This window comes from Streptacidiphilus sp. MAP5-3 (assembly GCF_041262505.1).
In the GTDB taxonomy this organism is placed as follows: Bacteria; Actinomycetota; Actinomycetes; order Streptomycetales; family Streptomycetaceae; genus Streptacidiphilus.
This window is the reverse complement of sequence record NZ_JBGCCL010000003.1, coordinates 288,358-346,028: the sequence shown is the minus strand read 5'-3', so window position 1 is coordinate 346,028 and position 57,671 is coordinate 288,358. Positions and strand designations below refer to the sequence as shown.

50 protein-coding genes (1 of these 50 running past the window's edge) are annotated in these 57,671 nt (G+C 70.9%); 17 read left to right on the top strand and 33 right to left on the bottom strand.

What is annotated here, in order from left to right:
- The first annotated feature begins 102 nt into the window (after positions 1–102).
- Complete coding sequence (locus tag ABH928_RS07825; protein ID WP_370063513.1) at positions 103–789, top strand: GNAT family N-acetyltransferase; 687 nt, start codon at positions 103–105, stop codon at positions 787–789.
- Positions 790–801: 12 nt separating this feature from the next.
- Here ABH928_RS07825 and ABH928_RS07820 read toward each other — a convergent pair whose 3' ends face one another.
- From ABH928_RS07820 to ABH928_RS07800, 5 genes are all read right to left on the bottom strand, one after another.
- A complete protein-coding gene (locus ABH928_RS07820) occupies positions 802–1,263 on the bottom strand; it encodes a hypothetical protein (protein ID WP_370063511.1) in 462 nt (153 codons plus the stop codon).
- A gap of 104 nt (positions 1,264–1,367) precedes the next feature.
- Positions 1,368–2,339, bottom strand: a complete 972-nt coding sequence (locus ABH928_RS07815; RefSeq protein ID WP_370063509.1) for a hypothetical protein — start codon at positions 2,337–2,339, stop codon at positions 1,368–1,370.
- 522 nt (positions 2,340–2,861) lie between these two features.
- Positions 2,862–5,579 (bottom strand): pyruvate, phosphate dikinase, encoded by a 2,718-nt coding sequence (gene ppdK / locus ABH928_RS07810; RefSeq protein ID WP_370063507.1) that lies wholly within the window; start codon positions 5,577–5,579, stop codon positions 2,862–2,864.
- A 509-nt stretch (positions 5,580–6,088) separates the two neighbouring features.
- The gene (gene dusB, locus ABH928_RS07805) at positions 6,089–7,261 is read right to left on the bottom strand and encodes a tRNA dihydrouridine synthase DusB (protein WP_370063505.1); all 1,173 of its coding nucleotides are present in this window, start codon (positions 7,259–7,261) and stop codon (positions 6,089–6,091) included.
- Positions 7,262–7,319: 58 nt separating this feature from the next.
- A complete protein-coding gene (locus tag ABH928_RS07800; protein ID WP_370063503.1) occupies positions 7,320–8,210 on the bottom strand; it encodes a helix-turn-helix transcriptional regulator in 891 nt (296 codons plus the stop codon).
- 102 nt (positions 8,211–8,312) lie between these two features.
- Between ABH928_RS07800 and ABH928_RS07795 the strand changes: the two genes are divergently transcribed.
- Both ABH928_RS07795 and ABH928_RS07790 read left to right on the top strand, forming a co-directional pair.
- On the top strand, positions 8,313–9,779 hold the full coding sequence (locus tag ABH928_RS07795; RefSeq protein ID WP_370063501.1) for an MFS transporter: 1,467 nt from the start codon (positions 8,313–8,315) through the stop codon (positions 9,777–9,779).
- Between the two features lie 67 nt (positions 9,780–9,846).
- Positions 9,847–10,446 (top strand): NADAR family protein, encoded by a 600-nt coding sequence (locus ABH928_RS07790; protein ID WP_370063499.1) that lies wholly within the window; start codon positions 9,847–9,849, stop codon positions 10,444–10,446.
- 15 nt (positions 10,447–10,461) lie between these two features.
- Here ABH928_RS07790 and ABH928_RS07785 read toward each other — a convergent pair whose 3' ends face one another.
- Genes ABH928_RS07785 through ABH928_RS07775 form a run of 3 tightly spaced genes read right to left on the bottom strand, consistent with a single transcriptional unit; the run spans position 10,462 to position 13,108 of the window.
- Positions 10,462–11,235 carry a DUF4097 family beta strand repeat-containing protein gene (locus tag ABH928_RS07785; protein ID WP_370063497.1) on the bottom strand — a complete coding sequence of 258 codons (774 nt, stop codon included), beginning with the start codon at positions 11,233–11,235 and terminating at the stop codon, positions 10,462–10,464.
- Complete coding sequence (locus tag ABH928_RS07780) at positions 11,232–11,885, bottom strand: response regulator transcription factor (RefSeq protein WP_370063495.1); 654 nt, start codon at positions 11,883–11,885, stop codon at positions 11,232–11,234. Before ABH928_RS07780 ends, ABH928_RS07785 begins: the two co-directional genes overlap by 4 nt.
- Positions 11,873–13,108 (bottom strand): histidine kinase, encoded by a 1,236-nt coding sequence (locus ABH928_RS07775; RefSeq protein WP_370063493.1) that lies wholly within the window; start codon positions 13,106–13,108, stop codon positions 11,873–11,875. Before ABH928_RS07775 ends, ABH928_RS07780 begins: the two co-directional genes overlap by 13 nt.
- 174 nt (positions 13,109–13,282) lie before the next feature.
- On the opposite strand from ABH928_RS07775, the gene ABH928_RS07770 reads away from it, so the two are divergent.
- Positions 13,283–13,720, top strand: a complete 438-nt coding sequence (locus ABH928_RS07770; protein ID WP_370063491.1) for a hypothetical protein — start codon at positions 13,283–13,285, stop codon at positions 13,718–13,720.
- Between the two features lie 156 nt (positions 13,721–13,876).
- On the opposite strand, the gene ABH928_RS07765 is transcribed toward ABH928_RS07770, so the two are convergent.
- Positions 13,877–15,259 carry a glycine--tRNA ligase gene (locus ABH928_RS07765; protein ID WP_370063808.1) on the bottom strand — a complete coding sequence of 461 codons (1,383 nt, stop codon included), beginning with the start codon at positions 15,257–15,259 and terminating at the stop codon, positions 13,877–13,879.
- A gap of 342 nt (positions 15,260–15,601) precedes the next feature.
- On the opposite strand from ABH928_RS07765, the gene ABH928_RS07760 reads away from it, so the two are divergent.
- A complete protein-coding gene (locus tag ABH928_RS07760) occupies positions 15,602–16,051 on the top strand; it encodes a Fur family transcriptional regulator (RefSeq protein WP_370063489.1) in 450 nt (149 codons plus the stop codon).
- Here the strand turns inward: ABH928_RS07760 and ABH928_RS07755 are convergent.
- The 4 genes from ABH928_RS07755 to leuA form a co-directional block, all read right to left on the bottom strand.
- Positions 16,030–16,941 carry an isoprenyl transferase gene (locus ABH928_RS07755; RefSeq protein WP_370063487.1) on the bottom strand — a complete coding sequence of 304 codons (912 nt, stop codon included), beginning with the start codon at positions 16,939–16,941 and terminating at the stop codon, positions 16,030–16,032. The two genes, ABH928_RS07760 and ABH928_RS07755, sit on opposite strands and share 22 nt — an antisense overlap.
- A 100-nt stretch (positions 16,942–17,041) precedes the next feature.
- The gene (gene recO / locus ABH928_RS07750) at positions 17,042–17,788 is read right to left on the bottom strand and encodes a DNA repair protein RecO (protein WP_370063485.1); all 747 of its coding nucleotides are present in this window, start codon (positions 17,786–17,788) and stop codon (positions 17,042–17,044) included.
- Between the two features lie 52 nt (positions 17,789–17,840).
- Positions 17,841–18,569, bottom strand: coding sequence for a TerB family tellurite resistance protein (locus ABH928_RS07745; protein ID WP_370063483.1), 729 nt, complete (start codon positions 18,567–18,569; stop codon positions 17,841–17,843).
- 206 nt (positions 18,570–18,775) lie between these two features.
- Positions 18,776–20,539, bottom strand: coding sequence for a 2-isopropylmalate synthase (gene leuA / locus ABH928_RS07740; protein ID WP_370063481.1), 1,764 nt, complete (start codon positions 20,537–20,539; stop codon positions 18,776–18,778).
- Positions 20,540–20,889: 350 nt separating this feature from the next.
- On the opposite strand from leuA, the gene ABH928_RS07735 reads away from it, so the two are divergent.
- Entirely contained in the window at positions 20,890–21,156 is a 267-nt protein-coding gene (locus ABH928_RS07735) for a hypothetical protein (protein ID WP_370063479.1), read from the top strand.
- Positions 21,157–21,371: 215 nt separating this feature from the next.
- Here the strand turns inward: ABH928_RS07735 and era are convergent, their stop codons facing one another.
- Together era and ABH928_RS07725 are read right to left on the bottom strand one after the other, a co-directional pair.
- Positions 21,372–22,304, bottom strand: coding sequence for a GTPase Era (gene era / locus ABH928_RS07730; protein ID WP_370063477.1), 933 nt, complete (start codon positions 22,302–22,304; stop codon positions 21,372–21,374).
- Positions 22,305–22,670: 366 nt separating this feature from the next.
- Entirely contained in the window at positions 22,671–23,027 is a 357-nt protein-coding gene (locus ABH928_RS07725; RefSeq protein WP_370063475.1) for a cytidine deaminase, read from the bottom strand.
- A gap of 17 nt (positions 23,028–23,044) precedes the next feature.
- Here ABH928_RS07725 and ABH928_RS07720 point away from each other — a divergent pair, with 17 nt between their 5' ends.
- Positions 23,045–23,914 carry an LLM class flavin-dependent oxidoreductase gene (locus ABH928_RS07720; RefSeq protein ID WP_370063473.1) on the top strand — a complete coding sequence of 290 codons (870 nt, stop codon included), beginning with the start codon at positions 23,045–23,047 and terminating at the stop codon, positions 23,912–23,914.
- A 9-nt stretch (positions 23,915–23,923) separates the two neighbouring features.
- Here ABH928_RS07720 and ABH928_RS07715 read toward each other — a convergent pair whose 3' ends face one another.
- A complete protein-coding gene (locus ABH928_RS07715; RefSeq protein WP_370063471.1) occupies positions 23,924–25,153 on the bottom strand; it encodes a M20 family metallopeptidase in 1,230 nt (409 codons plus the stop codon).
- Between the two features lie 139 nt (positions 25,154–25,292).
- Between ABH928_RS07715 and ABH928_RS07710 the strand changes: the two genes are divergently transcribed.
- A complete protein-coding gene (locus tag ABH928_RS07710) occupies positions 25,293–26,324 on the top strand; it encodes an Lrp/AsnC family transcriptional regulator (protein ID WP_370063469.1) in 1,032 nt (343 codons plus the stop codon).
- A 67-nt stretch (positions 26,325–26,391) separates the two neighbouring features.
- Here ABH928_RS07710 and ABH928_RS07705 read toward each other — a convergent pair whose 3' ends face one another.
- Complete coding sequence (locus ABH928_RS07705) at positions 26,392–27,600, bottom strand: M20 family metallopeptidase (RefSeq protein WP_370063467.1); 1,209 nt, start codon at positions 27,598–27,600, stop codon at positions 26,392–26,394.
- A 125-nt stretch (positions 27,601–27,725) separates the two neighbouring features.
- The gene (locus ABH928_RS07700; protein WP_370063465.1) at positions 27,726–28,604 is read right to left on the bottom strand and encodes a helix-turn-helix transcriptional regulator; all 879 of its coding nucleotides are present in this window, start codon (positions 28,602–28,604) and stop codon (positions 27,726–27,728) included.
- A gap of 129 nt (positions 28,605–28,733) precedes the next feature.
- Between ABH928_RS07700 and ABH928_RS07695 the strand changes: the two genes are divergently transcribed.
- Positions 28,734–30,182 (top strand): MFS transporter, encoded by a 1,449-nt coding sequence (locus ABH928_RS07695; protein WP_370063463.1) that lies wholly within the window; start codon positions 28,734–28,736, stop codon positions 30,180–30,182.
- Here ABH928_RS07695 and ABH928_RS07690 read toward each other — a convergent pair whose 3' ends face one another.
- The 9 genes from ABH928_RS07690 to hrcA all read right to left on the bottom strand — a co-directional run bounded on the left by ABH928_RS07690 (position 30,183) and on the right by hrcA (position 41,111).
- Positions 30,183–31,526, bottom strand: a complete 1,344-nt coding sequence (locus ABH928_RS07690; protein ID WP_370063461.1) for a hemolysin family protein — start codon at positions 31,524–31,526, stop codon at positions 30,183–30,185.
- A gap of 16 nt (positions 31,527–31,542) precedes the next feature.
- Positions 31,543–32,031, bottom strand: coding sequence for an rRNA maturation RNase YbeY (gene ybeY / locus ABH928_RS07685; RefSeq protein WP_370063459.1), 489 nt, complete (start codon positions 32,029–32,031; stop codon positions 31,543–31,545).
- Positions 32,032–32,124: 93 nt separating this feature from the next.
- Positions 32,125–33,213, bottom strand: coding sequence for a PhoH family protein (locus ABH928_RS07680; RefSeq protein ID WP_370063457.1), 1,089 nt, complete (start codon positions 33,211–33,213; stop codon positions 32,125–32,127).
- Positions 33,214–33,317: 104 nt separating this feature from the next.
- Positions 33,318–34,265 carry a ribonuclease Z gene (locus ABH928_RS07675; protein ID WP_370063455.1) on the bottom strand — a complete coding sequence of 316 codons (948 nt, stop codon included), beginning with the start codon at positions 34,263–34,265 and terminating at the stop codon, positions 33,318–33,320.
- Positions 34,266–34,269: 4 nt separating this feature from the next.
- Positions 34,270–34,635, bottom strand: a complete 366-nt coding sequence (locus ABH928_RS07670) for a histidine triad nucleotide-binding protein (RefSeq protein ID WP_370063453.1) — start codon at positions 34,633–34,635, stop codon at positions 34,270–34,272.
- Between the two features lie 106 nt (positions 34,636–34,741).
- Complete coding sequence (locus tag ABH928_RS07665) at positions 34,742–37,975, bottom strand: PDZ domain-containing protein (protein ID WP_370063451.1); 3,234 nt, start codon at positions 37,973–37,975, stop codon at positions 34,742–34,744.
- 78 nt (positions 37,976–38,053) lie between these two features.
- Positions 38,054–38,797: a 16S rRNA (uracil(1498)-N(3))-methyltransferase gene (locus tag ABH928_RS07660; RefSeq protein WP_370063449.1), complete on the bottom strand. Its 744-nt coding sequence runs from the start codon at positions 38,795–38,797 to the stop codon at positions 38,054–38,056.
- 55 nt (positions 38,798–38,852) lie between these two features.
- Positions 38,853–39,995, bottom strand: a complete 1,143-nt coding sequence (dnaJ, locus tag ABH928_RS07655; protein WP_370063447.1) for a molecular chaperone DnaJ — start codon at positions 39,993–39,995, stop codon at positions 38,853–38,855.
- 84 nt (positions 39,996–40,079) lie between these two features.
- Positions 40,080–41,111, bottom strand: coding sequence for a heat-inducible transcriptional repressor HrcA (hrcA, locus tag ABH928_RS07650; protein ID WP_370063445.1), 1,032 nt, complete (start codon positions 41,109–41,111; stop codon positions 40,080–40,082).
- A 272-nt stretch (positions 41,112–41,383) separates the two neighbouring features.
- Between hrcA and htpX the strand changes: the two genes are divergently transcribed.
- The 4 genes from htpX (at position 41,384) to ABH928_RS07630 (ending at position 44,258) form a co-directional block, all read left to right on the top strand.
- Positions 41,384–42,304: a zinc metalloprotease HtpX gene (htpX, locus tag ABH928_RS07645; RefSeq protein WP_370063443.1), complete on the top strand. Its 921-nt coding sequence runs from the start codon at positions 41,384–41,386 to the stop codon at positions 42,302–42,304.
- 43 nt (positions 42,305–42,347) lie between these two features.
- Positions 42,348–42,929, top strand: coding sequence for a hypothetical protein (locus ABH928_RS07640; RefSeq protein WP_370063441.1), 582 nt, complete (start codon positions 42,348–42,350; stop codon positions 42,927–42,929).
- Positions 42,930–42,963: 34 nt separating this feature from the next.
- Entirely contained in the window at positions 42,964–43,785 is an 822-nt protein-coding gene (locus ABH928_RS07635; RefSeq protein ID WP_370063806.1) for a DUF3097 domain-containing protein, read from the top strand.
- Positions 43,786–43,850: 65 nt separating this feature from the next.
- On the top strand, positions 43,851–44,258 hold the full coding sequence (locus tag ABH928_RS07630) for an alpha/beta hydrolase fold domain-containing protein (protein ID WP_370063439.1): 408 nt from the start codon (positions 43,851–43,853) through the stop codon (positions 44,256–44,258).
- Positions 44,259–44,298: 40 nt separating this feature from the next.
- On the opposite strand, the gene hemW is transcribed toward ABH928_RS07630, so the two are convergent.
- On the bottom strand, positions 44,299–45,528 hold the full coding sequence (hemW, locus tag ABH928_RS07625; protein ID WP_370063437.1) for a radical SAM family heme chaperone HemW: 1,230 nt from the start codon (positions 45,526–45,528) through the stop codon (positions 44,299–44,301).
- A 92-nt stretch (positions 45,529–45,620) separates the two neighbouring features.
- Positions 45,621–47,549 carry a long-chain fatty acid--CoA ligase gene (locus ABH928_RS07620; protein ID WP_370063435.1) on the bottom strand — a complete coding sequence of 643 codons (1,929 nt, stop codon included), beginning with the start codon at positions 47,547–47,549 and terminating at the stop codon, positions 45,621–45,623.
- 553 nt (positions 47,550–48,102) lie between these two features.
- Between ABH928_RS07620 and ABH928_RS07615 the strand changes: the two genes are divergently transcribed.
- The 3 genes from ABH928_RS07615 (at position 48,103) to ABH928_RS07605 (ending at position 52,891) form a co-directional block, all read left to right on the top strand.
- Positions 48,103–49,836, top strand: coding sequence for an ABC transporter ATP-binding protein (locus tag ABH928_RS07615; RefSeq protein ID WP_370063433.1), 1,734 nt, complete (start codon positions 48,103–48,105; stop codon positions 49,834–49,836).
- The gene (locus tag ABH928_RS07610) at positions 49,833–51,803 is read left to right on the top strand and encodes an ABC transporter ATP-binding protein (RefSeq protein WP_370063430.1); all 1,971 of its coding nucleotides are present in this window, start codon (positions 49,833–49,835) and stop codon (positions 51,801–51,803) included. The genes ABH928_RS07615 and ABH928_RS07610 overlap by 4 nt, the downstream gene beginning before the upstream one ends.
- Positions 51,804–52,045: 242 nt before the next feature.
- Complete coding sequence (locus ABH928_RS07605; protein ID WP_370063428.1) at positions 52,046–52,891, top strand: lysozyme; 846 nt, start codon at positions 52,046–52,048, stop codon at positions 52,889–52,891.
- Positions 52,892–53,097: 206 nt separating this feature from the next.
- On the opposite strand, the gene ABH928_RS07600 is transcribed toward ABH928_RS07605, so the two are convergent.
- Both ABH928_RS07600 and ABH928_RS07595 read right to left on the bottom strand, forming a co-directional pair.
- The gene (locus ABH928_RS07600) at positions 53,098–53,310 is read right to left on the bottom strand and encodes a hypothetical protein (RefSeq protein ID WP_370063426.1); all 213 of its coding nucleotides are present in this window, start codon (positions 53,308–53,310) and stop codon (positions 53,098–53,100) included.
- A gap of 9 nt (positions 53,311–53,319) precedes the next feature.
- A complete protein-coding gene (locus ABH928_RS07595; RefSeq protein WP_370063424.1) occupies positions 53,320–54,138 on the bottom strand; it encodes a DUF6597 domain-containing transcriptional factor in 819 nt (272 codons plus the stop codon).
- Positions 54,139–54,210: 72 nt separating this feature from the next.
- Here ABH928_RS07595 and ABH928_RS07590 point away from each other — a divergent pair, with 72 nt between their 5' ends.
- Positions 54,211–54,807, top strand: coding sequence for a TIGR03086 family metal-binding protein (locus tag ABH928_RS07590; protein ID WP_370063422.1), 597 nt, complete (start codon positions 54,211–54,213; stop codon positions 54,805–54,807).
- On the opposite strand, the gene ABH928_RS07585 is transcribed toward ABH928_RS07590, so the two are convergent.
- On the bottom strand, positions 54,804–57,014 hold the full coding sequence (locus ABH928_RS07585; protein ID WP_370063420.1) for a protein kinase: 2,211 nt from the start codon (positions 57,012–57,014) through the stop codon (positions 54,804–54,806). The genes ABH928_RS07590 and ABH928_RS07585 overlap by 4 nt on opposite strands.
- 178 nt (positions 57,015–57,192) lie before the next feature.
- On the bottom strand, positions 57,193–57,671 hold the 3' portion of the coding sequence (lepA, locus tag ABH928_RS07580; RefSeq protein ID WP_370063418.1) for a translation elongation factor 4. It continues 1,396 nt past the right edge of the window; the window shows 479 of its 1,875 coding nt (coding positions 1,397–1,875); its start codon lies off the right edge, out of view; the stop codon is at positions 57,193–57,195.

Sequence of the window (57,671 nt, the reverse complement as noted above, 5' to 3'; positions counted from 1 at the left end):
CCCCGCTCCCCGCGTGCCTCACGGCGAACGCGATCCGTCGCCGTACCCGCGCACGCCGGGGTGCTCTCTCCCGTCCCCACCCGCCGAAGGACCGAAGGCCAAGTGCCCGTTCCCGTCTTCCTCTGCGGCACCACCGCGTGGCTGGAGCCGCTCGCCGAGCACCACATCGAGCCCCTGGCCGCGGCTGCGGCCGAGGACCGCAGCAGTTATGCCTTCACGCCGGTTCCGCACGGCGTCGAAGCGACGGCACGTTACGTCCACGACGCGCTCGCCGCCCAGGCGGCGGGGCGCGCGCTGCCCTTCGCCACGGTCAGAGCCTCGGACGGCCTGGTGGTCGGGTCGACCCGGTTCACCGAGCTGGACTACTGGCAGGGCCCGGTGATCTGGCCTCCCGGCCCACGTGGCCCCGTCGGCGACCCGCTCGCCGCCACCCCCGACGCCACCGAGATCGGCGCCACCTGGCTCTCCTCCCGCGCCCAGGGCACCGGAATCAACACCGAGGCCAAGCTTCTGATGCTGCGTCACGCCTTCGAGACGTGGGGCGTGCGCAGGGTGTCCCTCCGGGCGGATGCGCGGAACATGCGGTCACGCGTGGCGATCGAGCGCCTGGGCGCAGTGCTGGAGGGCGTCCACCGCAACCACACCCGCGGCTTGGACGGCATGGTCCGCGGCACGGCGTTCTACTCCATCCTCGACGAGGAGTGGCCGGCGGCGCGGGCCGCGCTGGAGCTCAGGGCCCTGAGCCGCCCCACCGCCCTGGCCCCTGACCGACCGCTGATCTCGGCGTAGGGGGACGTTGCCCTAACCCTTGACCACAATCGTCACCTTCCAGCTACCTCCGGACTTGGTCGTGCTGGTCAGCACGGCGGTACCGTCCGCCGTGCCGACGAACATCGCCGGGGTGACGCCGAGCGGCGCGGTCATCACGCCGGTGTTGGCCGGGGCGAGGATCTGCGCTCCGGAGGCCTGGACCTGGCCCCACTGGCTGCCCTTGACCGCCGTCAGGAAGACGTCCACCCTGCCTCCCTTCGCCAGGCAGTAGGCGCCGTTCTGTTGCTCCGTCAGCTGCCCTGCGGAGTGCGGCAGCACACCCGCCGGCAGCTGCGTGCACGCCGGCGCGGGCGCCGCTGCCGCCGCAGACGACGCAGCCGCCGAGGCCGGTGCTGACGAGGCCGGGGCGGAAGCAGACGACGATCCGCTCGTGCACGCCGTGGCGACGAACGGCAGCAGCAGGACAGGCAGTATTCGCAGGACTCGGTTCACCACTCGCTCCTCCGGGAAGGCCCGAGGCCGGGCCCGCCCCCTGGGGGACGGACTCGGCCTCGGTAGGACTCAGAACTCAGTGCTCAGAACTCGGTGCTCAGAACTCAGTGCTGGTTGCTCGCGCCAGCGTAGTAGGTGACGCAGTTGCCCGCGCCCCCTCCGTAGTTGTTGCTCCACAGCGACTGGACCGCGAAGTTGGCGCCGTTCAGGCTGATGATCGCGGACGCGCCCTGGCCGCTGGAGATCCAGGCGCACTTGTCACCGGTCTCGGAGCCGGACGGGTCCACCCAGCCGCTGCTCGGCGCCGGGTCGGTCAGCGTCTCCGCGTACTCGTGGCCACCGACGATGGTGATGCCCTCGTCGGTCGAGTTCACGCCGGAGGAGCCGGTGGCGACGAAGCCCGAACCGCAGGACGAGCCCGCGTCGGTGATGTACGGCATGTTGGTGTAGGGCAGGTCCGCACCGGACGCCGTGGTGGTGTGGTCGTGCCAGGCGCAGTACTGGGTCTTGAAGCCGGACGGCACCACGCCGTGGGCGGCGTCGACGATGATCTGCACGTTGTCGCCGGAGACGCCGAAGTGCGACGCGGCCTTGACCGCCTCGGCGGCGATCTGGGCGTCGCTGGGCTTGGTCGGCGCCTTGGTGGAGCTGTCCAGCCAGGTGCCGCCGACCGGGTTGGCGGCCGGGTGGCCGACCGGGGTGCCCGCGCCGTTGCACTGGGTGGTGCCGGTGGCGACGCCCTCGCAGTACTGGGTCTGCGAGGTGAAGAAGGTGTCACCGCTGCCGTAGGCGTGCTGGAAGAAGTTCAGCTGGAGGGCGGCCTCGCCGGACGGGTCGTTGGTGACCGTGGAGCCGGTCCCCCACTGGTTGCCCCAGTAGACGACGTAGACGGTGGGGGAGGTGACGACGTTTCCGCCGCCGTACGCCAGGTTGCCGGTGGTGCTCACCGCAGCGGACGCCTTGTGGGCGTTCATGTGGTGCGGAGCGAGCTCGCTGGCGTTGGCGGGGCTCGCGGCGAGGAAGCCCGCAGCGGCGATCGCGGTGGCGCAGCCTGCGACGAGTGCAGAACGGAGCACGGGTGTTGCCCTTCTCGACGGGGGAATTACGGGAGGGCTGTGCAGCGCCGCTGGCCGAGCGGCAGTGGTGTCACCACGATTGGGGGTTGCTCTTGCGATGCGAGAACTTAGCTGGCCGATCATTGTCCGTTCAAGAGCCGGACAGCCCCCTCTGAGCGAACTCAGAGATTCCGGAAACAAAACCGCCACGTTGCGGCTCCCACCAGCGAAAACAAACCCGCGAACCAGCCAGATTCCAGGCGGAACTGACGCGAAATCAGGGTCTACACGCGTCCCGCTGCGGCCCGGAGGAAAACAGAAAAGCCGGGGCGGGGGGCCCCCCCCCGGGGGGGGGCGCCCCCCCCCCCCGGCGGGCCCCCTGCGGCTACTCTGCGCCGAGCTCCGCAGGGGACGTGCGGTGCGGGCAGCGAGCCCCCTCCGGTCCCTCGGCTCTACCCATCCTTGGTCGGGGACAGGGACGTGGTGAGGAGGGGGTTTGCCCCCGCGCTGGCACCCGGCAGGTTGCGCACCGGGTGAGGGTTGTCAGCGCGAGTCGCTGCCCGCCGTCTCGATGGCGGCGCGGCCTGCCTCCAGGCGCGCCACCGGGATCCGGAAGGGCGAGCAGGACACGTAGTCCAGCCCGACCTCGTGGAAGAAGTGGACCGAGTCCGGGTCGCCGCCGTGCTCGCCGCAGACGCCGAGCTTGAGGTCCGGACGGGTCTTGCGGCCCTCGATCGCGGCGTTCCGGACGAGGGCGCCGACACCGTCGCGGTCGATGGTCTCGAACGGGGAGACCCCGAAGATGCCCTTCTCCAGGTAGGCCGTGAAGAAGCTGGCCTCGACGTCGTCGCGGCTGAAGCCCCAGACCGTCTGGGTCAGGTCGTTGGTACCGAAGGAGAAGAACTCGGCGGCCTCGGCGATCTGACCGGCGGTCACCGCGGCACGCGGCAGCTCGATCATGGTGCCGAGCGCGATCTTCAGATCGGTCCCGGTCGCGGCCTGGACCTCGGCGAGGACCTTCTCCGCCTCGTCACGCACTATCTCCAGCTCCTGGACGGTGCCCACGAGCGGGATCATGATCTCGGCACGCGGGTCGGCGCCGGCCAGCTTGCGCTCGGCCGCGGCCTCCGCGATCGCCCGGACCTGCATCGCGAACAGGCCGGGGATGACCAGGCCGAGGCGGACGCCGCGCAGACCCAGCATCGGGTTCTGCTCGTGCAGCCGGTGCACGGCCTGGAGCAGGCGCAGGTCGTTCTCGTTCGGGTCCTTGCGGGCCTCGGCGAGGGCGACGCGCACCGACAGCTCGGTGATGTCCGGCAGGAACTCGTGCAGCGGCGGGTCCAGCAGGCGGACCGTCACCGGCAGGCCGTCCATGGCCGTGAAGAGCTCGACGAAGTCGGTCTTCTGCAGCGGCAGCAGGACGGAGAGCGCGGCCTCGCGGTCGGCGTCGTTGTCGGCCAGGATCAGCCGCTCGACCTCCTTGCGGCGCTCCTCGCCGAGGAACATGTGCTCGGTGCGGCACAGGCCGATGCCCTGGGCGCCGTAGCGGCGGGCGCGGTTCGCGTCCTCGGCGTTGTCGGCGTTGGCGCGGACCCGCAGGCGGCGGACCGAGTCGGCGTGGGAGATGATCCGGTGGACCGCCTTGACCAGGCCACCCTCCTCGTCGGCGCCGGCGTGCAGGGTGCCCTCGAAGTACTCGACGACGGGGCTCGGTACGACCGGTACCTCGCCGAGGTACACCTTGCCGGTGGAGCCGTCGATCGAGATCAGGTCGCCCTCCTCGATCACCTGACCGTCGGCGGTGGTGAACCGGCGCTTCTTGGTGTCGACCTCGAGCTCCTCGGCGCCGCAGACACAGGTCTTGCCCATGCCGCGGGCGACGACGGCGGCGTGCGAGGTCTTGCCGCCGCGCGAGGTCAGGATGCCCTGGGCGGCGATCATGCCGTCGAGGTCGTCCGGGTTGGTCTCGCGACGGACCAGGATGACCTTCTCGCCGGAGCGGGACCACTTGACGGCGGTGTAGGAGTCGAAGACGGCCTTGCCGACCGCCGCGCCCGGGGAGGCGGCGATGCCCCGGCCGATCTTCTCGACCTTGGTGTCCTCGTCGAAGCGGGGGAACATCAGCTGCGCGAGCTGCGAGCCGTTGACGCGGTGCAGCGCCTCGTCCAGGTCGATCAGGCCCTGGTCGACCAGCTGGACGGCGATGCGGAAGGCCGCGGCCGCGGTGCGCTTGCCGACGCGGGTCTGCAGCATCCACAGCTTGCCGCGCTCGATGGTGAACTCGATGTCGCAGAGGTCCCGGTAGTGGTTCTCCAGGGTCTGCATGATGCTCATGAGCTCGTCGTAGGACTTCTTGTCCAGCTGCTCGAGCTCGGACAGCTGCACCGTGTTGCGGATACCGGCGACGACGTCCTCGCCCTGGGCGTTGGACAGGTAGTCGCCGTAGACGCCCTGGTGGCCGGAGGCGGGGTCGCGGGTGAAGGCCACGCCGGTGCCGGAGTCCTCGCCGAGGTTGCCGAAGACCATGGAGCAGACGTTGACCGCGGTGGCCAGGTCGTGCGGGATGCGCTCCTGACGGCGGTAGAGCTTCGCCCGGTCGCTGTTCCAGGAGTCGAAGACGGCGTGGATCGCCAGGTCGAGCTGCTCACGCGGGTCCTGCGGGAAGTCACGCCCTGCGTGGTCCTTGACGATCTTCTTGAACGTCTTGACCAGGCCCTTGAGGTCCGCGGCGTCCAGGTCCAGGTCGTTGACCGTGCCCTTGGCCCGCTTGACGTCCTCCAGCGCCTCCTCGAAGAGCTCACCCTCGACGCCCAGCACGGTCTTGCCGAACATCTGGACCAGGCGCCGGTACGAGTCCCAGGCGAAGCGCTCGTTGCCGGACTGCTTGACGAGGCCCTTCACCGAGGCGTCGGAGAGGCCGATGTTGAGGACGGTGTCCATCATGCCGGGCATGGAGAACTTCGCGCCCGAACGCACCGACACCAGCAGCGGGTCGGTCGCGTTGCCGAGCTTCTTGCCCATGGTGGCCTCGAGCGCGTCGAGGTGTGCACTCACCTCGTCACGCAGCGGGGCCGGCTCGGAGCCGGTCTCCAGATAGACCTTGCAGGCCTCGGTGGTGATGGTGAATCCCGGAGGGACGGGAAGGCCGAGGTTGGTCATCTCGGCGAGGTTCGCGCCCTTACCGCCGAGAAGGTCCTTGAGGTCCTTGTTGCCCTCGGTGAAATCAAAGACGAATTTGGTGAGCGTGTCCTTGGTGGCCACGAGAGGGTCTCCTGCCGCACGGTTGCCCTGACGCCGGAGAACATACCCAGATCAAAGGCGGTTGGCTGCCCCCACTAGGCCGTCAGGGTCTCGTACCAACGGGTAACCCACGAGATCGAAACCCCGGAATCGGGCTTCGCCTGCGAAAGTTAAATCGTCGCCCTGACGCTAGCTCGTCTTCAAAGGTTGAAGGCAGGGTCGCACCTTCGTCATCTTTGGGCCATCAGACGGACACCCTGCGCTACGGCAACGTTTCCTTGGTTCAATCCTCTGGAGACAACAGCCCGACCACTGGCCACGGCTCGTTCGGGAAGCGTTTCACGACCCTTGCCACCTGCAGTTTTACGTCCTTCTGACGCAAAGTGACGAGGAATGTGGCCGGAGTCACGCGCCGCGACGGCTGCCGTCTCACCCCTCGTGCGTAGCCGGTCTCACCATCCGTCGCGGCATGTCCACGCTCAGTGGCCGACCCGTCACGCAATAACTGACCCGTCACCCGGCCGCCGGGCTCAGCCGCCGGAGGTGTCGAGCTCGGCCTCCGCGGACGGCACCGCGCAGTCGTACGGGTCGTCCAGCCACCCCGCCGGCAGCACCACCCGGGTCGCGCCCGAGCTGCGGCCACGCGGGCCGTCGGCGCTGTCCGGCCACGGCTGGTCGTGGTCGATCCGGCTCAGGTGCTCCTCCAGCTCGCTGAGCGAGGAGGTGGTGGCCAGCGCGTTGCGCAGCTCGGAGCCGACCGAGAAGCCCTTGGTGTACCAGGCGACGTGCTTGCGGAAGTCGACGACGCCGCGCTTCTCGTCGCCCAGCCACTCCCCCAGCAGCTCGGCATGGCGGATCATCGTCCGCGCCACATAGCCGAAGTCCGGCCGGGCGTAGTCGACTTCGCCCTCGAAGACGCTGACCAGCTCCTTGAAGAGCCACGGCCGCCCCAGGCAGCCGCGGCCCACCACCACGCCGTCGCAGCCGGTCTCGCGGACCATCCGGACCGCGTCGTCCGCCGACCAGATGTCGCCGTTGCCCAGCACCGGGACGTGGTCCGGCACGGTCTCGCGCAGTCGGGCGATGGCGGACCAGTCGGCCTGGCCGCTGTAGTGCTGGATGGCGGTGCGCCCGTGCAGGGCGATCGCGGCCACGCCCTCCTCCGCGCCGATCCGGCCGGCGTCGAGGTAGGTGATGTGGTCGTCGTCGATCCCGACCCGCATCTTCATGGTGACCGGCAGGTCGCCCGCGTTGCCCACGGCTTGGCGCAGGATGTCGCGCAGCAGGTTCCGCTTGTACGGCAACGCCGAGCCGCCGCCCTTGCGGGTCACCTTGGGGACCGGGCAGCCGAAGTTGAGGTCGATGTGGTCGGCCAGGTCCTCCTCGGCGATCATCTTCGCCGCGCGGCCGACGGTCTCCGGGTCGACGCCGTAGAGCTGGATCGACCGCGGCTGCTCGCTCGGGTCGAAGTGGATCAGCTGCATGGTCTTGGCGTTCCGCTCGACCAGCGCCCGGGTGGTGATCATCTCCGAGACGAAGAGGCCCTTGCCTCCGCTCTGCTCCCGGCACAGCGTGCGGAACGGGGCGTTGGTGATCCCCGCCATCGGCGCGAGCACGACCGGGGGCCACACCTCCAGCGCGCCGAGGCGCAGCGGAGCGGCGGTGGCGGGAGCCACCGGCGTGGCGGTGTCCGTGCTGGTCATCCGGGCGGTCCTTCGCTTGGTCGGACGTCCGGCGGACGGGCGGGGCCGGACAGAACCTCTATTGTCCCACCGCCGCCAGCTGCGCCACGCGGGCCGTGGTCACCGGGTCCGCCGGGATGTAGGTGATCATGCGGTAGCCGGGACGCGGACCGAGCCAGAGGTTGGTGTACTCGAAGTTCAGCAGGCCGACCTCACCGTGGAGGAAGCGCTTGGTGCCCTCCGCGGTGGCGGTGACGTCGTGGTGCTCCCACGCCGTGGCGAACTCGGGCGAGGCCAGCTGCAGGCGCTTGAGCAGCGACTTGTACTTGGGCTCGGCCACGTGCTCGGCCAACGCGACCCGGAACTTGGCGGTCATGCCGCGCGCCGCCGTCTCCCAGTCGACCAGCAGCGTGCGCCAGCCGGGATCCGTGAAGGCCAACCACAGGAGGTTGCGCTCCTCCGGCTCGAACCGCTCCAGGCCGCCGCAGAGCGCGGAGTAGACGTCGTTGAAGCCGATGATGTCGAACCGTGCGTTGAGCACCACCGCGGGCATCGGCGAGAGCTGGTCGAGGACCGCGCGGACCGGCGGCGTGACCACCGGGCAGTCCCGGGGCGAGCCGGTCGGGTCCGGGGTGCCGGCCAGCGAGAACAGGTGCTGGCGTTCCACCTGGTCCAGCAGCAGACCGCGCGCGATCGCGTCGAGCACCTGGGCCGAGACCTGGATGTCGCGTGCCTGCTCCAGCCACGTGTACCAGGTGACGCCGACCGCGGCGAGCTGTGCGACCTCCTCGCGGCGCAGCCCCGGCGTGCGGCGGCGGCCGATGCTGGGCAGACCGACCTGCTCGGGCGAGATGCGCTCGCGGCGGCTGCGCAGGAACGCGCCGAGCTCGCGTCGTCGCAGCTCGTCGGGCCGGAGGGGCCTGACGGGCGGCAGGACGAGTTCCAGGCTGGACACCGGTGCGGTACTCATGTATTCCAGGATGCGCCTGTATTCATCCCGTTGCCAGGTACTCCGAGTACCAGGATAAGCAGACCCTGGTACCAGGCTACGGCGAGGCGGACAGTAGTCCCCGTGAGCATCCACACCACACCCCAGCAGACCCGAGCCTCCGGGCCGACCCAGACCACTGCTCCGGACCGCCCCCTTGCTGCCGCGCACCCGCGGCTGAGCACGCTGGGTCTGGTCACCGTCCTGCTCGGCGCGTTCCTGCCGATGCTGGACTTCTTCATCGTCAACGTGGCCCTGCCGACCATCGACCACGACCTGTCGGCCGGACCGGCGACTCTGGAACTCTTCGTCGCCGGCTACGGCATCTCCTACGCGATGCTGCTCGTCCTCGGCGGACGCCTCGGCGACCTCTACGGCCGCAAGAAGCTGTTCGTCGCGGGGGCACTGCTCTTCGGTCTCACCTCGCTGGCCTGCGGTCTGGCGCCCACCGCGCTGGCCCTGGTCGTCGCCCGCGTCGCGCAGGGCGCGTCCGCCGCGCTGATGCTGCCGCAGGCGCTGGCCACCATCCAGGCCGCCACCGAGGGTGAGCGCAAGGCCAAGGCCATGGGCATCTACGGCGCCGTCGGCGGCATCGCCGTGGTGATCGGCCAGGTGCTGGGCGGCGTGCTGCTCTCGGCCAACCTGTTCGGTACCGGCTGGCGGTTCATCTTCCTGGTCAACGTCCCGTTCTCGCTGGCGGCGGTGCTCCTCTCGTTCCGTTCCGTCCCGGAGACCCGCTCGGCCAACCCGGCCCGCGTCGACGTCCCCGGCACCGTGCTGCTGGCGGCGGCGCTGCTGGCGCTGCTGGTCCCGCTGATGGAGGGCCGCTCGCTCGGCTGGCCCGTCTGGACCTGGGTGCTGCTGGCCCTGTTCCCCTTCCTGTTGGCCGGCTTCGTGCTGGTCGAGCGGCGCGGTGAGCGGGCCGGGCAGGTGCCGCTGATCCCGATGACGCTGCTTCGGGTGCGCGGCCTGCGCCTGGGCCTGACCATGGCCGTCCCCTTCTTCACCGGCTTCGGCGGCTTCATGATGGTGATGGCCGTCGCCCTCCAGGTGGGCCTGCACGAGGGCCCGATCTCGTCCGGTCTGGCCATGGTCCCGATGGCGACCGGCTTCTTCGTCGCCTCGCTGGCCGGTCCGCGACTGCTGGCCCGGTTCGGTTCCCGGGTGATCGTCACCGGCGCGGTGATCCAGGCGATCGGCCTGGCCGTGCTGACGGTGACGGTGTTCCAGGACTGGAACGGCCTGAGCCCGTGGACGCTGCTGCCCGGTATGGCGATCGCGGGCACCGGACAGGGTCTGGTCATGCCGCCGCTCATCCGGCTGGTGCTGAGTCAGGTCCCGCTGGAGCGCGCGGGCGTGGGCGGCGGCATCCTGGCCACCACCCAGCAGTCCTCGCTGGCCCTCGGCGTCGCCACGCTGGGAACGCTCTTCCTCTCCCTCTCCCCCTCGATGGGCATGCACGACGCGCTGGCCCTGGTGCTGGGCCTGCAGTTCGTGGCGACCTTCGTGGTCATCGCCCTGTCGACGCGACTGCCGCGCAAGGTCGGGTGAGCCACGATGAGCAGCCCTGTGGATAACCCTTGGCGACCTGTCAGTGGGTGCTGCCAGGATCTCTCCCATGAACGCGAACGAGACCCCGGTCAGCGAGAACTCGGCCCACGACCACCCGGCACGAGCCCGTAGCCGGGAGCAGCTGGCGGCCCTGGTCGCGGCGGGAGCCCGCCCTAAGTGGCTGATGTTCTGGGGGCATCGGCCGCAGAAGGACGGTTCCGTCGGACCGGGGTCGCTGAGTCAGTGGTGGCCCTGCCGCTTCACCGTCGACGGCGTCGAGTACCGCAGCGCCGAGCACTGGATGATGGCGGCCAAGGCGCGCCTCTTCGGTGACGAGGCGTCGGTCCCGGCGATACTCGCGGCCCGCACACCGGCCGAGGCCAAAGTGCTGGGCCGCAAGGTCTCCGGCTTCGACGAGGAGCGCTGGGCGGCCGGGAGGTTCGAGCTGGTGGTGCAGGGCAACATCGCCAAGTTCGGCCAGGACGAGGCGCTGCGCGCGTACCTGCTCGGCACGGGCAACCGGGTGCTGGTCGAGGCCAGCCCGGTGGACCGGGTCTGGGGCATCGGCCTCGCCGCCACCGACGACGCGGCCAACGCCCCCGACCGTTGGCGTGGCCTCAACCTGCTGGGCTTCGCGCTGATGGAGGCCCGTGAGCGGCTGGCCTGACCCGTTCGCCCAGCGTCAGCGGTAGCCGATGGCGACCTCACCGCTGGTCGACGAGGTGGTGACGGTGTCGACCGCGCTGGTGGAGCTGAGGCCCGGGTCCACGTCTGCCGGCCCGCTCCCGGCGGTGCTCACCACCCGGTACTGCGTGCCGCGCGGCAGTTGGACGTCGAGCGCGCCCGAGGTCACCCCGGCGGTGACGGTGGCGGGCGGCGCGGCGAAGTCCAGCGTGATCGCGCCTGAGGTCGCCGTGGCCGCGACGTCGTCGGAGAGCAGGGCATTGGCCGTGATGGCACCGCTGTCCGCCCGGGCGGACACCTGCCCGGAGACGCCGTCCGACTCGATCGCGCCGGAGGCGGTCTGTACGTCCACCGGTCCGGCCATCTGCTTGACGGTGGTCGCGCCCGAGTCGCTGACCGCGTGCACCGAGGCCGTCGGAGGCACGGAGATGTCCAACTCGACGCTGCACCCACCGCCGGTGAGGAACTTCGCGCTCTTGCAGTCGGCCTGGATGCTGAGCATGCCGGTCTTCGGGTCGAAGCTCTGCGACACATGCGGCCGGTCGGTGAACCAGCGCAGGTTCTCCGTGACCTGTGCCTGGCCGCCGGGCCCGGGCTGGATGACCACCGCCGCTCCCGGCGCGACCACGTCGACGGCGGTGACGGTGTCGTGGGGGTAGCTGCGGACGTCGGTGGCCTGCTGCTGCACCAGCAGGCTGACGACGAAGCTCGCGGACAGCCCGACCACGACCAGCGTCGCCAGCCCGTACCAGAGGCCGCGCCGCGGCGTCACGAGCCGTCCCCCGACTCCAGGAACCGGAGCACGGCCTTGACTCGGCGGTGTTCTCCGTCCGTCGGAGCCAGCCCGAGCTTCATGAAGATGTTGTTGATGTGCTTGGCCACCGCGCTCTCGCTGACCACCAGCCCCCGCGCGATCGCCTGGTTGGAGCGGCCCTCCGCCATCAGCGACAGGACCTCCCGCTCACGCGGGGTCAGTTGGTCCAGCGGCCCGCTCTGGCGGCGCAGCAGCAACTGCGACACCACCTCGGGGTCGAGTGCGGTCCCGCCCGCGGCCACGCGTTCCAGCGCGTCGAGGAAGTCGTCGACATTGGCCACCCGCTCCTTGAGCAGGTAGCCCACGCCCCGGTTGTTGCCGGTCAACAGGTCGGCGGCGTAGCGCTCCTCGACGTACTGGGAGAGCAGCAGCACCGGCATGGCCGGGTACTGACGGCGGATCAGCAGCGCCGCCCGCACGCCCTCGTCGGTGAAGCCCGGCGGCATCCGCACGTCCGTGACCACCACGTCCGGTGTGTGTTCGTCCACCGCCGTCAGCAGCTGCTCGGCGTCGTTGACGGCGGCCACCACCGTGTAGCCCACGGCCTCAAGGACCTTGACCAGTCCGGCCCGGAGCAGGACGGAATCCTCGGCGATCACAGCACGCACGGAAGCTCCACAATCAGGGTTGTCGGGCCCCCGAGGGGGCTGGTGATCTGCAGGGTCCCGTCCACCGACGCGGCGCGCTGGCGCAGCCCGACCAGGCCGCTCCCCTTGGCCGGGTCCGCCCCGCCCACGCCGTCGTCGGCCACGGTGACGACCAGGCCTTGTCCCTGCGTCCGCACGGTGACCTCCGCCCGCGAGGCCCGGGCGTGCTTGGCGATGTTGGCCAGTGCCTCGGACACCACGAAGTACGCCACCGCCTCGACCGCCGGGTCCGCCCGGCGGTCCATCCGGACGTCCAACCGGACCGGCAGCGGCGCCCGCGCCGCGATCCCGGAGAGCGCGGCATCCAGGCCCCGGTCCTCCAGGATCACCGGGTGCAGGCCGCGGACCAGGTCGCGCAGCTCGGTGATGGCGGCCTGTGCCTCGTCGTGCGCCTCGTCGATCACGGTCATCGCCCGCACTGCCTGCTCCTCCGGCGGGAGGTTCTTCAGCGTCCGGCGGGCCAGCCCGAGATTCATCGCCAGCGAGACCAGCCGCTGCTGCGCACCGTCGTGCAGGTCGCGTTCGATCCGGCGGCGCTCGGCGTCGGCGGCGTCCACGACCTCGGCCCGGCTCTCCGCCAGATCCTCGACCCGGCGGGCCAACTCCCGTACCCGGTTCGGCCCGAGCAGTCCGGCGGCGGCGCGGGTGTCCGCCCACCGCCCGAGCCATGCCAACCACGGCACCACCACCAGGGCGAGCGCCCCGAGGACGATGCCCAGGGTCACACCGTGCTTGGTCAGCACCGTGTGCGAGCCTCGCGGCAAGGCCCAGTACCAGGCCGGGACGCTGACCAGCACCCACCCGGCGGCCCAGACGAAGAGCACACCCACCGCGTAGACCGCGACCAGCGCGTTGACCAGCAGGTGGTAGAGCACCTGCCGCCAGGTCGTCTCGGCGACGATCCACCGCCAGCGCGGCTCGGGCGCGGGAATGGCCGGGATCTCCAGCTTCAGCAGCGAGGCGAACCGGCTGCGCTGAATCAGGGTCAGCCAGGGCAGCAGCACAAGCACGAGCGCCGGGACCAGGACCCCGGTGACGCTGCTCGGCCCGCTCACGAAGACGGCGGCCGGCACCAGGGTCGGCAACACCGCCGTCGCGAGAAAGGCGATGTCGCGCAGACCCTGGCGCCCGTAGGGGGCGAAGAGGGTGCGCACCGCCGTGCGGGTCGCCGTGAGGAGGGGCATGCGCCCAGGTTAGAGGGCGAAGATCGGCTGGCGCTCTGAACCCTGAGACCGTCTCAGGGTGTACCTGGCACCACCCCCGATTCGGGGTCGCACGCTACCGCGCCGGCAACCCTGCTCCGCCACTGTGGAGTTCGACGGTGGCAGCGAACTGGCACCGAACATTGGGAGGGCACCGTGGGCAGCTCCGAACTCAGCGCGCTGGACCTGGAGTTCCGCGGCCTGCGCCTGCTCGACTCCCCTTGGTCGGTCCGCTTCGCGCGGGGCACGCGGGGACGCCGCGCGCTGGAGATCTACAACAACGGCCTGTTGCTGGACGTGATGGTCGAGTCCGCCTTCGCCACCCACCTGCTGCGCGGCGCCCGACGCGGCGAACGCGACGGCGTCCGCTCGGTCCTGGCCTGGGGACACGTTCCGCGAGGTGGCGAGCCACCGCAGGTCCTCTTCGCGAGGGGCAGCAGGCACGTGACGAGCAAGGTCAGCGCGGAGGCGATCACCACGGCGGGCGGCTTCTGGCTTGCGCTGGGCACGCCGTGCGTCGCGGACCGGGTCGCGGCGACGAGCGCGGCCGGGATCACCGAGCAACTGCGGGTCCGCGCGGGCTGGTCGCGATAGCGAACAGGGGCGCGGGGAACTGCGCGAACAACCACCCTGTCGGGATGGCCCTGTTCGCTGAGCGACTCACCACACACGGTGGCTTGTCGCGCAGTTCCCCGCGCCCCTGGCGGAGTGCAACGACTAGGTAGTGCAACGACCTCTACGAGCGAAGAATCAGCAGCCGATGAGCCGCGGCGCCAGGAACTGCTGCACCTGGTCCAGCGACACGCGCGTCTGCTCCATGGTGTCGCGCTCCCGGATCGTCACCGCGTTGTCCTCGAGGGTGTCGAAGTCGACGGTGATGCAGAACGGCGTGCCGATCTCGTCCTGGCGGCGGTAACGACGCCCGATCGCACCGGCGTCGTCGAACTCGACGTTCCAGTGCTTGCGCAGGTCCGCGGCGAGGCCGCGCGCCTTCGGCGAGAGGTCGGCGTTGCGGGACAGCGGCAGGACCGCGACCTTGACCGGGGCCAGACGCGGGTCAAGGCGCATGACGACGCGCTTCTCCATGACGCCCTTCGCGTTCGGCGCCTCGTCCTCGCGGTAGGCGTCGATCATGAAGGCCAGCATGGCGCGGTTCACACCGGCGGCCGGCTCGATGACGTACGGGTACCAGCGCTCGCCGGCGTCCTGGTCGAAGTACTTGAGGTCGACGCCGGAGGCCTCGCTGTGCGAGGCCAGGTCGTAGTCGGTGCGGTTGGCGATGCCCTCCAGCTCACCGAACTCGTTGCCACCGAAGTTGAAGCGGTACTCGATGTCCACCGTGCGCTTGGCGTAGTGGGACAGCTTCTCCTTGGCGTGCTCGTAGAAGCGGATGTTCTCCTCGCGCAGGCCGAGCCCGGTGTACCAGTCCCAGCGCTCCTGCAGCCAGTACTCGTGCCACTTCTCGTCCTCGCCCGGCTTGACGAAGAACTCCATCTCCATCTGCTCGAACTCACGCGTACGGAAGATGAAGTTGCCCGGCGTGATCTCGTTGCGGAAGGACTTGCCGGTCTGGGCGATGCCGAACGGCGGCTTCTTGCGCGAGGTGGTCTGCACGGCGGCGAAGTTGATGAAGATGCCCTGCGCGGTCTCCGGGCGCAGGTACGCCAGGCCGGCGGCGTCCTCGGTCACACCGAGGTGGGTCTTCAGCATCCCGGAGAACTGCTTGGGCTCGGTGAACTGGCCCTTGGTGCCGCAGTTCGGGCAGTTCACGTCGGCCAGGCCGTTGGCGGGCAGGCGGCCGTGCTTGGCCTCGTACGCCTCCTCCAGGTGGTCGGCACGGTAGCGCTTGTGGCAGGAGGTGCACTCGGTCAGCGGGTCGTTGAAGGTGGCGACGTGGCCGGAGGCCTCCCAGACCTCGCGGGCCAGGATCACCGAGGAGTCCAGACCCACCACGTCCTCACGCCCGGTGACCATCGCCCGCCACCACTGACGCTTGATGTTCTCCTTGAGCTCCACGCCCAGCGGCCCGTAGTCCCAGGCGGCACGCTGACCGCCGTAGATCTCACTGCAGGGATAGACGAAGCCACGGCGCTTGCTCAGGCTGACGATGGTGTCGATCTTGTCGGCGGCCACAGTGCTCTCTTCAGGTACGACGAAGGCGGTCAAGGATGGATTTCCATGCACGCGGATACCACAGGCTACCGGCCCTCGCGGGGGACGTTTCACATCGATGGTCGCGCGTTCGCGGTGGAGATTTCCAGCCGGTCGGCGGCCCGGGAACACCGCCTCATCCGGAAACGTCGTCCGAAAGCCCGTCCGGGACCTCGTCCGAAAGCTCATCCGCCGCCTCATCCGCAGGTACGGCGCTGTCGACGGCCCGAACTGGCAGAATGGCGGCGGGGAGACTCCTTGGAGCCGCCCCGCCCACCCTGTTTCCCTTCCCGCCCCATCCGTTCGAGAGCCGCAGGAGAGCCGGTGACCCCCGCGAACACGTCGTCCCCCGCCCGGTCGACCCGTCAGCGCACCGCCGTTGCCTCGCTGCTCGCGGAGATCGACGACTTCCGCAGCGCGCAGGAGCTACACGACCTGCTCAAGCACCGGGGCGACTCGGTCGGCCTGACCACGGTCTACCGCACCCTGCAGTCGCTCGCCGACGCCGGGGAGATCGACGTGCTGCGCACCGACGACGGCGAGGCCGTCTACCGCCGGTGCAGCAGCGGTCACCACCACCACCTGGTCTGCCGCTCCTGCGGCCGGACGGTCGAGGTGGAGGGCCCGGCGGTGGAGCGCTGGGCCGAGGGCGTGGCCGCCGACCACGGCTTCGTCGACGTGGCCCACACCCTGGAGATCTTCGGTACCTGCGCCGACTGCGCAGCTCAGGCGGCTTCGGCGCAGGCGCAGGCTCAGGCGTCTTCCGAGGCCTGAGCAGGCACGCTCGCCAACTCGCTCGGGCCGGTGTCGTCCGAGGCGGCATCCGACTCCGCGCTCGACTCCGCGCCCGACACCGCGTTCGGCAGCGCCCCGCCGTAGCGGCGGTCGCGCATCGCGAACTCCTCGCAGGCCCGCCACAGGTCGCGCCGGTCGAAGTCCGGCCAGAGCACGTCCTGGAACACCATCTCGGCGTAGGCGGACTGCCAGATCAGGAAGTTGGACGTGCGCTGCTCACCGCTCGGGCGGATGAAGAGGTCCACGTCCGGCATGTCGCGGTGGTACATGTAGCGCGCGAGGGTCTTCTCGTTGACCTTGGACGGGTCCAGCCGACCCTCGGCCACGTCCTTGGCCAGCGCCGCCGCCGCGTCCGCGATCTCGGCGCGACCGCCGTAGTTGACGCACATGTACAGCGTCATGGCGTCGTTGTCGCGGGTCATCTCCTCGGCGACCTGGAGCTCCTGGACCACCGACTTCCACAGCTTCGGCATCCGGCCGGCCCAGCGGATCCGGATGCCCATGGCGTTCATCTCGTCGCGGCGGCGGTGGATGACGTCACGGTTGAAGTTCATCAGGAAGCGGACCTCGTCGGGCGAGCGCTTCCAGTTCTCGGTGGAGAAGGCGTAGAGCGAGAGGTTCTTGACTCCCAGCTCCAGGCAGCCCCTGAGCACGTCGAGGACTACGCCCTCACCGACCTTGTGCCCCTCCGTGCGCGGCAGGCCGCGCTCCTTGGCCCAGCGCCCGTTGCCGTCCATCACGATGGCGACGTGCTCCGGGACCAGCTCGCCCGGGATCTTGGGCGGCCGGGCACCGCTCGGGTGCGGGGTGGGCGGGAGGTACTCCCGGGTCCGCCTGCTGCCGAAGAGTCCGCGCCGTGCCGTAGCCATGTGCCCCTGCTTCTTCTCTCGGTACTTCGTGTTCTCTCGGTACTGCTCGGTACTGCTGGGTACTGCTGGGCGTGCCTGCTCGTACTCCTGGGCGTGCCTGTCAGTGGGCCACGTACTTGAGGGAACGCAGACCCCGCTCCAGGTGCCACTGGACGTAGGCGGCGACCAGGCCGCTGCCCTCACGCCGGTGGCGCGGCTCACACGCGTCCGCGGTCGCCCAGTCGCCGGACAGCAGCGCGCCGAGCAGCTCCAGTGTCTCAGGGGAGGGTACGACACTCCCCGGTACCCGGCAGTCACCGCACAGGGAACCGCCGGTCTGCACCGAGAAGAACCGATTCGGCCCGGGAAGGCCGCACTTGGCGCAGGCAGCGAAGGAGGGCGCGTACCCGTTGACCGCGAGCGACCGGAGCAGGAACGCGTCCAGCACCAGGTGCGGCTCGTGGTCCGCGCCTGCCAGGGTCCGCAGCGCGCCGATCAGCAGCAGGTACTGCTGGACCGCGGGCTCGCCCTCGTTCTCGGTGAACCTCTCGGCGGTCTCCAGCATGGCCGAGGCGGCGGTCCACCGGTCGTAGTCCACGGCTATCCGGCCGCCGTAGGGCGCGATCGTCTCGACCTGCGTGCAGAGCGCCAGATGCCGACCGACCAGCTCCTCGCCCCGGCAGAAGAACTGCACGTCGACATGGCTGCACGGCTCCAGCCGGGCGCCGAACTTCGACTTCGTCTTGCGCACACCGCGCGCGACGGCACGGACCCGGCCGTGCTCCCGGGTCAACAGGGTGATGATCCGGTCCGCCTCGCCCAGTTTCTGGGTGCGCAGCACCACTCCGTCATCCCGGATCAGACTCATGGGACCATTCTGGACCCTGCTGGAGACCTACCGGTTCAGGAGGCCTAACGGTTCAGGAGCGCGGGGTCCGGGCGGCGGCGGCCAGGGTGGCGTCGATCTCGTCGCTGCTGAGCCCGAGGCACTGCCCGACCGCCCGCAGCGTGGCCCGCTCGTCGGGCCGGTAGGGCCCGTCGGCGAGCGCGATCACCGCGCCCTGGGTCAGTAGCCGGGTCAGCCCCGGCCCGAGCAGGTGCGGCGCGAGCGGCTCGATCGCGGTGTGCAGTTCGACGACGAGGGCGCTGCCGCAGCCACAGAGTTCGCCGAGCAGGTCGTCCCCGTCCTCGTCCAGGTCTGCGCCGCCCTCCCCGTCGCCCTCGCCGTCCGACTCGGCCATCCCGGCCAACCCGGCCAACCCAGCCAGCAGCCCGTCCGCGTCCAGGTCCGTGAAGCCCGCCTCGCGCAGCCCCGCCAAAGCCGCGTCCCGCACCGCGGGCGCGGCGGAGTCGCCGCCGGACGCGGCCAGGACCGCGAGCGCGACGGCATGGTGGGCGTTGCGCAGCATCGACAGCAGCTGGCTGGAGGTCGGATGCGCCAGGGTGTCCAGCCCGTAGCGCGCCCGGCACGAGGTGCACTGGAGCGTCGCGGCCGCCCGCCGCAGCGGCAGCAGCGGGATCCCCGCCACCCGCAGCCAGTTCCGCCCGCGCTGTCTGCGGTAGTTACGGTCGCCTCCGCAGGCGAGGCAGTAGAACTCCCCAAGAAGCTCGGTGTGCCACCGGGCTGAGACAGCGACCACGTGCGTCACGGCGCGCTCCCGACTGCGTCGGCCGACCTCGATGTCGGTTGACCAAAGATGCTGCCACGCGGATGACGGCCTGTCAGTACCCCGGGAACGCTTTGGGACGGCAGGTCTCGGGCCTTGTGTCGCCCCGCCCGGACGCGCACCAGGGGCGCGGGACCGCGCGGTGTGCGGGATCCCACGCCCCTGGTGCGGGCGTACGTACGGGGTGACTACCGCTGTGCGCGGTTGACCGCAGAGACGATCGCCTTGATCGACGCGCGGACGATGCTGGTGTCCATGCCGACGCCCCAGACGACCTTGCCGTCGACCGCGCACTCCCAGTACGCCGCGGCGCGGGCGTCCGCGCCCTGGCTCATGGTGTGCTCCGCGTAGTCCAGGACCCGTACGTCGACGCCGACCTGGGCCAGCGCGGCGACGAACGCGTCGGCCGGGCCGTTACCCGTGCCGGACAGGGTGATGTCCGCGCCGTCGACCGTCGCGTCCACGGTGATGGTGTCGGTGCCGTCGGCCGTCGAGGACGCCTGGTGCGAACGCAGCTGGATCCGGCCCCAGGGGGTCGCCGGGGTGGGCAGGTACTCGTTCTCGAACGAGTCCCAGATCTGCGTCGGGGTGACCTCGCCGCCCTCGGCGTCCGTCTTGGCTTGGATGATCCGCGAGAACTCGATCTGCATCCGGCGCGGCAGGTCCAGGCTGTGGTCGTTCTTCAGGACGTAGGAGACGCCGCCCTTGCCCGACTGGCTGTTGACCCGGATGACCGCCTCGTATGAGCGACCCACGTCCTTCGGGTCGATCGGCAGATACGGGACGCCCCAGGTGTGCTCCCCGACCGGGTGGCCCGCCGCCTTGGCGTCGGCCTCCAGCGCGTCGAAGCCCTTCTTGATCGCGTCCTGGTGCGAACCGGAGAAGGACGTGTAGACCAGGTCGCCGACGTACGGGTGGCGCTCGGCGATCGACATCTGGTTGCAGTACTCCCAGGTGCGCCGGACCTCGTCGATCTGCGACAGGTCGACCTCGGGGTCGACTCCCTGCGAGAACAGGTTCAGCGCGACGTTGACCAGGTCCAGGTTGCCGGTCCGCTCGCCCTGCCCGAACAGGCAGCCCTCGACGCGGTCGGCGCCGGCCATCACGGCCAGCTCGGCGGAGGCGACACCCGTACCGCGGTCGTTGTGCGGGTGGGTGGACAGCGCGACGAACTCGCGGCGCGACAGGTTGCGCGACATCCACTCGATCTTGTCGGCGTAGACGTTCGGCGTGGAGCGCTCGACCGTGGTCGGCAGGTTCAGGATGATCTCGCGGCCCTCGCCGGGCTGCCAGACGTCCATGACGCCCTCGCAGACGTCCAGTGCGAAGTCCAGCTCGGTGTCGATGAAGATCTCCGGCGAGTACTGGTAGCCGAAGATCGTGTCGTCGCCCAGGATCTTCTCGGCGTACTCCATCACCAGACGGGTGCCGTCGACGGCGATCTGCTTGATCTCGTCCTTGGAGGCGTGGAAGACCACCCGGCGGAACAGCGGCGAGGTGGCGTTGTACAGGTGGACCGTGGCCCGGGGCGCGCCGCGCAGCGACTCCACCGTGCGCTCGATCAGCTCCTCGCGGGCCTGGGTCAGGACGGAGATGGTCACGTCCTCGGGGATCGCGCCCTCCTCGATGATGGAGCGCACGAAGTCGAAGTCGGTGGCGCCGGACGAGGGGAAGCCGACCTCGATCTCCTTGTAGCCCAGCTTGACCAGCAGGTCGAACATGGCCCGCTTGCGCGCCGGCGACATCGGGTCGATCAGGGCCTGGTTGCCGTCCCGCAGGTCCGTGGACAGCCAGCGCGGCGCCTTGGTGATGACCTTGCCCGGCCAGGTGCGGTCCGGCAGGTCGACGGCGCCGAACGGTACGTAGCGCTGGAACGGCATCCCCGAGGGCTGCTGCCGGACGGTCGCGGCGGTGATCGGGGTGGGGCGCTCGTTGAAGGGCTGCTGGGTCATGGTGGGTTCGTCTCCTGTGGCGTCTGTCGCTCCGAGAGGCGGCCGACGAGCTGCGGAGTCACAAACGCGCAGCACCCACCCCCGCGGCGAGGGAGTCGGCCTCGATCAACTCGGGCCCTCGCCGCGGCAGCTAAGAAGAAGCAGCCCGTAACGCATGATGCAGCCCAGAGTAACCCAACGACTTCGCGACACCGAGTTCATGAGGCGAGCGTTCCGCTCTGTGAGACGCCCGTCCGGAACGGTCAAGCGGTGAGCGAGTCCTGAGCGATTGGTGATCGAGTGATCACTCAGCAAGAGTCAAGGCCTTTCGGGGCTCCATTTTCGTTGCTGCACGGAGCACACTGATTACTATGCGCATCTTGGTCACCCGTACGGACGGGTCCGCCGCGAACGAGCACCGGGCCCTGCTGGACACGGAGGGGCGGCCGGATGCCCCGCACATCCACGCCATCGTCCGGGAGGCCCTCGGCGCCTGCACCCGCAACCCGATCCTGGCCGGGCCGCACGGCTACCAGTACGCCATCACGGTGGACGGCCGCCCCACGGGCTACTGCACGGAGCCACAGCTGACGGAGAGTCAGCGCTCCCTGATAGGACTGGTCCTGAGCACCGTCTGATCCGGAGGGCCCTGGAGAACTCCGCACAACTCCGGAGAACGCGAGGGGTGGAACCGGAACCGGTCCCACCCCTGGGCCAGGCACTGCTCAGGGACGGGTCCGGTCGCCGGGCGTCAAACCCGGGAGAGGCACCTCCGGGGTCGTCTCCCCGTCATCCTTTCGTGCTCCCCCGCACTTCGCCAAACCGGCTGCGCAGCAGCGGTTTTGACCGTGCGTCAGAAGCCGAGCTTGCGCAGCTGCTTCGGGTCGCGCTGCCAGTCCTTGGCGACCTTGACGTGGAGGTCCAGGAAGACCGGCGTGCCGAGGAGGGCCTCGATCTGCTTACGGGCGACCGTGCCGACGTGCTTGAGCCGCGCGCCCTTGGCACCGATGACGATGGCCTTCTGGCTCTGCCGCTCGATGTAGACGTTGGCGTGGATGTCGAGCAGCGGGCGGTCGGCGGGACGGTCCTCGCGCGGGAGCATCTCCTCGACCACGACGGCGAGCGAGTGCGGCAGCTCGTCGCGGACGCCCTCCAGCGCGGCCTCGCGGATCAGCTCCGCGACCATGACCTGTTCGGGCTCGTCTGTCAGGTCGCCGTCCGGGTACAGCTGCGGGCCCTCGGGCAGCAGCGGGACCAGGAGGTCGACGAGCAGGTCGACCTGGTGGCCGTCCTTGGCGGAGACGGGGATGATCTCGGCCCACTCGATGCCGAACTCCGCGCCCAGCTGCGCGACGGCGAGCAACTGCTCCGCCAGGCGCTTGGAGTCGACCAGGTCCGTCTTGGTGACGATGGCGACCTTCGGCCGGCGCTTGATCCCGGCGATCTCCTTGGCGATGAACTTGTCGCCGGGGCCGATCTTCTGGTCGGCGGGCAGGCAGAAGCCGATGACGTCGACCTCGGCCCAGGTCGCGCGCACCACGTCGTTGAGACGCTCACCGAGGAGTGTGCGGGGCTTGTGCAGGCCGGGCGTGTCGACCAGAACGAGCTGCGCCTCGGGGCGGTGCACGATGCCGCGCACGGTGTGCCGAGTGGTCTGTGGACGGTCGGAGGTGATCGCAACCTTGGTGCCGACGAGCGCGTTGGTCAGCGTCGACTTGCCGGCGTTGGGCCGCCCGACGAAACAGGCGAATCCCGAGCGGTGCTGCTGGGTGGAGCTAGAACTCATGCGGCCATTGTCCCCTACGCGGGGAGCGGACGTGATCAGAGCCGCCAAGGCGCCGACCGGAACACCCGCCGAGGCACCGGCTACTTCCCCCGCCTACTTCCCCCGCTGGAAGAGGGAGACGAGCGTGAACAGGGCGACCGCGATCGACGCCGCGAGCCAGCCCCAGTTGTGGTTCTGCTGCCAGTGGCCCATGCCCATGAGCACGAACAGCACTCCGCAGACGATCCCGACGCCCCGCACCCGTCCCCCTCGCCGACCGTCACCGACACCGAGCCACACTGGAAATAAGCCGCACTGACACCGAGCCATCGGCCCCGACCCTGAACGGACCGGGGCTCCCGACAAGAGACCTACACCGGACTCGCCCTACTCCACGACGACCGTCTGCCGCACCACGGCGTCGGTACCGGCCAGGAAAACGGACGTCCCGGCACCGCCGAGGTCGCGGACCGCGGCGACGTCCTCGTCGGCCGGGTGATTGGCGTCGGAGACGACCGCGGCTGCCTCCAGGCCCTTGGCGCCGCTGGCGACGGCCATGGCCACGGCCGTCTGCAACGCGCTGAGGTGCAGCGACGGCAGCGCGACCGTGCCGGCGACATAGGTGCGGCCGGTCTCGTCACGGACCGCCGCGCCCTCGGCGACGCCATTACGGGCCCGGGCGGACCGGGCCAGAGTGATGATCTTCTTGTCTTCTGCGTCAAGCTCGACGGGCTGCTCGCTCATGGCACGAGAATACGGGCATGACTGACCTTCGGATCGGTGTGATGTTCGACCGCTCGTGGGACCCGGCCGGGTTGGCCGCCTTCGCCCGCGATGCGGAGGCGCTCGGGGTGGACGATCTGTGGGTGGTCGAGGACCTGGGCTGGAACGGCGGTATGACCGCCGCAGCCGTGGCGCTGGGGGCGACCGAACGCATACGGGTCGGGCTCGGCATCGCGCCTGCACCCCTGCGCAGCCCCGCCCTCCTGGCCATGGAGATCGCCACGCTAGCGCGCGCCTTCCCCAGGCGGTTCACGGCCGGGATCGGGCACGGCGTCCGCGAGTGGATGCGGCAGGTCGGCGTCGCGCCGCGGTCACCGCTCGCGCTGCTGGAGGAGACGGTGACCGCCGTCCGAGGACTGCTGCGTGGCGAACGGGTGACCGTCGACGGCCGGGAGCTCCGGATGGACGGTGTCGAGCTGGTCCACCCGCCCGCGCCGGACGCGATGCCGCCGGTGCTGGCCGGCGTGGTCTCGCCCAAGTCGCTGGAGCTGGCGGGCCGGGTTGCCGACGGGACGCTGGCCGTCGAGGGCATGGGCCCGGACGACCTGCGCGCCGCCCGTGCCCTCGCCGAGCGCGGCGGCGCGGGACCTGCGTACCTGCTGGCCGTCCTGGCCTACCTCGGCGTCGGCGCGGACGCCGAGACCGAGCTCCACCGCGCCGTGGCCGAGCACGCCGCCTGGCTCGGACGCCCGGTGGAGCAGACCTTCGCCCTCTCCGGCACCCCGGCCAAGGCCGCGGCAGGGGTCCGCGCGCTCGGCGCGGCGGGCGCCGGAACGGTGGTGCTGCGGCCCGTCGGCCCCGACCCGCTCGGGCAGGTCGCCACCGTGCTCAAGGAGCTGCGCGGCTAGGCCCAGGCACTAGCTCTCGCGACTGAGCCGACCGAGCGCGAGCTGGGCCAGCAGGGCGGCGCCGTCGGCGAGGACCGAGTCGTCGAAGAGCGCCTCCGGCGAGTGGTTGTAGGCGGCCGTCTCCGGGTCGCCGCCCGGCGGGCAGGCGCCGAGGAAGAAGTACGCGGACGGGACCCGCTCGCAGACGAAGGAGAAGTCCTCCGCGCCCGCGAGCGGCTGCGGCATCGGCCGGAAGCGGTCCTCGCCGAGCAGCTCACGGACGGTCCGGGCGGCGAACTCGGCCTCGGCCGGGTCGTTCATGGTGACCGGGTAGAGCCGCTCGTAGCGCGCGTCCACCTCCAGCCCGTGCGCGGCGGCGACCCCGCGCACCACCCGCAGCGTCTCCTCCTCGGCCCGGGCCCGTGCCTCGGGTGAGAAGGAGCGGACGGTGGCCTCGAACGACGCGTCGTCCGGGATGACGTTGTTGATGGTGCCGCCCTGGATGTGTCCGACGGTGACGACGACCGGGTCGAAGGCGTCGAACCGCCGGGTCACCATCGTCTGCAGCGCGGTCACCGCCTCGCAGAGCGCCGGGATCGGGTCCAGCGCGGCCTGCGGGGCCGAGCCGTGGCCGCCGCGACCGCGCATGGTGACGTAGAGGCTGTCGGCCGCCGCCATCGCCGGTCCGGGGCGGCCGGAGACCACACCGCCGGGCAGCACCCCGGCGACGACGTGCAGCCCGTAAGCGGCGACGACCTCGACCCCGGCCGCGTCGAGCAGGCCCTCGTCGAGCATGATCTTCGCGCCGCCCTGACCCTCCTCGCCGGGCTGGAACATGAAGACCACCGACCCGGCCAGCTCCTCCCGCCGCTCCGCCAACAGCCGCAGCGCGCCCACCAGTCCGGCCACATGCAGGTCATGACCGCAGGCATGCATCGCGCCCGCGATCTGCGAGGCGAACGGCAGACCACTCGTCTCCTGCACCGGCAACGCGTCCATGTCCCCGCGCAGCACGACCGCAGGACCCGGACGCCCGCCACGCAGCACCGCCGTCACGCTGCTGAGCTTCTGACCCAGCGTCACTTTCAGGCTGTGCTGGTCCAGACCCAGTCCCGCGATCGCCGCGAGGATCCGGGCCTGCGTCTTCGGCAGGTCGAGGCCGATCTCCGGCTCCCGGTGGATCTCCCGCCGCAGCGCGGCCAACTCCGGCTGCAGCGAGGCGGCGGACTCGCGAAGGGCGGCGGTGGGTGTCGTGGTCATGGACGGACCTCCCGAGCTCGATGATCACATCGATTCCGAGGCTAGCCCTCGCGGGCCCGGAGGGACACGGTTCGTGCAGGGACACCGTTCGAGTGTGGACACCGTTCGTGCGGGGACACGGCAGTACGGATCGGCCATCATGGCGGCTGTGATCGACGAACTGGACCTGGCCCTGGTCGACGCGCTGCGGGCCGACCCGCGGGCGCCGTGGTCCCGGCTGGCCGGGCCGCTCGGCGTCGACCCCGCGACGCTGTCCCGGCGCTGGGCCCGGCTTTCCGCCGACGGCGACGCCTGGGTGACCTGCTACCCGTCCGCAGAGCGGATCGGCAGGGGCCTCACGGCACTGGTCTCGGTGGAGTGCCGGGCCGACGCCGTCACCCAGGTGGCCGCGACGCTGGCGAGGGACCCGCAGGCGCCGACCGTCGACCTGGTGAGCGGCGGCGCGGACGTGATCGTCACCGTGGCCGCGCTGACCCCGCATCAGCTCACGGCCTACGTGCTGGACCGCGTCAGCCACGTCCCCGGCGTGCTGCGCACCCGGACCGCCTTCGTCGAACGCACCCTGCGCGAGGGCAGCACCTGGCGCGACGGCGCACTCGACCCGGAGCAGCGCGAGGCCATCGGCGACCGGCCCGACGGGGACCTGCTCGACAGCGAGCGGCCCGCGACCGACGGCAGCCCCGCACGCCTCGGCCCGACCGACCGGGCGCTGATGCAGGCGCTCGGCGCGGACGGCCGGATGACCTTCGCCGAGCTGGCGGAGCGGACCGGGCTGCCGCCGACCACGGTCCGCCGCCGCGTCGACGAACTGCGCCGCTCCGGCCGCCTGGTGCTGCGTTGCGACGCGAGCCCGCGCCTGGGCGGCCACGCGGTCGGCACCACGCTGTGGCTGGACGTCCCGTCGGCGGACCTCGACGCCGCCTGCCGCTGGCTCGGCGACCTCGCCCAGACCCGGATGTGCGGCGTGGTCGCGGGCGCGGAGGCCAATGTGGTGGCGTATGTGATGACCCACCAGGTCGGCGAGGCCCGCCGGGTGGAAGCCGCGTTCGGCCACGCGTTCCCGACGGCCCGGGTGATCGACCGTCAGGTCACGCTGCGCACGGTCAAACTCGTCGGCCGCCTCCTCGACCCCGAGGGACGCGCGGTCGGCTATGTGCCGATCGACGCCTAACCCGACCTCAACGCCTGTCTGACCTCGGCGGCTAACCTGGCCCCAACGCCTGGACTGACCTCGGCGGCTAAGCCAAGCGGTCGAAGGCCAGCGCGGCGAGCAGCGCGGCGCCGTCGGCCAGGACGCCGTCGTCGAAGGCCGCCTCCGGGGCGTGGTTGTAGGGGGCCGCGAGGGGATCCCGGTCCGCCGGACACGCGCCCAGCATCACGTACGCGGACGGCACCAGCGCGCCGATGACGCCGAAGTCCTCGGATCCGGCCACCGGGTGCGGCATCTCGGCGTACCGGCCCTCCCCCAGCGTGCTCGCCACCGTCCGGGCGGCGAAGGCGGCCTCGGCCGGGTCGTTGACGGTGACCGGGTAGCCGGGCTCGATCTCGGCCTCCACGGTCAGCCCGTGCGCCTCGGCCACGCCGCGCACCACGCGCAGCGACTCCTCGAAGACCCGTGCCCGCGCCTCGACCGAGAACGAGCGGATGGTCGCGGCGAAGGTCGCCGTCTCCGGGATGACGTTCTCCACGCTGCCCGCGTGGAATGTGCCCACGGTCAGCACCACCGGGTCGAAGGCGTCGAACCGCCGGGTCACCATCGACTGGAGCGCCAGCACCGCCTCGCACGCCGCCGGGACCGGATCCAGGGCGGAATGCGGGCTGGAACCGTGCCCGCCGCGACCACGCAGGGTGACCTGCAGCTTGTCGCACGCGGCCATGATCGGCCCGGGACGCCCCGCCACCCACCCGGCCGGGAGCAGCGCGGCGGCGACGTGCAACGCGTAGGCGGCGACCACGCGTTCGCCTGCCGCGTCCAGCACGCCCTCGTCGATCATCTGCTGCGCGCCGCCCTGGCCCTCCTCGCCGGGCTGGAACATGAAGACCACCGACCCGGCGAGCTCCTCCCGCCGCTCCGCCAACAGCCGCGCCGCGCCCACCAGTCCGGCCACATGCAGGTCATGACCACAGGCATGCATCGCCCCCGGGATCTGCGAGGCGAACGGCAGACCGCTCGTCTCCTGCACCGGCAACGCGTCCATGTCCGCCCGCAGCAGCACCGCAGGACCCGGACGCCCGCCACGCAGCACCGCCGTGACGCTGCTCAGCTTCCGCCCGAGCGTCACCTCAAGGCTGTGCTCGTCCAACCCCAGACCGTCCAGCGCCGCGACGATCCGCGCCTGCGTCTTCGGCAGGTCCAGGCCGATCTCCGGCTCCCGGTGGATCTCCCGCCGCAACGCGGCCAACTCCAGTTGCAGGAAGGCTGCGGACTCGGCAAAGGTGGGGGCCATGGACGTCTCCGGCGACTCGTGCTGACTGCTCGTGCGGCTGCTCGTGCAGGCACATGCTCCTCCGCCGCCCATCGGGCACCACCTCTGTGCACGGATCAACCGGACGAGGCCGCCACATGCACGGATCAGCCCGCGAGCGGCCGGAACGTCGAGCGGCGGCCCTCCGGGGAGGCGAGCCACTCCAGCTTGGCCATGGTGTCCGTGCCCGGGACCGCGTTGTGCAGCACGACGGTCAGGTCCGGCCGCTCCGGCACCCGCAGCTGGGTGCTCTCGAAGTGCAGGTCGCCGACCAGCGGATGGTCGATCAGCTTGGAGCGCGTGCCCGGACGGCGGACGTCGCCGCGTGCCCAGAGCGCGGCGAACTCCTCGCTCGTTCCCGCCAGTTCCTCGACGATCTGGAGGAACCCCTCGTCCCCGGGGAACTCCGCCGCGACCGCTCGGTACTCGGCCGCGGCAGCCGCCGCGTCCTGGTCCCAACCGACGTTCCGGGCGCGGTAGATGGGGTTGGTGAAGTACGCGATCAGGCAGTTGCGCCAGGAGTCGGTCATGTCGAAGACGGACCCCGCCGCGTCGTTGACCGCGATGCTGTTCCAGTACCGGTCGATGACGTTGGCCGGCATCGGCATCCAGGAGTCGATCAGCCGTCGGATCGACTCGGCCACCGGCGTGTTCGTCTCCGGGACCGCCTCCAGCGGCGGGTTGATACCGGCCAGCACGTAGAGGTGCCGCCGCTCCGGCTCGTCCAGGCGCAACACCCGCGAGACCGAGTCGAGCACCTGGCCGGAGACGGTGATGTCGCGGCCCTGCTCCAGCCACTGGTACCAGCTCACGCCGACCCCGGCCAGCACCGCGACCTCCTCGCGGCGCAGCCCCGGCGTCCGCCGCCGCGCTCCGCCGTCCGGCAGCCCGGCCTCGGCGGGGCTGACCCGCGCCCGTCGGCTCATCAGGAACTCGCGCAGATCCGCCCGGCGGCGTGCGTCAGCAGTACTGGTACGAACGTCCACGGACTCCCCTGTTCCCCCATGCCGTCCGGCTGCGTGCCCAGACTAACCGACCCTGGTTGCCTGGTGTTCCCACCAACAGGACAAGCGCCCTCTCTCCACCACCTGTTGAACCGCAGCACGATGCTGGTCATGGCGATCGACTCGACACTCTCCCGCACCAGTGGCCCTCTGACCGAAGACGCTCTCACCGAAGACCCCTTCGCTCCGTCCACAGGCAGGCTCTCCGGACGGACCCGGCTGGTCCTCTTCGTGCTCTGTGCCGCCCAGTTCGCGGTGGCGCTGGACTTCTCCATCCTCAACATCGCGCTCCCCACGCTGGGCCGCGCGCTGCACCTGTCGCAGGCGAACCTGCAGTGGGGCATGACCGCCTTCGCGCTGCCGTCCGGCGGGTTCCTGCTGCTCTTCGGGCGGATCGCCGACTCGGTCGGCCGACGCCGGATCTTCCTGACCGGGCTGTCGCTCTTCACCGCGGCGTCCGTGCTGGCCACCCTCGCCTGGTCACCGACCAGCTTCCTGATCGGCCGGGCGCTCCAGGGACTCGGCGCGGCGGCGATCGTACCGTCCGGGATGGCACTGCTGACCACGACCTTCCGTGAGGGCCCGCAGCGCGACCGGGCGCTCGGCATCATGGGCAGCCTGATGGCGATCGGCTTCACCTGCGGCATGGTGCTGGGCGGGGTGCTGACCCAGCTGCTGACCTGGCGGTCGACCATGGGCCTGAACGTGGTGATGGGCGCGGCCGTGCTGGTCGCCGCGCCGCTGCTGCTGACCGAGTCGCGCAACGAGGTGCGTCCGCGGATCGACGTGCCCGGCGCGGTGACGGTCACCGGCGGCCTGCTGTCGCTGATCTACGCCCTCTCCACGGCCGCGCAGCACGGCTTCGGTGACACGTCCGTACTGGTCACCCTGATCGCGGCGGCCGTGCTGCTGACCGCCTTCGTCGTGATCGAGGCCCGTACCGCCGAGCCGCTGGTCTCGCTGCGGATCCTGCGTCGCCCGACCGTGGCCTTCGGCAACCTCGGCGGCCTGGCCACCCTCGCGTCCATGCCCGGCGCGGTCTTCCTCGGCACGCTCTACCTGCAGCAGGTCAACCACCTGTCGCCGGTGCTGACCGGGCTGGTCTTCGGCGCCCTCGGCGTGGTCTGCGCGGTCACCGGGACGGTGGCACCGCGTCTGGTCTCCCGTCACGGCTCCGCCAAGGTCCTGGTCGGCGGCCTGCTGCTGCAGGCGGCGCTCACCTTCGGGCTGCTGGGCATCAGCGCCGGAACGCGCGGCACCTGGCTGTTCCTGACGGTCATCTCGCTGGCGGGAATCGGCCACATGGCGGCGATCGTCGGCTACAACGTCACCGCGACCTCCGGCCTGCCGGACGCCGAGCAGGGTCTCGCGACCGGACTGGCCACGACCACGCAGCAGGTCGGCATGACCGTCGGCATCCCGCTGCTGAGCGCGCTCGCCTCGACGCACGCGGACGTGCTGGGCGGCGTCAAGCTGGGCCTGGGCGCGGACGCCGTGGCGCTGGCCGTCCTCGCCCTCGCGGTGGCCGCCGGCCTGGGCGCCGCGGCCCGCAGGAAGTGATCAGTCCGCGTCGGCGCCGGATTCGGCCTCGTCCGCGAAGTGGTGGGCCGCCCGCAGGACCGGGGACGCCAGCAGCGTCCCGATCCGGTTGCGGCGGCCCGCCGTGCTCTCCGCAGTCAGGCGGATCGCCGCGATCGGCAGCCCGTCTGCGGCAGGGACCAGGACCTCGGCTTGGGAACCGGGGATCGGGACCCTGCCCAGAGCCTTGGCCAGCAGACCGCCGACGGTCTCCACGTCCTCGTCGTCGAGTTCTATACCGAACAGCTCGCCCAGCTCCTCCACGGGCAGCCGGGCGGTGATCCGGTAGGAGCCGTCCGGGAGGGGCTCGACCGGCGGGGCCTCGCGGTCGTACTCGTCGGTGATCTCACCGACGATCTCCTCCAGGATGTCCTCGATGGTGACCAGACCCGCCGTCCCGCCGTACTCGTCGATGACGACCGCGACGTGGATCCGGTCCCGCTGCATCTCCCGCAGCAGGTCCGCGACCGGCTTGCTGTCCGGGACGAAGGTGGCCGGGCGCATCACCTGGCCGACCGGCTCGGATTCCGCGTCACGGTTGGTGTGGGTACGGCGGACCAGGTCCTTCAGGTAGGCGATGCCGACGACGTCGTCCTCGTTCTCGCCCACCACCGGTATCCGGGAGAAGCCGCTGCGCAGCGCCAGCGTCAGGGCCTGCCGGACGTTCTTGCCGCGCTCGATCAGCACCAGGTCGGTGCGCGGCACCATCACCTCGCGGACGATGGTGTCGCCCAACTCGAAGACGGAGTGGACCATGCGCCGCTCGTCGTCCTCGATCAGGTCGTCCTTCTCGGCCAGGTCGACCAGGGCACGCAGCTCCGCCTCGGATGCGAACGGGCCCTCGCGGAAGCCCTTGCCCGGCGTCAGCGCGTTGCCGAGCAGGATCAGCAGCCGCGGGATCGGGCCCATCACCCGGGCCAGCGGCACCAGCACGTAGGAGGCCGCGGTCGCCGAGTTCAGCGGGTGCTGGCGGCCGATGGTGCGCGGCGAGACGCCGACGGCGACGAAGGACACCAGCACCATCGCGCCGATCGACACCAGCACCGCCTGCCAGGTGTGGTGGAAGCCGCGCACGCAGACCACGGTGACCAGCACGGCCGCCGCCATCTCGCAGGTGACCCGGATCAGCGTGGCCAGATTGAGGTAGCGGATCGGGTCACGCGCGAGCGCCAGCAGCCGCTCCGACCCGCGCTTGCCCGCCCGGACCGCCTCCTCCGCCCGGAACCGGGAGACCCGCGAGATACCCGCCTCGGCGCACGCGGCCAGCCACGCGCAGATGACGAGCAGCACCGCCCCGACGAGGAAGCTGGTACTGAAGCCGCTCATGTCCGACTACCCCGCGTTATCGGGTGGTCGGAGCCGGGGACGGGCCGGTCTCGCCGCGTGCGGCGCGCCAGTCGTCCAGGATCCGCTTCTGGAGGCCGAACATCTCGCGCTCCTCCTCCGGGTCCTCGTGGTCGTAGCCGAGCACGTGCAACACCCCGTGGACCGTGAGCAGTTGCAGCTCCGCGTCCATCGAGTGCCCGTTGGCGGCGCCCTGCGTGGTCGCCACCTCCGGGCAGAGCACGATGTCGCCGAGGAGACCCTGCGGCAGCTCCTCGTCCTCCTTGCCGGGCCGCAGCTCGTCCATCGGGAAGGACATCACGTCCGTCGGGCCGGGCTCGTCCATCCACTGCACGTGCAGGGCTGCCATGGCCTCCTCGTCGACGACGATGACGGAGAGCTCGGACAGCGGGTGGATGCGCATCCGGTCCAGCGCGAAGCGGGCGACGTCGAGGAGCGCCTCCTCGTCGACCTCCGTGCCGGATTCGTTGTTGATGTCGATCGCCATGGCGGGTGCGGGTCTCGGCTTTCTGAGTTCTCGTCGGGAAGCGGGGTGGTGCCTGGGTTGTGTGTTGTGGCGGTGCTGTTCGTTGTACCGGGGCTACTTGGAGTGCCGGGCCTGGTGCGGCGCGGCGCCGTTCGTGCCGGGTCGACCTGACTCGCCCAGCGCGTCGTAGCGGCTGTAGGCGTCGACGATCCGGCCGACCAGCTTGTGACGGACGACGTCGGCGCTGGTCAGGCGGGTGAAGTGGATGTCGTCCACATCGGCCAGGATGTCCTGGACCACGCGCAGACCGCTGGTCGTACCGCCCGGCAGGTCGATCTGGGTGACGTCACCGGTGACCACGATCTTGGAGTTGAAGCCGAGACGGGTCAGGAACATCTTCATCTGCTCGGCGCTGGTGTTCTGCGCCTCGTCGAGGATGATGAACGCGTCGTTGAGGGTCCGTCCACGCATGTACGCGAGCGGGGCGACCTCGATGGTCCCGGCGGCCATCAGCCGCGGGATCGAGTCCGGGTCGATCATGTCGTGCAGCGCGTCGTAGAGCGGGCGCAGGTACGGGTCGATCTTCTCGTAGAGCGTGCCCGGCAGGAAGCCGAGCCGCTCGCCGGCCTCGACGGCCGGGCGGGTCAGGATGATCCGGTTGACCTGCTTGGCCTGCAGCGCCTGGACCGCCTTGGCCATGGCCAGGTACGTCTTGCCGGTACCGGCCGGGCCGATGCCGAAGACGATGGTGTGCCGGTCGATGGCGTCGACGTAGCCCTGCTGGTTGAGCGTCTTGGGGCGGATGGACCGGCCCCGGTTGGAGAGGATGTTCGCCGTGAAGACGGCGGACGGACTCTCGTGAGCCTCCGGGCTGTTCGGGTCCTCCACCGCCTTGCGCAGCATGGCGATCGAACGCTCCACGGTGTCCTCGGTCAGGGGCTGGCCGGTGCGCAGCACCAGCATCATCTCGTCGAACACGCGCTGGACGAGAGCCGTCTCGGCCGGGTCACCGGTGGCGGTCACCTCGTTGCCACGGGCATGGATGTCGACGGCGGGGAAGGCTTTCTCGATCACGCGGAGGAGTGAGTCCCCGGTGCCGAGCACGGTCACCATCGGGTGCTTTTCCGGAATGACGATGCGTGCCTGGTTCTGCTTCGGCTGCGCATCCGTCTTGGTGCGAGTCTCGCCAGTTTGAGAAACCATGGGTCGGCCGCTCGGGCCTGCCTCATCCCATTTCACTGTCGGGTCCGTCTGATAGGGAAAGGGTACGACGGACGGAACGGCCGGGAACAATGATGCTGCGCTGCTCAGCGCGGATTCGCCAGTGGTTTACGGCCCGTTGTACGGGCGGGAACCGGCACCCGCATCAGGTCCTCGGCGACCACGATCTCGCCGTCGAAGTGCTTGCGGGCCTCGGTGAGGTGACCGTCCAGGTCCGGGTAGCGCTGCGAGAAGTGCGTCAGCACCAGCGTCCGCACGCCCGCCTCGGCGGCCACGCGGGCGGCCTGGGCGGCGGTGAGGTGGCCGTGCTCCTCGGCCAGGTGCGCGTCCGCGTCCAGGAAGGTCGCCTCGATGACCAGCAGGTCTGCTCCCTCGGCCAGGGCGTGCACGCCGTCGCAGAGCCGGGTGTCCATGACGAAGGCGGCCCGCTGCCCCGGCCGGCCCTCGCTGACGTCGTCCAGCGTCACCGGTGCCTGGCCGTCGCGCTGGAGCCGGCCCTCGCGCTGGAGCTGCCCGACCTCGGGACCGGCGATCCCCAGCTCGCGCAGCCTCCCGGGCAGCATCCGGCGGCCGTCCGGCTCGACGAGGCGGTAGCCGTAGGACTCGACCGGGTGGGAGAGCCGGATCGCCTGGAGCTCGAAGCGCGGGCCGGGGAAGGCCGCTCCCTCGCCCGCGACCGGCTCGGACCCCAGCGGCACCGTCTCGTGGAAGGCGCTCGCATGCCGGAGCCGCTCGAACCAGTGACCGCCCGACTCCGGGTAGTAGGCCGTGACGGGGTGCGGGACCCTGTCCAGGTTGATCCGCTGGATCACGCCGGGCAGGCCCAGGCAGTGGTCGCCGTGGAAGTGGGTGACGCAGATCCGGGTGATCTGGTGGGCGCTGACCCCGGCGTGCAGCATCTGCCGCTGCGTGCCCTCGCCCGGGTCGAACAGCAGGCCCTCGCCGTCCCAGCGCAACAGGTAGCCGTTGTGGTTCCGGTGGCGCGTGGGCACCTGGCTGGCCGTGCCCAGCACGACCAGCTCACGAGCCGACACCCCGTCAGACCAGCCGCTCGTGCAGCTCGCCGTTGCCGCCGCCCAGCACGTGCACGTGGGCGTGGAAGACGGTCTGCCCCGCGCCGCTGCCGGTGTTGAAGATCAGCCGGTAGCCGCTGTCGGCCACCTTCTCGTCCTCGGCCACCCGCCCGGCCTCGGCCAGCACCGTACCCGCCAGCGCCGGGTCCGCCTCGGCCAGCGCGGCGGCGTTCGGGTAGTGGGCCTTCGGCACCACCAGCACGTGGGTCGGCATCTGCGGGTTGATGTCACGGAAGGCGAGGGTGTGCTCGGTCTCGCGCACCTTGGTGGACGGGATCTCGCCCGCCACGATCCTGCAGAACAGGCAGTCCGCCTGGACCTCGCCGATCATCCCGCACGCTCCTCGCGTCAGCAGTCCTCGCTACGCGTGCATCGTACCGAGGACTGCCGACAGACTGGGCCGGAGCTCCGAAGAGGCTGCCTGAGCCCTGAAGGGACTAGAGCTCCGGCAGGGCCGGGGGTTGGGCCGCCGGGTGCTCCGTCAGGGCGGCGAGGGCGATCCGGACCGCCTCGTCCAGCTGCGGGTCGCGTCCCGCCACCCAGTCCTGCGGGGTGCAGACGACCTCGACGTCGGGGTCGACGCCGTGGTTCTCCAGGCCCCAGCCGTAGCCCTCCATCCAGATCGCGTAACGCGGCTGGGTCACACCCGTGCCGTCGACCAGCTGGTAGCGGCCGTCGATGCCGACCACGCCGCCCCAGCTGCGGACGCCCACGACCGGACCGAGTTTCAGCGCCTGGAAGGCCGCCCCGACGATGTCCCCGTCCGAGCCGGCGTACTCGTCCGTCACCGCCACCATGGGTCCCCGCGCGGCGTCGAACGGGTACGTGGTCGGGACGCTGTCGCGCGGGAAGTCCCAACCGACGACCCGGCGGTGGAGCTTCTCGATCACCAGCTGCGAGGTGTGGCCGCCGCGGTTCTCACGGACGTCCACGACCAGGCCCTCGCGCCCGATCTCGGTGCGCAGGTCGCGGTGCAGCTGCGCCCAGCCGTTGCTCACCATGTCCGGCACGTGCAGATAGCCGAGCCGTCCGCCCGAGACGGCGTGGACGTGGGCCCGGCGGTCCGCGACCCAGGCGTGGTAGCGCAGCGGCTCCTCGTCCGCCAGCGGGACCACGACCACCGTGCGGGAGTCGCTCTCACCGCTGCGCCGGACGGTCAGCCCGACCGGCTTCCCGGCAGCGCCGACCAGCAGCGGGGCCGGGCCGGTGACCGGGTCGACCGCCCGACCGTCGACCGCGAGCAGCGCGTCCCCGGCCCGTACCGCGACGCCGGGGGCGGCCAGCGGGGACCGCGCCTCCGGGGCGGAGGACTCGGTGGGCAGCACCCGGGCCACCCGCCAGACGCCCTGCTCGTCACGGGCCAGGTCGGCGCCGAGGAATCCCTGCCGACGCGCCTTGTCCGGTCCCTGCCCGCCTCGTGCCCCACCGCCCGGCGGGGTCACGTAGGCGTGCGAGGTGCCCAACTCGCCCTGGAGTTCCCAGAGCAGGTCGACCAGGTCGCCGTGGCTGCCCAACCGCTCCACCAGCGGTCGGTAGCGGGCCTGGACCGCGTCCCAGTCGACGCCGCCGAGGTCGGCGCGCCAGAAGTTGTCGCGCATCAGCCGGGCGGCCTCGTCGAACATCTGCCGCCACTCGGCGGTCGGGTCGACGGTCACCCGGATCCGGCCGAGGTCCACCGCGACCCGGTCGTCCTTCTCGTCCTTGTCGACCTTGCGGTCGGCGGGGAGCACCGTCAGCTCACCGTGGTCCCTGACCACCAGTCGGCTGCCGTCACCGGAGACGGAGTAGCCGTCCAGCGCGTCGACCAGGGTCTCGACCCGCAGCTTCCCGAGGTCGAACCGCTCCAGCGAGCTGCGCTCGGCGCTCGCGTCCGGCGTGGCCCTACCGGTGCCCAGGCTTCCGACGAGCGGGTGGTGCAGCCAGGCGACACCGCCCTTGACCGCCTTCAGCTCTCCGTAGCGCCCGGACGGCACCGGGAACGGCACGATCCGGGCCGCAAGGCCGTCGGTGTCGACCACCGTGTCTGCCACGGTCCGGGCGGCGCTGTCGGCGTCGGCCGTGGCGTCCGCTCCCCCGCCCGTGGCCCGGCCGTCGGGCTGCGGGCCGAACGGGGACAGCGTCTCCGCAGCCAGGGTGAGCAGGTACGGACGGGCGGCCAGCGGGAACGACAGGTCGAAGACGTGCTGGTCGTAGACCGGGTCGAAGTCACGGGCGGAGAGGAAGGCGAGGTGCTTGCCGTCCGCGGTGAACGCGGGCGACCAGTCGCGGAACCGGACCGGCGTCACCTCGATCGGCTCGGTCGACTCGCTGCCACCGTCCGTGCGCGCCAGCCGGATCTGACGCATCATCCCCTCGGCCGCGGTCGAGTGCGACCAGGCCAGCCAGCGTGAGTCGGGCGAGAAGGCGAGCCCCTCGGCCTGCTCGAAACTGCTGCGGTCGACCTCGCGCAGCGCCTCCGGCTCCGCGACCGGGACGAGCAGGATCCGGCCGAGCCGGTCCGCCACCGCCAGCAGGCTGCCGTTCGGGGAGACGGCCAGCTCCTCGACCCGCCCCAGCCGCCCGCCCAGCACGCGACGGCCGTCGGAGAACTCCAGCGCGTCGTCGCCCTCGGCATCGGTGACCCACACCGACGAGCCGTCAGGAAGCAGCTGCGGCAGCCGGTTGCGCACACCCGACGTGACGGCCAGCGCGCGGCTCGGGCCGTCACGGTGGGTCAGCAGGTGCACGGTGCCGCGCACCTCGACCACGCTGGCCCGCGCCTGCGCGTCCGGGGCGACCGTGCCGAGGTGGTCGGACGCGGCGATCGGGTACGTCTGCCGATCGGTCCGCGGCCCGCCCAGGGCGATCTCCAGCCGCTGCGGCCGGGTGCCCTCGTCGAGGTCGTTCAACAGCCAGAGCTCACCGGCGCAGTGGTAGACCACGCGACGACCGTCGGTGGCGGCGTTGCGGGCGTAGAAGCCGTGCTCGGTGTGGCAGCGCAGATCGCTGCCGTCCGGCAGGCTGGACCAGAGCCGGCCCACCGGCTCGCCGTCGTCCTCGCCGGCCGCGTGGTCGGAGAGGAACGCGATGCGGTCGCCGACCCACATCGGCGAGTCGATGTTGCCGTCCAGCTCCGCGTGGATCCGGCTGAACTCGCCGTCCTCCCCGGCGGAGATCCAGAGCCTGCCCGCCGTGCCGCCGCGATAGCGCTTCCATTGCGCGGGCTCGCGTCCCATCCCGGCCGAGGCCAACAGCACGCCGCCGGCCCCGAAGGCCACGCCGCCCACGCGGCCGTAGGGCAGCGTCCGGGCCGGGCCGCCGTCCAGCGGGACCGCGTGGGCCCAGGTGTGCGCCCGGGAGCGCCGGCCCTGAGTGCTCAGTGCCAGCACCTCGCCGGTCTCGCTCCAGCCGACGACGCTGGTCTTGGCGCTGCCCCAGTGGGTCAGGCGTCGGGCCGGGCCTCCGGCAACGGGCGCGACGTGCACCTCCGGCGCGCCGTCGCGGGTCGACGCCCAGGCCAACTGGGTTCCGTCCGGCGAGAAGCGGGGCCGAGCCGCCGGAACCCGGTCGGCGCTGACCCGCCAGGCACGGCCGCCCCCGACCGGCGCCAGCCAGATGTCGTCCTCGGCGACGAAGGCGACCAAGTCACCGTGGATGTCCGGGTAGCTGAGATATCCGTCTGTTGTAAGCATCACGCGCAAGCTAGCCGAGGCACCCGCTCCGCGCACGCGCATTTAGCGCACGCGAGTTGCCGCACGCGTAGTCGGCGGTTACCCCCAGCGCCCGCTGCGCCCCAGCAGCAGCGCGCCGGCGGCCACGCCCGCCGTGGAGGTGCGCAGCACGGACGGCCCGAGCAGGTACGCCCCCGCACCGGCGGTGGTGAAGGCGTCCAGCTCGTCCGGGGAGACGCCGCCCTCCGGCCCGACGACGAGGACCACCGAGCCCAAGACCGGCAGCGGCGCGGAGGCGAGCGCAGCGGCGCCCTCCTCGTGCAGGACACCCGGGACGGTGGCCGAGGCGAGCAGCGCGCAGACCTGACGGGTCGTCATCAGGTCCTGCACCACGGGGAAGCGCAGCCGACGCGACTGCTTGCCCGCCTCGCGCGCGGTGGCCCGCCACTTGGCCAGCGACTTGGCGCCCCGGTCGCCCTTCCACTGCGTGATGCAGCGCGACGCGGCCCACGGCACGACCTCGTCGACGCCGACCTCGGTCATCAACTCGACGGCCAGCTCGCCCCGGTCGCCCTTGGGCAGCGCCTGGACGACGGTGATCCGCAGCTCCGGCTCCGGCTCGTCCAGCACCTCAGTGACGGTGACGGCAAGGACGTCCTTGCCCTCCACCGAGGCGACGGCGCCGCGCACGCCCCGGCCCGCTCCGTCGGTGAGGACGACCTCCTCACCGACGGTCAACCGCTTGACCGAGACGGCGTGCCGCCCCTCCGCCCCGTCCAGGCGGACCAGCCCGCCCACGGGTGCGAAGCGGTCGGCGTCCAGCAGGAAGACGGGCGCGGTCACGTGCGTGCTCTTTCCGACGTGCTTCTTGAGGGTTGGTCAGCGACCGTTGAACGCGTCAGCGACCGTTGAATGCGTCTTTGAGGCGCGAGAAGAGGCCCTGCTGACCCGGTGCGAACTGGCCCGACGGGCGCTCCTCGCCGCGGAGCTTGGCGAGCTTGCGCATCAGGTCCTCCTGCTCGGCGTCGAGCTTGCTCGGCGTCAGGACCTCGACGTGCACTATCAGGTCGCCGCGTCCGCCGCCGCGCAGGTGCGTGATGCCCCGGCCGTGCAGCGGGATGGACTGGCCGGACTGGGTGCCGGGACGGATGTCGATCTCCGCCGCGCCGTCCAGCGTCTCCAGCGGGACCTTGGTGCCGAGCGAGGCCGCCGTCATCGGCAGGGTCACCGTGCAGTGCAGGTCGTCGCCGCGCCGCTGGAAGATCTCGTGGGCGTTCTCGGAGATCTCGACGTAGAGGTCACCGGCCGGGCCGCCGCCGGGGCCGACCTCGCCCTCGCCGGCCAGCTGGATCCGGGTGCCGTTGTCGACACCGGCCGGGATCTTGACGGTCAGCGTGCGGCGGGCGCGGACCCGGCCGTCGCCGGCGCACTCCGGGCAGGGGGTGGGCACGACGGTGCCGAAGCCCTGACACTGCGGGCACGGACGCGAGGTCATGACCTGGCCCAGGAAGGACCGGGTCACCTGGGAGACCTCACCGCGACCGCGGCACATGTCACAGGTCTGCGCGGAGGTACCGGGGGCCGCGCCCTCGCCGTTGCAGGTGTTGCAGACGACGGCGGTGTCGACCTGGATTTCCTTGGTGGTGCCGAAGGCCGCCTCCTCCAGATCGATGTCGATCCGGATCATGGCGTCCTGACCGCGCCGGGTCCGCGACCGCGGGCCGCGCTGGTTACCGGCCGCGCCGAAGAAGGCATCCATGATGTCGCTGAAGCCGAAGCCCGCGCCGGTCCCGAAGCCGCCGGCGCCACCGGCGGCGCCCGTGGACGAGAGCGGGTCGCCGCCCAGGTCGTAGACCTGGCGCTTGCTCGGGTCCGACAACACCTCGTAGGCGGCGTTGATCTCCTTGAACCGCTCCTGGGTCTTCGGGTCCGGGTTGACGTCAGGATGCAGCTCACGCGCCAGTCGGCGGAAAGCCTTCTTGATCTCGTCCTGACCCGCGTCCCGTCGGACGCCGAGTACCGCGTAGTAGTCCGTGGCCACCAAAATGCTCCGCTGTTCTCCGTCTGAGGCTCGTGCGCCTGCCGTGCGCCTGCCGTGCACCTGCGTGCTACTGCCGTGCTGCCACTAGGACGCGGCCAGGATCTGACCCACGTACCGTGCAACCGCCCGGACGGCCCCCATGGTTCCCGGGTAGTCCATCCGAGTCGGCCCGACCACCCCGAGCTTGGCGACGGTCTCCTCGCCGGAACCGTAGCCCACCGAGACGACGGACGTGGAATTGAGCCCTTCATAGGCGTTCTCGTGACCGATCCTGACCATCACACCAGGATCAGCGGTCTCCCCGAGTAGTCGAAGGAGTACCACCTGTTCCTCCAGCGCCTCGAGCACCGGCGCGATCGTGAGCGGGAAGTCGTGCGGGAACCGGGTCAGGTTGGCCGTGCCGCCCATCACCACGCGCTCCTCGGTCTGCTCGACCAGCGCCTCGTAGAGAGTGGAGAGCACGGTCGTGACGGAGGCCCGGTCCTGGAGCGCGAAGGTCTCGGGCAGGTCCTGCAGCAAGGTCGGCACCTCGGCGAAGCGCTGTCCCGCCGCCCGGGCGTTGAGCCTGGTCCGCAGGTCGGCCAGCATGACCTCGCCCACCTGCCCCGGGCAGTCGACGATGCGCTGCTCGACCCGGCCGGTGTCGGTGATCAGCACCAGCATCACCCGGGTCGGCGTCAACGGGACCAACTCGACGTGCCGCACCGTGGAACGGGTGAGCGAGGGGTACTGGACCACCGCCACCTGTCTGGTGAGCTGCGCCAACAGCCGGACCGTGCGCGCCACGACGTCGTCCAGGTCGACGGCGTGGTCGAGGAAGTTGGTGATGGCCCGGCGCTCGGCGACCGACATCGGCTTGACCTCCGTCAGCCGGTCCACGAACAGCCGGTACCCCTTGTCGGTGGGCACCCGGCCGGCGCTGGTGTGCGGCTGGTGGATGTAGCCCTCCTCCTCGAGGACGGCCATGTCGTTGCGGACCGTGGCCGACGAGACACCGAGGCTGTGCCGGTCCACCAGCGCCTTGGAGCCGACCGGCTCCTCCGTGCCGACGTAGTCCTGGACGATGGCCCGCAGCACCGCAAGCTTGCGGTCGTCGAGCCGGCGCTCCTCGGGCACGGTACGCACCTCCAGTCGGTCCGGTCGGCTTGCTGTGCTTGTCGCAGCGCTGCTCTTGCTGCAAGCACCGCTCGTACTGATCTCGTCACTACATCAGCTCTGGCACTCTGGACATACGAGTGCCAGGATCGGTCAGCTGTCAGTGTAAAGCGCGACGGTCCGCGACCGGAACGACTGGACCTCGTCAGACGTACCACATACCGAGGGCGGCCCACATACCGAGTGCGGCAAGGCAGAATTGCAGCCGCAGTTCACCGCCCAGGAGGGACACCATGTCCAGGACTCGTTTCGCGCCGGACCGCGGCCTGACCAGCCGCATGCTGATCACGATGTTCTTGATCGGCCTGCTGTTCGTGGTCTTCGTGGGCGTGCTGCTGGTCGTGCTGCGTGGCGCGTGGCCGATCGTCGTCATCATCGCGGGCGGCCTGTTCGTGGTGCAGTTCTGGTTCAGCGACAAGATCGCCGCGTTCAGCATGGGCGCGCGCGAGGTGTCGCCACAGGAGTACCCGGAGCTGCACGGGGCGGTCGACCGCCTGTGCGCACTGGCCGACATGCCCAAGCCGCGCGTCGCCGTGGCCCAGAGCGACATGCCCAACGCCTTCGCCACCGGCCGCAACGAGAAGAACGCTGTGGTGTGCGTCACCACCGGTCTGCTGCGGCGCCTGGAGCCGGAGGAGCTCGAGGGCGTCCTCGCGCACGAGCTGTCCCATGTCGCGCACCGCGACGTCGCGGTGATGACCATCGCCGGCTTCCTCGGCGTGCTGGCCGGCATCATCACCCGCGTCGGCCTGCAGTTCGGCATGTTCGGCGGCTTCGACCGCCGGGACAACCGCGACAACGACAACACCGGCATGGCAATTCTGGCCGTGATCGCGGTCAGCGCGATCGTCTACGCCATCAGCTTCCTGCTGACCCGCCTGCTCTCCCGCTACCGCGAGCTCTCGGCGGACCGCTCGGCCGCGCTGCTCACCGGCAAGCCGTCGGCGCTGGCCTCCGCGCTCACCAAGGTCACCGGCGACATCGGCGCCATCCCGACCCAGGATCTGCGCAAGTCCCAGCCGTTCAACGCCTTCTACTTCGCCCCGGCCCTCTCGGCCCGCGAGGCGGTCGGCAACGCCTTCTCCAGCCACCCGACGCTGGACCAGCGCCTGGAGCAGCTCGGCAAGATCTCCGCCGAGCTCGGCCGCAGCTGAACACTCCTGACTGCACTCGCGTAGTAGAGAGGACCACTGAGCGATGGGTTTCCTGGACGCCCTGCTCGGCCGCACCAAGCCGGTCAAGCCGGATCTGGACCAGCTCTTCGGCCTGCCCTCGGCGGCCATCACCCTGGAGGCCGCGGCCGGCTACAAGCCCACCGGCGTCGGCTCGGTCTGCTTCGCCCCCGCTGAGGGCGGGGCGTTCGCCGAGGTCCAGCAGGAGGTCCAGGCCCTGCTGGACGCCGACACGGGCCGTGGCCGCCGCCCTGTGGAGGTCACCCCGCGCGACTCGTACGGCTACTCCTGGATCACCGCCCGCCAGGACCCGGACGACATCGTCTCGCTGGTCAACGACGTCCATGCGGTCAACTCGGCGCTGGAGTCCCAGGGGTTCGGCCCGCAGCTGCTCTGCACCCTCGTCAACTTCGAGAACGCGCAGGGCCGCCGGTTCGCCCTGGTCTACCTCTACAAGCGCGGCGCCTTCTACCCGTTCGCCCCGCTCCCCGGCGAGAAGCGGGACAACCCGCTGGAGCTGCAGATCAAGGCGATGATCGGCAACGACCTCCGGATCGAGCAGGACCTGACCCGCTGGTTCCCGGTCTGGGGCGCGCCCGGTCTGTAATGATCGTCCCGTGAGCCGTTACGACGCCCGTGGCATGACCGATCTGACGCCCCCGTGGAAGCGCCCGAGCGCGGTGCCGGAGGTCCCCGCCGAACGGGACCTGGTGGTGGAGGAGCCGTCCACGGGCTTCTGCGGCGCGGTCGTCCGCTGCGAGAAGACGGCGGAGGGCTTCACGGTCACCCTGGAGGACCGCCACGGCAAGCACCGCGTATTCCCGATGACGCCGCGCGGCTTCCTGATCGACGGCCGACCGGTCACCCTGGTCCGCCCGACGGGCGGCTCTGCCCCGGGTCCCGCAGGTGGTTCCGCAGGACCCGGCCGGACCGCGTCCGGGTCGGTCGCCGTCCAGGGCGCGAAGGCACGGGTCGCGCTGCCGAGCCGGATCTACGTCGAGGGCGTCCACGACGCCGAGTTGGTGGAGAAGGTCTGGGGCGACGACCTGCGCATCGAGGGCGTCGTGGTCGAGTACCTCCAGGGCATCGACGATCTCCCCGCCATCGTCGCCGAGTTCGGCCCCGAACCGGGCCGCCGCCTCGGCGTGCTGGTCGACCACCTGGTCCCCGACTCCAAGGAGTCCCGGATCGCCGCCCAGGTGACGGGCGACCACGTGCTGGTGGTCGGCCACCCCTTCATCGACATCTGGGCAGCCGTCAAACCCGCCGCCGTCGGCATCCCCGCCTGGCCGGACGTCCCGCGCGGCGAGGACTGGAAGACGGGCATCTGCTCCCGCCTCGGCTGGCCCCTCGACACGTCCGCCGCCTGGAAGCGCATCCGCGGCTCGGTCCACTCCTACAAGGACCTCGACCCGGCCCTCCTCGGCCGGGTCGAGGAGCTCATCGACTTCGTCACCAGCTGACCCCTGGCTCCCTACTCACCCTCTTCGGCGGCCAAGGACTCCCAGTAGTCCACATAGGCCCGCTCGTGCGCGGCGGCCAGCGTGAGGATGCGCCGCGGGACGACCGGGACGACTGCCCGTCCCGGCGGCGGGTGACCGACCGGCGCTTCACCAACGGCCCCGGCATCCCCCGCACTTGGGACACCTACCTCGGCGCGGACCGCGGCGACGCCCCCGCCTACGCCGCACCCGCCCGCGCCACGGACCTGCGCGGCCTGCCCGCCGCCTACGTGCTGACCTGCGGCCTGGATCCGCTCCGCGACGAGGGCCTCGACTTCGCGCGCCGCCTCATCGAGGCGGACGTCCCGGTCGAGATCAAGGACGTCCCCGGTGCGTGGCACCTCTTCGAGGCCTACGCGCCGGAGACGTCTGTCACCCGACGGACGACGGCGCACTGGTTGCGCGCCCTGCGCGACGCGCTCAACCCTGCCTGATCCCGCTCGATCCCGCCTGGTCACGCCCAATCCCGCCTGCTCAGTCGACCAGGTCGCGGACGACGGCATCGGCAAGGAGGCGACCGCGCAGGGTGAGGACGGCGCGGCCCTGAGCGAAGGGCTCGGGCTGCAGCAGGCCGTCGGCGAGGGCGCGGTCCGCCGCAGTGCGGCCGTCCGGCTGGAGGAGGTCCAGCGGGCAGCCCTCGGAGAGGCGGAGTTCCAGCAGGATCCGCTCGACGCGGCGGTCCTCCGACGCGAGCCGCTCGCGTCCCTGCGCCGGAGTTTCACCCGCCGCGAGGGCTGCGGCGTAGGCGGCGGGGTGCTTGCGGTTCCACCAGCGGACGCCGCCGACGTGGCTGTGCGCGCCCGGTCCGGCGCCCCACCAGTCCGCGCCGGTCCAGTACAGCTCGTTGTGGCGGCAGCGCGCGGCCTTCGAGGTGGCCCAGTTCGAGACCTCGTACCACTCCATTCCGGCAGCCGTGAGCCGCTCCTCGGCCTGGAGGTAGCGCTCGGCGTGGACGTCGTCGTCCGTCATCGGGATCTCCCCGCGCCGGATCCGGGCCGCCAGTCGGGTCCCGTCCTCCACGATCAGCGCGTAGGCGGAGATGTGGTCCGGCTCCGCCGAGAGCGCCGCGTCGAGCGAGGCGGCCCAGTCGTCGTCCGACTCCCCCGGCGTGCCGTAGATCAGGTCGAGGTTGACGTGCTCGAACCCGGCTTCCCGTGCCTCCGCGACACAGGCCTGCGGACGCCCGGGAGTGTGGTGCCGGTCGAGCAGCTGCAGCACGTGCGGGCGGACGCTCTGCATCCCGAAGCTGAGCCGGTTGAAGCCGCCTTCGCGCAGCTCCGCCAGGTACGCGGGGTCCACCGACTCCGGGTTGGCCTCGGTGGTCACCTCGGCTCCGGGCGCGAGGCCGAACTCCTCGCGGATCGCGGCCAGCATCCGGACCAGGTCGGCGGCGGGCAGCAGCGTCGGCGTGCCACCGCCGAGGAAGACGGTTTCCACCGGCACGTCCGCGTCCCCGAGCAACGTGCGCGCGAGGCGGATCTCGGCGACCAGATGCTCGGCGTACGTCTCCTGCGACGCCACTGTGCCGGAGGAGCGCAGCTCCGTCGCGGTGTAGGTGTTGAAGTCGCAGTACCCGCAGCGGGTGGCGCAATAGGGCACGTGGACGTAGAAGCCGAACGGACGCGTCCCGAGCCCGGCGAGGGCGGTTTCGGGAAGCGAACCGTCAGCCGGGACGGCTTCGCCGTCAGGCAGAGCGGAAGGCATGACACCCATTGTCCGTGATCACGCGCGTGGACATGCCGACGGGCCGCTCCCCGAGGAGGTGGGACGGGGGTTTCCGCCCCACCGGGCCGGGCTCAGGCCTCGCGCGAGCCCTCGTACATCGCCTCGATCAGCGCCGCGTTCTCGCGCTCCACGACCGGGCGCTTGACCTTCAGGCTCGGCGTCAGCTCGCCGTGCTCGATGTCCAGGTCGCGCGGGAGGACGGTGAACTTCTTGACCGTCTGCCAGCGCTGCAGCTGGCCGTTGAGCTCGTCGACGTAACCGCCGATCAACGTGTGCGTCTGCGGCGAGGTGCAGACGTCGGCGTAGTCCTTGCCGGCCTGGCCGTTGTCCGCCGCCCACTGCATGATGGCCGGCTCGTCCAGGGTGATCAGCGCGGCGCAGAAGTTGCGGCCGTTGCCGATGACCAGGATGTTGCTGACGAACGGGCAGACCGCCTTGAACCGGCCCTCGACCTCACTCGGGGCGACGTACTTGCCACCGGAGGTCTTGAACATGTCCTTCTTGCGGTCGGTGATCCGCAGGAAGCCGTCCTGGTCGAGCTCGCCGATGTCGCCGGTGTGGAACCAGCCGTCGGACTCCAGGACCTCGGCGGTCTTCTCCGGCTGGTTGTGGTAGCCGCGCATGACGCCGGGGCCGCGGAGCAGGACCTCGCCGTCCTCGGCGATGCGGACCTCGGTGCCCGGGAGCGGGCGACCGACCGTGCCGACGCGGTAGCCCTCGCCGGGGTTGACCGTGGAGCCGGCGCTGCTCTCGCTCAGGCCGTAGCCCTCGAGGATGTGGACGCCGACACCGGAGAAGAAGAAGTTGATGTCCGGTGCCAGCGCCGCCGAGCCGGAGACGCAGGCGCGGAGCCGACCGCCGAACGCGTCGCGGATCTTTGCGTAGACGAGCTTGTCCGCGACCGCGTGCTTGGCCTGGAGCGGGAAGGGAACGGTCCGCGAACCGGTGGCGATCTGGTTCTTCTGCGCCGTCTCGGCGTACTCGCGGGCGACACCGGCCGCCCACATGAAGATCTTGTACTTGGCGCCGCCCTCGGCCCGGGCCTTGCTGGCGATGCCGTTGTAGACCTTCTCGAAGATGCGCGGCGCGGCAGCCATGTACGTCGGCTGGACCGCCGGCAGGTTGGTGATGATCTTGTCGACGCGACCGTCGACGGCGATCACCGAGCCCTGCTGGATGTGACCCGAGGTCAGCGTCTTGCCGAAGACGTGCGACAGCGGCAGCCACAGGTACTGCACGTCGGTGTCGTCGGTCAGGCCCAGGGAGCTCTGCGCCGCGGCCTGGTAGGACCAGCAGTCGTGGACCAGGCGGACGCCCTTGGGGCGACCGGTGGTGCCGGAGGTGTAGATCAGCGTGGCCAGCTGCTCGCGCTTGATCGCGGCGACGGCGTCGGTGACCTCGTCCGGATGGTCCTTGAGGTGGGCGGCCCCGCGCTCCTCGAGCTCGGACAGGCCGAGCACCTCGACGCCCGCGGCAGCGGCGGCGGAGGCCGCCTCGGCGTCGGGCTTGCTGCCGTCGATGGTGACGACCGTCCGCAGCTCGGGCGTCTCGGCCAGCACGCTGAGGATCTTGGCCAGCTGCTTGGCGTCCTCGACGACGATGGCGCGGCTGCCGGAGTCGGAGACGATGAACGCCGTCTCCTCGGCGTTGGTGCTCGGGTACACCGCGGTGACCGCCGCGCCCGCGCACATGATGCCGAGGTCGGCGAGGATCCACTCGACCCGGGTGGAGCAGGAGATGCCGACGCGCTGCTCCGGCTCGATCCCCAGGGACATGAGCCCGGCCGCGATGTGCTGCACGCGCTCCGCAGCCTGGCCCCACGTCATCGGCCGCCACTGCTCCGCGCCCGGGGCACCGTCTGCGGCATGCTCGTCCACCGGCACGGGGTAGCGGTAGGCGACCCGGTCCGGGGTGGCTGCCACGCGGGCCAGGAAAAGCTGGGCAACGGACTCGGGGCGGTTGTCCAGCAGGGGTTCTGCGACGAGCGGCTTCAAGCTCACGGCTTCCTCCGGTGCCCGTCCGGCCGGTATGGGGCGGCGGGAGGGCTGATGCGGTGCGGACGGCGGGGGCGTTGCTGAGGTGGGGCGGTACTACGTAAGGCGGTGCCGAAGTGAGGCGGTGCGATCCCGGGCTGACCCCGAGGATGCTGTGCCTGCTGATGTTTATTTAACTCACCAGTAACTGGCAAGCAACGATCAGAGTAGGCCGTTATCGCCCCGTACGTAAGGGGGGAATTGTGGTGTGGACCACATTGCTTGCCGGTCGGCAGGTAAGCTATCTACGATGAGCCGCCGCGCACCGGAATCCGACCGTACACCGCGCGCACGTAGCATGCGCTCCCGCGAGGCGCATAAATGCATAGCCGCCCGCCCGTCAACCGGGTACGGTGTACGCAGATGGGGATCGCTCCATCGGCCCCGTGTGACATCCACACAAACTCCGCCCACCGGCTCCACGAGCAGCACGCCCGAAATGCCTGAACTGTCTGAGCTTCCTGAACCGCCCGCACGCCCCATACGCCCGAGCACTACCGAGCTTCACTGAGAGACCCGAGTGCTGATCCGACTCCTGCGCGCCCACCTGAGGCCCTATTCCAGGCCGATCACCCTGCTGGTACTGCTCCAGCTGGTCCAGACGATCGCGACCCTCTACCTTCCCACCCTCAACGCCGACATCATCGACAACGGCGTGGTCAAAGGCGACACCGGCTACATCCTGCAGACCGGCGGCGTGATGATCGGGGTCACGCTGGCCCAGGTCGTCTGCGCCATCGGCGCGGTGTACTTCGGCGCCCGTACCGCCATGGCCCTCGGCCGCGACATGCGCGCCTCCGTCTTCACCCGGGTCCAGGAGTTCTCGACCCGCGAGGTGGGCCAGTTCGGCGCGCCCTCGCTGATCACCCGCAGCACGAACGACGTGCAGCAGGTGCAGATGCTGGTGCTGATGACCTTCACGCTGATGGTCTCCGCGCCGATCATGTGCGTCGGCGGCATCATCATGGCGCTCAACCAGGACGTCCAGCTGTCGACGCTGCTGGTGGCCATCGTCCCGATCCTGGGCATCATGATCGGCATCATCGTCAGCCGGATGCGTCCGCTGTTCCGCTCGATGCAGGAGCGGATCGACACGGTCAACCGGGTGCTGCGCGAGCAGATCAGCGGTCTCCGCGTGATCCGGGCCTTCGTCAAGGACACCCACGAGAAGGACCGCTTCCGTGCCGCCAACGACGACCTGACCGACACCGGTCTGCGCGTCGGTCGGCTGATGGCGCTGATGTTCCCGCTGGTCATGATGGTGGTGAACCTGTCCAGCGTGGCCGTGATGTGGTTCGGTGCGCACCGGATCGACAGCGGCGGCATGCAGATCGGCGCGCTGACCGCGTTCCTCAGCTACCTGATGCAGATTCTGATGTCGGTCATGATGGCCACCTTCATGTTCATGATGGTGCCGCGCGCCGAGGTCTGCGCCGAGCGCATCCAGGAGGTGCTGGACACCGAGACCACGGTCGTCCCGCCGAGCAGCCCGGTGCGCGAGCTGTCCCGTCGTGGCTTCCTGGAGCTGCGCGGCGCGGAGTTCCGCTACCCGGGCGCCGAGGCGTCGGTGCTGCGTGACGTCAGCTTCACCGCGCGTCCGGGCGAGACCACGGCGATCATCGGCTCGACCGGCGCGGGCAAGACCACGCTGCTCAACCTGATCCCCCGGCTCTCCGACGCGACCGACGGCTCGGTCTTCGTCGACGGCGTCGACGTGCGCGAGCTGGAGCCGGCGCTGCTGGCCCGGACGGTCGGGCTCGTCCCGCAGAAGCCGTACCTCTTCAGCGGCACCGTCGCCTCCAACCTCCGCTACGGCAACCCGGAGGCGACCGACGAAGACCTCTGGGCCGCGCTGGAGACCGCGCAGGCGCGGGACTTCGTCAGCGCGCTGCCCGAGGGTCTCGACGCCCCGATCGCGCAGGGCGGGACGAACGTCTCCGGTGGTCAGCGGCAGCGCCTGGCCATCGCCCGCGCGCTGGTCCGCAGGCCGGAGATCTACCTGTTCGACGACTCGTTCTCGGCGCTCGACTACGCCACCGACGCCCGACTGCGGGCGGCGCTGTCGAACGAGACCTCCGAGGCGACCGTCGTCATCGTCGCCCAGCGGGTGAGCACGATCCGCGACGCGGACCGGATCATCGTCATGGACGAGGGCGCGGTCGTCGGCGAGGGCACGCACCACTCACTGATGGACGACAACGAGACGTACCGCGAGATCGTCCTTTCGCAGCTGACCGAGGAGGAGGCCGCATGAGCGCGGGGGGCGACGAAGCCAAGGCGGCGGCGAGCCGCCGACCCGGACCGGCCATGGGCCCCGGGCGGTGGATGGGTGCGCAGCCCGCCGAGAAGTCGATGAACTTCAAGGTCTCGGGCAAGCGGCTGCTGGGCCGCCTGCGGCCCGAACGGCCGCTGATCCTGGGCGTGCTGGCGCTGGCGACGGTCGGCGTCGCGCTTCAGGTGATCGGTCCGAAGATTCTCGGTCACGCGACCGACCTGATCTTCGGCGGCTACATCGGCAAGCTGCTCGGCAAGCACCCGTCCGGCGCGCCGGGCGCCACGGCCGGGCACCCGCCGACGCACCAGCAGCAGGAACTGCTCTCCACCATCCACTTCACGCCGGGTGTGGGCATCGACTTCGGCGCGGTCGGCACGGTGCTGCTCTGGGTGGCGCTGATCTACGCGGTCGCGGGCCTGTGCGGCGTGATCCAGGCGCGGCTGGCCAACGTGGCGGTGCAGCGTGCCGCCAACCGGCTGCGCAGCGACATCGAGGACAAGCTGTCCCGGCTGCCGCTGAGTTACTACGACAAGCAGCCGCGCGGCGAGGTGCTGAGCCGGGTCACCAACGACATCGACAACATCGCCACGACGCTGCAGCAGACGATGTCGCAGATCATCGCCTCACTGCTGACCGTGGTGGGCGTGCTGGCGATGATGTTCTACATCTCCTGGCTGCTCGCACTGATCGCGCTGGTGTCGATCCCGGCCTCGGCCGTGATCGCGGCCAAGGTCGGCAAGCGGGCGCAGCCGCAGTTCGTCCAGCAGTGGAAGTCCACGGGCAAGCTGAACGGCCACATCGAGGAGATGTACACCGGCCACTCGCTGGTCAAGGTGTTCGGCCGTCAGGAGGAGTCCGCGGCGCAGTTCCACGAGGAGAACGAGAAGCTCTACGCGAGCAGCTTCCGGGCGCAGTTCATCTCCGGTCTGATCCAGCCCTGCATGATGTTCATCGGCAACCTCAACTACGTCGCGGTCGCCGTCGTCGGCGGTCTGCGGGTGGCCTCCGGGGCGCTGTCGATCGGTGACGTCCAGGCGTTCATCCAGTACTCGCGGCAGTTCAGCCAGCCGCTGACGCAGGTCGCGGCGATGGCCAACCTGGTGCAGTCCGGTGTGGCCTCGGCCGAGCGCGTCTTCGAGCTGCTGGACGCACCCGAGCAGTCGCCGGAGCCGGAGCAGCCGGAGCGTCCGGAGATCGTCCAGGGCAAGGTGGCCTTCGAGCACGTGGCCTTCCGCTACGAGCCGGAGAAGCCGCTGATCGAGGACCTGTCGCTGGTCGCCGACCCCGGCCACACCGTGGCCATCGTCGGTCCGACCGGCGCGGGCAAGACCACGCTGGTCAACCTGCTGATGCGGTTCTACGAGGTGACGGGCGGTCGGATCACGCTCGACGGCGTGGACATCGCGGCCATGAACCGCGAGGAGCTGCGCAGCCACATCGGCATGGTGCTCCAGGACACCTGGCTGTTCGGCGGCAGCATCGCCGACAACATCGCCTACGGGTCCGAGGGCGCCACCCGTGACCAGGTCGTCGCGGCGGCGAAGGCCGCCCACGTCGACCGCTTCGTGCGGACCCTCCCGGAGGGCTACGACACCGTCATCGACGACGAGGGCACCGGCGTCAGCGCGGGCGAGAAGCAGCTGATCACCATCGCGCGGGCGTTCCTGGCGGAGCCGTCGATCCTGGTCCTGGACGAGGCGACGAGCTCGGTCGACACCCGCACCGAGGTGCTGATCCAGCGCGCCATGGCCAAGCTGCGCGCGGGCCGCACGGCGTTCGTGATCGCGCACCGGCTCTCCACGATCCGCGACGCGGACACCATCCTGGTGATGGAGAACGGTGCGATCGTCGAACAGGGCGACCACACCTCGCTGCTGGAGCAGGACGGCGCGTACGCCCGGCTGTACAAGGCGCAGTTCGCGCAGGCCGTGGCCGAGGTGGACTGACGCCACGTCACTTCCGTGACACCGCAGGACCGGTGCCCGCTTCCTTCCCGAAGGAGGCGGGCACCGGTGTTTGTGTACGGTCGGTGCACGAGCGACCCTTTCCGGAACCGCGTCTACCTGCGTAGCATTCAGGTGGCATGACCGCGCCACGGCTGCCGTGTCGCATGCCGGCATGCCGTCAGTTCAGCGTTCTCGCAAGTGCTTTGCCGTCCTGCACGACGACACCACGGAGGCGCGACGCAATGAACACCCGTAACTTCCGGCACAGACACGGCCGTCGACTGGGAGTGGCCTCGACCCTGGTCGGGGCACTGCTCCTGCTCGCTCTCGCACCCACCGGCGCGGCGAACGCCGCCGCCCGGTCCCCCAGCGCCAAACTCCCGCGCGGCTCCGCGTACATGGGCATCGGCGTGCGCGCACACGGAGGCGGTGGCCGCGGCCGAACCGTCCAGCCGCTGGTGACGCAGACCGAAGGCGTCGACGTCTCCAGCTACCAAGGCACGGTGGACTGGACGACGCTGTGGAACAGCGGGGTCCGCTGGGCCTACACCAAGGCCACCGAGGGGACCTACTACACCAACCCCGACTTCGCCCAGCAGTACAACGGCCCGTACGACGTCGGCATGATCCGCGCCGCCTACCACTTCGCCACCCCGGACACCACGACGGGCGCGGCCCAGGCGGACTACTTCGTCGACCACGGCGGCGGCTGGTCGGCCGACGGCAAGACGCTGCCGGGGACGCTGGACATCGAGTGGGACCCGTACGGCGCGGCCTGCTACGGCCTGTCCCAGAGCGCGATGGTCAACTGGATCTGGAGCTTCGTCGACGAGTACCTGAACCGCACGGGCCGGTACCCGGTGATCTACACCGCGACCTCGTGGTGGACGGAGTGCACCGGCAACTACTCCGGCTTCGCCGCGAACGACCCGCTCTGGATCGCCGACTACAACGGCACGCCTGGCACCCTCCCGGCCGGCTGGGGCTACTACACGATGTGGCAGTACACCGACTCCGGGCCCACGGTCGGCGACCACGACAAGTTCAACGGCGACATCACCCGCGTCCAGGCCCTGGCACTGGGCTGAGCGGGCGTCGAGCCGAACCGGCAGCCGGGGCCCGCGCCATGGGGAGCGGGCCCCGCTGTGGCGTTCTACTTCTTGGCGGCGGCCTGGATCCGGACGGTGTTGCCCGAAGGGTCGTGGAAGGCGCAGTCGCGCGGGCCCCAGGGCTGGTCGATCGGCTGGCGCCCACGCCAGGTCGCGGCCACGTCACCCGACTTCTCGATTCCTGCTCATCCGGTCACCACCGCCGTGGCCGACGGGGGTGGCAACGGCGCAGGTCCGGACGGGTTTCCGCCGGTCCCGTGGGTGAGCAGCCAGGCGATCGCCGCAGCGGCGACCAACATCCCGCCGGCGCCCGCCAGGCGCGGGTCCAGCAACGGGTTGCGCGGGGACTCCGGCTCCTGCTGGTCGCGGGTGCTCCTGCCGGGGCTTCTGCTGTCCATGCCGTGAGGCTAGTGCGGACGGCCGCGCGTGTAACGGGCCGGGGAGACGCCGACGACGGCGGTGAAGTCGCGGGTGAGGTGGGCCTGGTCGGCGTAGCCGAGGTCGGCGGCGAGGGCGGCCCAGTCGATGTCGGCCTCCCCGTCCGCGCGCTGCGCGGCCTCGTGCAGACGGGCGCGGCGGAGGGTCCACTTCGGCGACACCCCGACGTACTCGGCGAAGAGCCGTTGCAGCGTGCGCGGTGAGGTGTTGAACCGGTCCGCCAGCTGCTCGACCCGGAGCAGGGCCCGGTCCCGCGTGATCTCGTCGACGACGGTGGCCGCAAGCGCCGCCTGCGGATCGGGGAGCGCGGTCGGGAAGGTCGGCACGGTCGGCAGGAAGTCCTCGACCAGCCGGACCATCTCGTCCGTTTCGGCGCAGGCGAGCACGCGCGGGCAGAGGGCATCGATCTCCGGGCCGAGGAAGCGGGCGGCCGGGAGCACCTGGTCGACCAGGTTCTGCACCGGCCGGTCGCTGAAGCCCCGGAATCCGCCGGGCCGGAACCTGACGCCGTGGACCTGCCCCGCGCCCGTCAGCCGTCGCGTGTAGACGCCCCGGATCACGCCGTAGACCAGCGGGCCCGACTCCTCGAAGACCAGGTGGACGTTGGGGTGGGAGAGCACCTGCTGCTCGTAGGGCGGCTGGCCGGTGACGTCCCAGCGGACGATCCAGTGGTACTCGAGGTAGGGCACGAGCGTCGGGCCCGGAGCCACGGGCGTCACCGTGAACCGGCTCGCCCCCTGCTCGGGATGGAGCACGCCGCGCCGCCCGCCGGTTTCCGCCGCTGCCACATGATCGAGCTTAGGGCTCAGCTGTCGCGTTTCTTCAAGACAGCAGCGTCACGGGTTCCTAGATTCGTGTGTATGGACGTGAATGACGCACAGCACGAGATGCACGAGCACCTGACCAACGCGGCGACGGAGACCGTCCGCGTCATCCGGGGCATCAAGCCCGAGCAGTTGGGCTCCCCCACTCCGAGTGCGGAGTGGGACCTGCGCGCCGTGGTGAACCACCTGACGCTGTGGACCGCGTACAACTTCGCGCTACGCGCCGAGGGCGGGTTGGTGCCGTCGGAGTGGTACGAGCGGGACTTCACCGCCGAGCCGGGCTGGGCCGAGGACTACGCAACGCAGGTGGAGAAGGCGCTCCAGGCGTGGTCCGAACCGGCCGTCTGGAAGAGGGAGATGAAGGTGGGCGACAGCACGATGCCCGCGACGGCGATCGCGGGCATGATGCTGCTGGAGTTCGCCCTCCACGGCTGGGAGGCCACCCGGGGCTCCGGCCAGCAGTACGTGCTGGACGACGTGACGGTCGCAGCCGTGCTCGCGCAGGTCGAGCAGTACGCGCCGATGTTCCGGCAGTACGACGGCTTCGCCGAGGCGGTCCAGGTCGCGGACGACGCCCCGGCCTTCGACCGTGCGCTGGCCCTGTCAGGGCGGAGGCCCGGGTGGAGCCACTAGCAGTTGGAGCTGCTCCGGAGGGCCGGCCAGGTCTGCGGACCGACGCCGCCGTCGACGCTGAGGCCCATGCAGCTCTGGAAGTCCTCGACCGCCTGCTTGGTGCCATTGCCGAACTGGCCGTCGATCCCGCCGCTCGAGGTGATGATGCTCTGGTACCTGCCGCCGCGGTACCAGAGCAGGCACTGCACCTCCTGCACCCGGGCACCGGTCGTGCCCGGGTCGGTCTCAGCGCTGCCGGAGTAGTACGTGCATTTCTGGTCCCAGACGGGGGTCGGGGGCGGGGGCGGCGGGGTGTTGCCGCCGGAAGTGCCACCGGACGTCCCACCGCTGGCGGTCCCACCGCCCGAAGTGCCGCCACCGGACGTACTACCGCCGGAAGTCCCACCGCCCGAAGTGCCGCCGCCAGAGGTCCCACCACCCGAGGTGCTCCCACCGGTCTTGCCGCCACCAGAGGTGCCGCCCTGGGAGCCGGAGCCGGAACTGCCCGACGATCCTGACGCGGTGGATCCGCTCGGGCCCGGGTGGGTGGCCGACGGGGAGCCGGGCGAGGCGGACGCCGGGCCGGAGGCGGAACTGCTCGGCGCGGCGGAGCCGGAGGCCGTGTCGCTGCCCGCGCTGCCGCTCGGCGTGCCGCCGCCGGTGGTGACGGACGCGACGGGGTGATTGCCGGGGCTTCCGCCCGTCAGGGCGATCGCGGTACCGGTCAGCGCCCCCACGACAAGCACGGCGGCGACGGCGAGCAGCACGCCGCGTCGCTTGTTGCGGTTCGGCTGCTGCTCCGGCGGCGCGCCGTCGGGCGAGACGTGCACGTAGGCGGGCAGCACCGGTGCGGGGCCCTGGCCCGGCATACCGCCCTGGCCCGGGAAGCTCCCCTGCCCCGGCATACCGCCCTGCCCGGGGTAACCGCCCTGGCCCGGGAAGCTGCCCTGCCCGGGAAAGCTCCCCTGCCCCGAATAACCCGGCTGGGCCGGATAACCGGCCGCGGTCGGGGCGTGGTTGTCCACGACGGGAACGGTCGGCGGGGTGCCTTGTACCGGCGCCTGCGCGGTCGGCGGGGTGTGCTGGCCCATGTGCGGGGGCGTGTGCCCCATGGGGGGCGTGCCCGGCATGCCGAACGCCGCCGCTGCGCCGACCGCTCCCGCCGCTCCTGCCACGCCACCGGCACCCGCGTCGCCGCGACCGCCGAGCAGCATGGTGCCCTCCGGCGGCGCTGCCGGGAGCGGCAGTTGCTGCGCGGCGATGGCCACCTCGACGCGGGTCATGATCGCGCCGCTGAGCTCGGCCGACCAGGGCGCGGCCACCTGCCGCGAGGCCGCGCGCTCGACGACCGCCTCGGCGGTCGGGCGGCCGTCCGGGGTCTTGCTCAGGCAGGAGCGGACCAGTTCGGCCAACTCCTGGTCGATCTCGGCAAGTTGGCCGAGGATCTCCTCCTTCGGCTCCTCGAAGGCGACCCGGTGCAGCACGTCCACAGTCGTGCCGTCCCCGAAGGGGCCGTGGCCGGTGACCGCGAAGGCGAGCACGGAGCCGAGCGCGAAGATGTCCGAGGAGGTGGCGACCGACTGGCCGCGCACCTGCTCCGGCGACATGTAGGCGGGGGTGCCGACCTGCTGGCCGGTGGTGGTGATGGAGCTGGTGTCGGCGGCCTGCGAGATGCCGAAGTCGATGACCCGGCAACCGGCCGGTCCCAGAATGACGTTGGACGGCTTGATGTCGCGGTGGACCACCCCGACGCGCTCCATCGCGGAGAGCGCCTGGGCGAGTTCGAGGGCGACCCGCCAGGCCGCGGTGGAGCTGAGCGGACCGAAGCCTACGACGGCCTCGGAGAGGCTCGGGCCGGGGATGTACTCGGTGGCCATCCAGAGCAGGTCGCCGTCGTAGCCACTGCCGAGCAGCACGGCCGCCTGCTCGCCGCGCACCCGGGCCAGGGCGGCGGACTCGCGCTCGAAGCGCTTGCGGAAGCCGGAGTCCTCGGCATACTCGGGACGGATCACCTTGACCGCAGCCAGACCTGACGACCCGTCAGTCGGGCGCCCCAGGTAGATGCGTCCCATCCCGCCGCCGCCCAGCAGCGCGAGCACGGAGTAGGGGCCGACCCGGCGGGGGTCCATCGCCCGCAGCGGGGACGCGCCGACGCGGTCGAGCCCGGTCGAGCCGAAGAGTCTGGGGTCGGCGAACACGTCCGGCGACATGTTGTTCGGCTCGGTCATAACGGCAGGCCCCCGGCTTGGGCGCGGCCCCTGCCGCGCGCGCTAACGGTCATACAGAAATACGGTCATTCAAGCAGGGGGAGGTTACCGCAGTCGTGCAGATCATCGGACAAAGGTGAGACCCCCGCACAACTTCCGTGCGGGGGTCTCACCAACGGTCCGGTACGAACGCTCCCGGCTACTTCTTCTTCTCGACGGCGGCAGCGTTGTCGTCGGTCGACAGCGCGGCGATGAAGGCCTCCTGGGGGACCTCCACGCGGCCGACCATCTTCATACGCTTCTTGCCTTCCTTCTGCTTCTCCAGCAGCTTCCGCTTACGGGAGATGTCACCGCCGTAGCACTTCGCGAGGACGTCCTTGCGCATGGCGCGGACGGTCTCACGGGCGATGACGCGCGAGCCGATGGCGGCCTGGATCGGCACCTCGAACTGCTGGCGCGGGATCAGCTTCTGCAGCTTTCCGGCCATCATCACGCCGTAGCTGTAGGCCTTGTCCCGGTGGACGATCGCGGAGAAGGCGTCGACCTGCTCGCCCTGGAGCAGGATGTCCACGCGGACCAGGTTGGCGCTCTGCTCGCCGATGGGCTCGTAGTCGAGCGAGGCGTAGCCGCGGGTCTTGGACTTCAGCTGGTCGAAGAAGTCGAAGACGATCTCCGCGA

Bases quoted from the DNA above. Each gene is read 5' to 3' on its own strand.
- dusB (WP_370063505.1), bottom strand. From the start codon at position 7,261: ATGACCAGCACGGACACCGCCACGCCGGTGGCTCCCGCCACCGCCGCT.
- ABH928_RS07800 (WP_370063503.1), bottom strand. From the start codon at position 8,210: ATGAGTACCGCACCGGTGTCCAGCCTGGAACTCGTCCTGCCGCCCGTC.
- ABH928_RS07790 (WP_370063499.1), top strand. From the start codon at position 9,847: ATGAACGCGAACGAGACCCCGGTCAGCGAGAACTCGGCCCACGACCAC.
- ABH928_RS07775 (WP_370063493.1), bottom strand. From the start codon at position 13,108: ATGCCCCTCCTCACGGCGACCCGCACGGCGGTGCGCACCCTCTTCGCC.
- ABH928_RS07755 (WP_370063487.1), bottom strand. From the start codon at position 16,941: ATGGCTACGGCACGGCGCGGACTCTTCGGCAGCAGGCGGACCCGGGAG.
- recO (WP_370063485.1), bottom strand. From the start codon at position 17,788: ATGAGTCTGATCCGGGATGACGGAGTGGTGCTGCGCACCCAGAAACTG.
- leuA (WP_370063481.1), bottom strand. From the start codon at position 20,539: ATGACCCAGCAGCCCTTCAACGAGCGCCCCACCCCGATCACCGCCGCG.
- ABH928_RS07735 (WP_370063479.1), top strand. From the start codon at position 20,890: ATGCGCATCTTGGTCACCCGTACGGACGGGTCCGCCGCGAACGAGCAC.
- era (WP_370063477.1), bottom strand. From the start codon at position 22,304: ATGAGTTCTAGCTCCACCCAGCAGCACCGCTCGGGATTCGCCTGTTTC.
- ABH928_RS07725 (WP_370063475.1), bottom strand. From the start codon at position 23,027: ATGAGCGAGCAGCCCGTCGAGCTTGACGCAGAAGACAAGAAGATCATC.
- ABH928_RS07720 (WP_370063473.1), top strand. From the start codon at position 23,045: ATGACTGACCTTCGGATCGGTGTGATGTTCGACCGCTCGTGGGACCCG.
- ABH928_RS07715 (WP_370063471.1), bottom strand. From the start codon at position 25,153: ATGACCACGACACCCACCGCCGCCCTTCGCGAGTCCGCCGCCTCGCTG.
- ABH928_RS07710 (WP_370063469.1), top strand. From the start codon at position 25,293: ATGGCGGCTGTGATCGACGAACTGGACCTGGCCCTGGTCGACGCGCTG.
- ABH928_RS07705 (WP_370063467.1), bottom strand. From the start codon at position 27,600: ATGGCCCCCACCTTTGCCGAGTCCGCAGCCTTCCTGCAACTGGAGTTG.
- ABH928_RS07695 (WP_370063463.1), top strand. From the start codon at position 28,734: ATGGCGATCGACTCGACACTCTCCCGCACCAGTGGCCCTCTGACCGAA.
- ABH928_RS07690 (WP_370063461.1), bottom strand. From the start codon at position 31,526: ATGAGCGGCTTCAGTACCAGCTTCCTCGTCGGGGCGGTGCTGCTCGTC.
- ybeY (WP_370063459.1), bottom strand. From the start codon at position 32,031: ATGGCGATCGACATCAACAACGAATCCGGCACGGAGGTCGACGAGGAG.
- ABH928_RS07680 (WP_370063457.1), bottom strand. From the start codon at position 33,213: ATGGTTTCTCAAACTGGCGAGACTCGCACCAAGACGGATGCGCAGCCG.
- ABH928_RS07670 (WP_370063453.1), bottom strand. From the start codon at position 34,635: ATGATCGGCGAGGTCCAGGCGGACTGCCTGTTCTGCAGGATCGTGGCG.
- ABH928_RS07665 (WP_370063451.1), bottom strand. From the start codon at position 37,975: ATGCTTACAACAGACGGATATCTCAGCTACCCGGACATCCACGGTGAC.
- htpX (WP_370063443.1), top strand. From the start codon at position 41,384: ATGTCCAGGACTCGTTTCGCGCCGGACCGCGGCCTGACCAGCCGCATG.
- ABH928_RS07640 (WP_370063441.1), top strand. From the start codon at position 42,348: ATGGGTTTCCTGGACGCCCTGCTCGGCCGCACCAAGCCGGTCAAGCCG.
- ABH928_RS07635 (WP_370063806.1), top strand. From the start codon at position 42,964: ATGACCGATCTGACGCCCCCGTGGAAGCGCCCGAGCGCGGTGCCGGAG.
- hemW (WP_370063437.1), bottom strand. From the start codon at position 45,528: ATGCCTTCCGCTCTGCCTGACGGCGAAGCCGTCCCGGCTGACGGTTCG.
- ABH928_RS07610 (WP_370063430.1), top strand. From the start codon at position 49,833: ATGAGCGCGGGGGGCGACGAAGCCAAGGCGGCGGCGAGCCGCCGACCC.
- ABH928_RS07605 (WP_370063428.1), top strand. From the start codon at position 52,046: ATGAACACCCGTAACTTCCGGCACAGACACGGCCGTCGACTGGGAGTG.
- ABH928_RS07600 (WP_370063426.1), bottom strand. From the start codon at position 53,310: ATGGACAGCAGAAGCCCCGGCAGGAGCACCCGCGACCAGCAGGAGCCG.
- ABH928_RS07590 (WP_370063422.1), top strand. From the start codon at position 54,211: ATGGACGTGAATGACGCACAGCACGAGATGCACGAGCACCTGACCAAC.
- ABH928_RS07585 (WP_370063420.1), bottom strand. From the start codon at position 57,014: ATGACCGAGCCGAACAACATGTCGCCGGACGTGTTCGCCGACCCCAGA.